Genomic DNA, 56,341 nt, shown 5'->3' with positions numbered 1-56,341 from the left:
CATTTCGCTGGCGCCGAAACCCCGTTCGCAGAGCAACTCGGCCACCTGCCCGGGCGTATGTTCGTCATTGCTCAGCAATAACAGGCGTTGGCCGCTGTAGAGTTCGGCACTCAGCCGTTGCAAGGGCTTGGCCACCAGCGACACGATGCTGCACTCGGCCAGTGGCCAGCCCAGCCGGGCCGCGGCCAGCGAGCAGGAAGAGGGGGCGGGGAGGATGGCCATTTCGCCGATGGGCAACGCACGCGCCAGGCTTGCGCCCACCCCATGCAACATTGGGTCGCCGCTGGCCAACACGCACACCGGCTCGCCGCGGGCGGCCAGCACCGGCGCCAGGCTGAACGGGCTGGGCCAGGCCAGGCGTTCGCCGCTGATGCAGCGGGGCAATAGCGCCAGTTGGCGGTCGCTGCCGTACACGCGCAGGGCGCCCAGCAGGGCACGCCGGGCAAGCTTGCCCAAGCCGCTGTAACCGTCTTCGCCGATGCCCACGATTGTCAGCCATGCCGACATGAATATTCCTCATGCAGTGCGATTCCGACCGGTCGCGTTTTCAAGCGGCCCGGCAAAGCAGGCATAATATCGCGCCTTCTGCCATTTACGGACCTTTCCTTGAACGTGCCCGTGCCTTCCCGCCCTGTTCGCCCTTCGGCCTGCCCTGGCCTGCTGCGCATCGTCCAGGCATTGGACGGTGGTATCTGCCGCATCAAGCTGCCTGGCGGCGTGCTGGGTGCTGGCCAAGCCAGCGCCTTGGCAGCGGCTGCCCAGCGCTATGCCAGTGGCGTGCTAGAGGCCACCAACCGCGCCAATGTGCAGGTGCGCGGGGTGGGTGCCGAAGCGGGCGTGCTGCAGCAGGCGTTGCTGCAGGCGGGCTTGGGCCCCGCGCACCCGGGTGGCGATGATGTGCGCAACCTAATGCTCAGCCCGCTGGCCGGGATAGACCCGCAACAGGCCCTGGATGCAAGGCCATTGGCAGCGCAGTTATTGCGGTTGCTCGAAGGGGACACGCGTTACCACGCGCTCTCGGCCAAATTCGCCTTGCAGTTGGACGGCGGCGAAGCCCTGGCCTGCCTCGACCACCCCCATGATGTATGGCTTTCGCCGCTACTGCTGGGCGGCCAATGGCACTGGGGGGTGGGCCTGGCGAGCAGCCCTGCGCAGGGCACCATGGTCGTGGCGCTGCCCTTGGGTGAGGCGTTGGCTGGGGTGGCGGCGGTGCTTGGGCGCTTCCTGGCACTGGCGGGCAGCGACCACACACGCATGCGCCCATTGCTCGATGCGATAGGGCTGGAGGCGTTTCTCGCACCCCTTGGCCTGCGGCGGGTCACCCACAGCGGCCCGCGCGGCGCCAGCGGCGGGCGTTTGGGGGTGTATCCGCAAGCGCAGGCCGGCACGGTGGCGGTGTGTGCGCAGTTCGAGCTGGGGCGTTTTCACGCGGCGCAGTTACACGCCCTGGCGCAACTGTGCCGCCGCTGGGGCTGCGGCGCGTTACACCTAACCCCGTGGCAGGGCCTGCTGATCCCCGGCATTGCCCAGGCCCATGCCGATCGCGTGCAGGCGGAACTGCGCACCCTCGGCCTGCTGGTGGATGCCGAGGCGCCGCTGGCCGCGATGCTGGCTTGCAGTGGCGCCAGCGGCTGTGCCAAGGGCCAGGCCGATACCAAGGCCGATGCCCGCCGCCTCGCCATGTTGTTGGCGCCGCCACGGCCGGTGCATTTGTCTGGCTGCCCGCGCGCCTGCGCGGCGGCGCACGTCGCGCCGTTCACCTTGCTGGCAGTGGCGCCGGGCCGCTACGACCTTTTTATTCGCGATGCCGCGCAACCTGGCCTGGGCCGGCTGCGCGCTCGCGAGCTGACTTTGCAAGCGGCGGCCAGCCTGTTGAATGGCCTCCCACGGAGCGACACCTGATGATCGACTACATCCGCGATGGGCAACAGATCTATCGCAACTCCTTCGCCACCATCCGCGCGGAGGCTCGGCTGGAGCGGATCCCGGCGGACCTCGAACAGCTTGCCGTGCGGGTTATCCATGCTTGTGGCATGGTCGATGTGGTCGATGACCTGGCCTTCAGCGAAGGTGCCGGGCGCGCCGGGCGCCAGGCCCTGCTGCGCGGTGCGCCGATCTTGTGCGATGCCCACATGGTGGCCGCGGGCATCACCCGTGCGCGCCTGCCAGCGGCCAATGCGGTGGTCTGTACGCTCAGGGATGAGCGTGTACCAGCGCTGGCCCAGGCTAAAGGCAACACCCGCTCGGCGGTGGCGCTGGAGCTGTGGCGCGAGCACCTGCAAGGCAGTGTGGTGGTGATCGGCAATGCCCCGACGGCGTTGTTCTACTTGTTGGAAATGCTCGACGCCGGTGCGCCCAAGCCGGCGCTGATCCTGGGCTTCCCGGTGGGCTTCATTGGCGCTGCCGAATCCAAGGCGATGCTCGCTGCCGATAGCCGCGGGGTGCCATTCGTGGTGGTGCAGGGCCGCCGTGGCGGCAGCGCCATGGCCGCCGCGGCGGTGAACGCGCTGGCTTCGGAGGTGGAATGATGACCCTGCGCGGGCGATTGTTCGGCCTGGGCGTGGGCCCCGGCGACCCTGAGCTGCTGACCCTCAAGGCGTTGCGCTTGCTGCGCGAGGCGCCGGTGGTGGGGTACTTCGTGGCCAAGGGCAAAAAGGGCAACGCGTTCGGCATTATCGAACAGCACTTGCAACCGGCGCAGCAGTTGTTGCCGTTGGTGTACCCGGTGACCACCGAGGTGCTACCGCCGCCGCTCGCCTATGAGCAAGTGATCAGCGACTTCTACGACAGTGCCGCGCTGGAGGTGGCGACACACCTGGACGCCGGCCGCGACGTGGCGGTGATCTGCGAAGGCGACCCGTTCTTTTATGGCTCGTACATGTACCTGCACGACCGCCTGGCCAGCCGCTACGGCACCGAGGTAGTGCCCGGCGTCTGTTCGATGCTCGGTGGGGCCTCGGTATTGGGGGCGCCGCTGGTGTATCGCAACCAGTCGCTGGCGGTGCTGTCTGGCGTGCTGCCCCACGACGAGCTTAAGCGCCGGCTGGCCGATGCCGACGCGGCGGTGGTGATGAAGCTCGGGCGCAATTTCCCCAAGGTGTATGCGGTGCTCCAGCAACTGGGGCTCGATGGCCGGGCGTTGTACGTGGAGCGGGCGACCATGGCCAACCAGAAGGTTGTGCCGCTGGCACAGGTGGACCCCCAGTCTTCGCCATACTTTTCGTTGATCGTGGTGCCAGGGCAGCGGTGGCAAGGATGAGTGAGCTGCCACCGGCTATCGTACTGCTCGGCCAAGGCGGCCTGGCCACCGCGCAGCGGCTACGCGCGCTGTACCCGCAGGCACGCCTGCTGGGCCTGGCCACCCGCGTGCACGGTGCGGGCGAAACCTATGAGCATTTTGGCGACACGCTGCGCCAGTTGTACCGGGAAAACACGCCGATCATCGCCTTGTGCGCCGCTGGCATCGTGATCCGCACCCTGGCCCCCGAGCTACTGGCGAAAACCGCCGAGCCACCGGTGTTGGCGCTGGCTGAAGACGGCAGCGCCGTGGTGCCATTGCTCGGTGGCCTGGGTGGCGTCAACCACATGGCCCGCTGCATCGCCGCGCACCTGGCGGTGGCGCCGGCCATCACCACCAGTGGCGAGCTACGCTTTGGCCAGTGCTTGCTAGACCCACCTGAAGGTTACGTACTGGCAGACCTCGACCAAGGCAAGCGCTTCGTGGCTGACCTGCTCGGTGGCGCAGCGGTGCGCATCGAGGGGCCCGCGCCCTGGCTCTCGGATGCCCCGTTGAGCAAGGCCGCCGATGCGCGGTTGGCGATCCATGTCAGCCCGCACGCGCGGCCGGCAGCGGCGCATGAGCTGCTTATTCATCCACGCTCGGTGGTGCTGGCCGTTCATCACACCGCTGCTGACTTGGCGCCGAAGGTGCGGGCATTGCTCGAACGGGAAGGCATTGCGCCGGCGGCGCTGGGCTGCGTGTTGGCTGCGCCCGAGGCCATGGCCGATGGCGCGCTGCATGCGCTGGCGAACGCGCTGGCGCTGCCGCTGCGTTTCAACCCAGCCCTGCCGGGGCATGCGAGCGAAGGGGTAGCGCTGCGGGTTTACCCGGCGCCCATCGACCCCGATAGCCTTGGCCAGCGCCGCGGCCGCCTGGCGGTGGTGGGGCTGGGGCCGGGAGCCGCCGCCTTGCTCGCCCCAGCGGTACGTGCCGAGCTTGCGCATGCACAGGATGTGCTGGGCTACGAAACCTACGTGCGCATGGCCGGCCCGTTCCGCGACGACCAGGTGCTGCATTGCACCGACAACCGGGAAGAACTGCAGCGTGCCCGCCATGCCTTCGAGCTGGCCGCGCAAGGGCGCTCGGTGGTCGTGGTGTCATCGGGTGACCCCGGTGTGTTCGCCATGGCCAGCGCAGTGCTGGAGGCACTGGAAAGCGGCGAGGCCGCCTGGCATCGGGTCGATCTTCAGGTATTGCCGGGCATCTCCGCTTCGCTGGCCACTGCCGCATGGGCGGGGGCGCCCTTGGGGCACGACTTCTGCGTGCTGTCGCTCTCGGACAACCTGAAACCCTGGGCGATGATCGAAAAGCGCCTGCACTTGGCCTGCGAGGCAGATCTGGCCATGGCGTTCTACAACCCCATATCCCGCTCCCGGCCTTGGCAGCTGGGGCGCGCACTCGAAATCGTGCGCCAGCACCGGGCGCCGGCTACGCCGGTGGTGCTGGGGCGCGATGTGGCGCGGCCCGGCCAGCGCCTGCGGGTGGTCAGCCTGGGTGAGTTGACCCCAGACATGGTCGACATGCGCACGATGGTGCTGGTCGGCTCGTCGACCACGCGCTGCATCGCCCGCGTCGAAGGCCCGCCGTGGGTCTATACCCCGCGCTGGTACCCGCAGGCGCCGCACCAGTGAAACCTTTCACGGCTCATTTGCACCCGTTGTAAGCCCTACAGTGGCGGAGGCTCGGTTATCGGGCCGCTTTCAACCACTGAGGAGCGCCAGATATGACCGCAACCCCCCACCTTGTCAGCGCCAGCGTACTGGATAACGGCATCGTCGCCTTCGGCGCCGGGCTGACCGCGCAGGAAATCGCCGATGCACGCAACCTGCTGCGCCTTGCCAACCAAGTGGCGAACAAGAGCTACGACAAACAAACGCAACTCGAAGGCTGGTACAAGCAATACGCGAACGTGCTCAGCGACCTGGGCTGGGTATCGCAGCACTTTCAATTCGACCGCAGCAGCGAAAGCAACCGCGCCCTCACGCTGGACAATGTGATTGACGGCTTGCTGGATGTAGCGGTTTCAGGCGTGGTCAGCCAACTGGCGGCCGTGGACATATTCAAGAGCCTGGCCAAGCAAGCCATCGAGGCGCTGCCCAAGGACCAAGCGGCCTACAAGCTGTTCCAAGACAACACCCTGACCAAAGCCGGTGGTCAGGTCAGCGTGACCACGTGCGCCAAGCTCGATGAACACACGGTGTATATGGCGATTGCCGTGCTGGATGTGCGTAGCAGTTCGGCCCCTAAAGACCTGCTGATCTTCAATTGGGAGAGTACCAGCGCTGAAAACTATGTGGGGTCGATGGTGCTGAACATCGCCACCGATGAGTTGGGTGAAGGCCGCACGCAAATCGCTGAAAAGCTCAGCGGGGTAAAGCTTGAGAAACTCGCCAATTACCTGAACCTCATCTAACACCACAGCACTTGGAGCAAGGCCTTTCTGCCAAGGGGGTTTAACACACATGGACAGTGCGTTCACAAGCGTTATCGGGGCCAGCGTGCTGATCTTCGACGACGACATCGAGCCGGCGCAACGTAAGGCGGTAAGCCTTGCGGTACGCTTCGCCTATCGGGCCACCCAGGACCTGTACAAGGAACAAGGTGGCCAGTGGTACGACTACTACCGCCGGCAACTGCGCTTTCTAGGCTGGGATGCCCAGCCACCTTCCCACGTTTATGCACCGGACACCCGCCGGGTATCGATCACCGACCATGCCTGCAAGCAAGTCGCCGCCCAGGGCCTGCGCTTTGGCGAATTAGCTGCGCGCGGGCTCGATAAGCTCAAGGGCAGCCCGCAGGGCACGGCGCTGCTCGAGCACTACGCGCGCGAGCATCATCACGGTATGTACCAGTTGCTGCCGTGCACGGCCCGGCGGGGCGCCGCCGGGGCGCGCTTGCTCGACCTGCTGGTCTACCACGAGGAACTGGACCTGCACGCCACGGGCAACACGCTGTTCGGGGCCACCAGCGCACCGCTGATCACGGTGCATATTGGCTTGGCGCGCTTTGATGTGGGCAGCTTCCAGCGCGCCCACATGCCCGCTATCGCCAAGCGTTTCGAGAAGCTTCGCGGTGACTACCTGGCCTTGCTCTGAGGCTCAGGGCTGGGCGGCCTCGGTGTCGGGCCGCCTGTCTCGTTGTGCCACCCAATGCTCGACCAATTCCCTAAGTTGCGAAAGCTCCACCGGTTTGGCCATGTGGCCATCCATCCCGGCCTGGCGCGCACGTTCCTTGTGTTCGCTTAAGATATGGGCGGTCAGCGCCACGATCGGGGTGCGCGGGCGCTGGTTGCCCAGCTCCCAGGCGCGCAGTTGCTGGGTGGCGCTGAAGCCGTCGAGAACGGGCATCTCGCAGTCCATCAGCACCAAGTCGTAACGCTGCGCCTTCATCGCCCGCAGGGCTTGCTCGCCATTGCTGGCGGTGTCTGGCGAGAGGTTAAGCTTGCCGAGCATGCCGCGGATCACCTTGGTTGAAATCGAGTTGTCTTCGGCCACCAAAATGCGAAAGTCGTGAGGCAACCCGGCTTCAGCGGGCTCTTGTTCGCCGCGCCCGAGCGGTGCGGGTGCGGGGATCGCCCCCTCACTGCGCTGGCCCAGTTCGTCGGCCAGAGTAGCCTTGAGGGTATACCCGGCCACGGGCTTGGCGAGGATGCGCTTGACCCCTGAGTTGCGCGCGATCACCTTGCTTGGGGCATTGCTGATGCCGGTGAGCATGATCACCAGAATGTCGTGGCTCAGGCTGGGGTCTTCCTTGATTTTTGCAGCCAGTTGCATGCCGGTCATCCCTGGCATGTTTTGGTCCAGCAGCACCACGTCGAAATAGTCGCGCAAATGCGCCTTGGTGCGCAGCAGGGCGAGCGCCTCCTTGCCCGAGGACGCCGCGCTGACGCTCATGCCCCAGGCGCTGCACTGCTGCACCAGCACCTTACGGCAGGTGTCGTTGTCGTCCACCACCAGCACGCGGGCATCTTTGAGCGGGCTGTCGAGGTCGGCGATGCCATGCTCCATGCGCAAGGGGTCCAGTGGCAGCGTTAGCCAAAAGGTGCTGCCTTGGTGCGAGCCCCCCTTGATGCCGAACTCGCCGTTCATCAGCGCGACCAACTGGCGAGCGATCAACAACCCCAGGTGGTGCGCGCTGGGTTTATCGCTGGCGAGCAGATCCTGGCTGCGCAATTGGGTGTGCAGCATGGCCTCGCGTTCCGGCTCCGACAGGGGCGTGCCGCTGTCTTGCACGGCGATGCGCAGCCGTGGCGGCCCGCTGCGTTGGTCCAGGGCCACGGCGATCAGTACTTCGCCTTGGTCGGTGCGCTTGAGGGCATTGTCGAGCATCGCCAGCAGGGCCTGGCGCAGCCGCGTGGGGTCGCCGCTGATCACCCGTGGCACCTGCGGCTGGGTGAAGCTGATCAACTCGACGTCTTGTTGCTCGGCCTTGCCACGGAAGATGTTCAGGCAGTCGTCAATCAGGGCATTGAGGTCGAACTGCACGTCGTCCAGTTCGATCTGCCCGGATTCGATCTTGGAAATATCCAGGATCTCATTGATCAGCGTGAGCAGCTCGTTGCCCGCGCTGTGGATCGTTTGCACATAATCGCGCTGTTTCACCGACAGCGGCGTACCCAGCAGCAGTTCGGTCATGCCCAGCACGCCGTTCATGGGGGTGCGGATTTCGTGGCTGAGCTTGGCCAGGAATTCGGCCTTGGCGTTGGTTTCGGCCGTGCTGGCGGCCAGCTCGCGCCCTACGCTATAGCGTTCTTCACTGATGTGCCGCAGGCGGATGGTCAAGGCAAAATTGAGCAGGAAGCCGGCCGCCACGGCGCAGCCGAGCAGCCCGACGATCAGCCATTGCGCCGGCGTGCGGGTCAGCCCCAGCAGCGCTGGCATCACAATCACGAACGCCGCGCTGGCCAGCGCCATGGCCAGCGCGAAGACCTTGCCCGGCAGGTAATGCGTGTGGGCGTTGAGGCAAGCACTGGCGAGCATGCACAGGCACGTGAGCGCGACCAACACATAGGTGACCAGGTTCATCGGCAGGGTGTTGACGAACAGCAACAACAGGCTGCACAGGGCGATGAGCAACACCATGCCCAGCAGCAGGCGGTTCAGCCGTGGCTGGCGGCGCAGGCTGAAAAACCGAACGGTGAACAGCAAACCGCACACCGACGCCGCCAGCATGCAGAGGTACGCGACTGGCGTACGCGCCGGGCTCCACGGGATGGCACCGGGCAGGCCGAGGTTCATCAACACCATGGCGCTGGCCAGCACCAACGCTTGGCAAGCCGCCAGCCACAAGCTGCTGGCCGAGCGGCTGTAAGCGTAGCGGCTGAGGTTGTGCAAAATCAGCATCGCCATGGCGCCCACCAGCAGGCCGAACAGCAGCGGTTGGTGTTGGTCGGCGGCGGCATCGATGGCGTTCTCTAGCGCTAGGCTGGGGCGCACCTGGTGCTCGGACACCAGGCGCAGGTAAACATCCAGGGGCGCCGGCGCCTGGGGCAGGGCGAGCAAGATGTCGCCGGTGCGGGGTGTGGGATGGTCGTCCGGGCTGCTGTAGCCGCTTTGCCGATGCTGCAACAGTTGTTCGCCGTCGAGCACATAGAGGTCCAGGCGCGACAGGTCGGGTGCGAACAGGCGCAGCAATTGTTCGTGGCGGCTGGGTGCCAGGCGGTAGTGCAACCATAAAGCGCTTTGCGGCGGCGCGGCGTCGAGTTGGCGCAACGCCAGCGGGGCGAACTGGTTCTGGTAGCGGCCAGCGCGCACGTCGTTCAGTTGCAGCGTGCCCTGATCATCGACCAGCGCCGCCCAGCCGTTGCCTGCGTCGGCCTGTGCCGGCGGCAGGCCGATAAGGCACGAGAGGCCGATAAGGAGTAGCAGGGCGATCCTGAGCCGGTGCACGGCGAAATCCTTGTCTGATGATAGGCTGAATATCCTGAACCAGAACTGGGCAACGACAGCACTACTACCCCATGCCTGAACGAACGGCCGGTTCACTGCGTGAGTATAACCATGCCGGCTGTGCTAAGTGCTCGACCGAGCTGAAAAGCCCCCCTGAACAGGGGCTTTCCCGCCCAATGGCGCAGGGGGTTAGCCCAGGCCTTGCTCGCGGGCGATGGCCCGATAGCCGATGTCCTTGCGATAGAACGCACCGTTCCAGCCAATTCGTGCGGCCAACGCGTAAGCCTGCTGCTGGGCCTGCAACACCGTGTCGCCCAGGGCCGTGGCACACAGTACGCGGCCCCCGGCGGTCACGACCTGGCCGCCTTGCAGGGCGGTGCCGGCATGGAACACCTTGCCGCCGAGCGTAGCGGCCTCGGCCAGGCCCGCGATGGCGTCGCCTTTGGCGTAGTCACCGGGGTAGCCGCCAGCGGCCAATACCACGCCCAGGCTCGGGCGCGGGTCCCACTGCGCTTCAACCTTGTTCAGCGCCTTGGCCAGCGCCGCTTCGACCAGCAACACCAGGCTCGACTGCAAACGCAGCATCACCGGTTGGGTTTCGGGGTCGCCGAAGCGGCAGTTGAACTCGATCACCTTGGGGTTGCCGGCGCTGTCGATCATCAGGCCGGCGTACAAGAAGCCCGTGTAGGTGTTGCCTTCGCTGGCCATGCCGCGAACCGTCGGCATGATCACCTGCTGCATTACCCGCTGGTGAACCGCCTCGGTCACCACCGGGGCCGGTGAGTACGCGCCCATGCCACCGGTGTTCGGGCCGGTATCGGCATCGCCTACACGCTTGTGGTCCTGGCTGGTGGCCATGGGCAGCACGTTGTCGCCGTCGACCATGACGATAAAACTGGCTTCTTCGCCTTCGAGAAACTCTTCGATCACCACCCGCGAACCCGCGTCGCCGAAGGCATTGCCGGCAAGCATATCGCGCACGGCGGCTTCGGCTTCGGCCAGGGTCATGGCCACGATCACGCCCTTGCCCGCAGCGAGGCCGTCGGCCTTGATCACGATTGGCGCGCCGCGTTCACGCAAGTAAGCCAAGGCCGGTTCGACCTCGGTAAAGTTCTGGTAAGCCGCCGTCGGGATGGCGTGGCGGGCCAGGAAGTCTTTGCTGAACGCCTTGGAGCCTTCGAGTTGAGCGGCACCGGCAGTCGGGCCGAAGCAGTCCAGGCCGCGCGCGCGGAACCGGTCTACTACGCCTGCCACCAATGGCGCTTCGGGGCCGACGATGGTCAGTTGTACGTTCTGCTCGGCAAAATCGGCCAATTGCTCAAGGGCCAGTACATCGATGGGCACGTTCTCGCACTTGGCTTCGGTGGCGGTGCCGGCGTTGCCGGGGGCCACGAAGACTTTCTCGATGCGCGGATCTTGCGCTACTTTCCAGGCCAGGGCGTGTTCACGCCCGCCATTGCCGATGATCAATACGTTCATATCAAATTCCTGTTTTTGGGGTACAGGCGCTGCAGTACCAGGCCGCACTGCCGCAGCAGAACCCGAGGCAGTGCGGCCGCAATCAATGCCTGAAATGGCGCATGCCGGTGAAGACCATCGCAATGCCCGCCTCGTCCGCCGCTGCGATCACTTCGGCATCGCGCATCGAGCCGCCCGGCTGGATCACCGCGCGGATGCCGGCCTTGGCGGCGTTGTCGATGCCATCGCGGAACGGAAAGAACGCATCCGACGCCATTACCGCGCCTTCAACCTGCAGCCCGGCCTGCTCGGCTTTGATCGCGGCGATGCGTGCAGAGTTGACCCGGCTCATCTGGCCGGCGCCTACGCCGATGGTTTGGCGGTGCTTGGCATAAACGATGGCGTTGGACTTAACGAACTTGGCCACTTTCCAGGCAAAGATCAAATCGTGGACTTCCTGCTCGGTCGGCGCGCGCTGGGTGACCACCTTGAGGTCTTCGGCGGTAATCATGCCGGTGTCGCGGCTTTGCACCAGCAGCCCGCCGTTCACGCGCTTGTAGTCCCACGCCGGGGCGCGCTCGGCAGCCCATTGGCCGCAGGCGAGCAGGCGTACGTTGGCTTTGCTGGCAACCACGGCACGGGCTGCATCGCTGACGCTGGGGGCGATGATCACTTCGACGAACTGGCGTTCGACGATGGCCTGGGCGGTGGCACCGTCCAACTCGCGGTTGAAGGCAATGATGCCGCCAAACGCGGACTCGCTGTCGGTGGCATAGGCCAGTTCGTAAGCCTGGCGAATGCCGCCTTCGGCGTCGGGGCAAACCGCCACGCCGCAAGGGTTGGCATGCTTGACGATGACGCAGGCCGGCTTGGTGAAGCTCTTCACGCATTCCAGCGCGGCGTCGGTATCGGCCACGTTGTTGTACGACAGTTCCTTACCCTGCAGTTGCACAGCGGTGGCGATGCCCGCCTCGGCCGGCTTGGCCTCGACATAGAACGCCGCGCGTTGATGCGGGTTCTCGCCGTAGCGCATTTGCTGGGCCTTGATGAACTGGCTGTTGAAGGTGCGTGGGAACTCCCCCCGGCCTTGCGTGCCAAGGGTGGCGGCGGCCTGGTCGATGGTGCCGAGGTAGTTGGCGATCATGCCGTCGTAGGCGGCGGTATGTTCGAATGCCTTGAGCATCAGGTCGAAGCGCTGCGCGTAGGTGAGGCCGCCAGCCTTGAGGCTGTCGACTACCGCGGCGTAGTCGCTGGCGTTGACCACAACGGCCACGTCTTTATGGTTCTTCGCGGCGGAGCGGACCATGGTCGGGCCGCCGATGTCGATGTTCTCAATGGCGCTGGCCAGGTCGCAGCCGGGCTTGGCGACGGTGGCTTCGAAGGGGTAGAGGTTCACCGCGACCAAGTCGATCGGCTTGATCCCGTGCTCGGCCATTACACCATCATCCGTGCCGCGCCGGCCGAGGATCCCGCCATGAACCTTCGGATGCAGGGTTTTGACCCGGCCGTCCATCATTTCCGGGAAACCGGTGTAGTCCGCCACCTCCACGGCCGCGATGGCATTGTCGCGCAGCAGCTTGAAGGTCCCTCCGGTGGAGAGGATCTCGACACCGAGGGCTTCGAGTTCGCGGGCGAATTCGAGAATGCCGGTTTTGTCGGACACGCTGATCAGGGCGCGGCGTATCGGCAGGCGGGTGGTGTGGTCGGTCATTTCAGGTTCCATTCACAGCGGTTAGCAAAAAAGGCGACCGGCCCTTGGCCGTCGCCTTTTCGGAATTTCTCTGAAGCTAGAGCAGGTCGTACTGCTTGAGCTTTTTGCGCAGGGTGCCGCGGTTCAGGCCGAGTATTTCGCTGGCCTTGGTCTGGTTGCCCTTGACGTAGTTCATCACGGTTTCGAGCAGTGGTGCCTCGACTTCGGAGAGGACCAGGTTGTACACGTCGGTGACCGTTGCCCCTTCCAGGTGCGCGAAATAGTTATGCAGCGCCTTTTCGACGCTTCCGCGCAAGGTCTGCCCTTGTTCACTGGGCGAGATCAAATGCTGTTTAAGGTTGACGTTCTCGCTCACGGGCGTTGTTCCACTCACTAAAGTCTGGGTCATCATCGTCATGCGGCCACCCCCTCTTCGTCCTTTGTGACAAGGCTCTCGTGCCGTTCGCGGAAAAATTCGCAAACGTTGGCGCATTGCGCGTGCTTATCTTCCAGTTGATTGAAATGGGCGCGAAACTCCCTGGCGCCCGGCAACGTGGCCAAGTACCAGCCCACATGCTTGCGGGCGATGCGTACGCCCATCACATCGCCATAAAAGGCATGCAGCGCGGCCAAGTGCTCCAGCAGAATTCGTTCCACTTCATCCAAGCCCGGCGCCGCGCGTTTTTCCCCGGTGCGCAGGTAATGCTCGATTTCACGGAAAATCCACGGTCGCCCTTGGGCGGCCCTGCCTATCAGCAGGCCGTCGGCGCCCGTCGCATCCAGCACGTGGCGGGCTTTTTCCGGTGAGGTGATGTCGCCGTTGGCGAACACGGGTATCGACACCGCGTGCTTGATCGCGGCGATGGTGTCGTATTCGGCGCTGCCGGTGTACAAGTCGGCCCGGGTGCGGCCATGCACCGCCAACGCGCTGATCCCGGCTTGTTCGGCGATACGCGCAATATCGATGCCATTGCGGTTATCGCGGTCCCAGCCGGTGCGGATCTTCAGGGTAACCGGAACGCTCACCGCGGCGACGACCGCGTGCAGGATGCTTGCCACCAGGGCTTGGTCCTTGAGCAGGGCCGAACCTGCCGCCTTGTTGCACACTTTTTTCGCTGGGCAACCCATGTTGATATCGATGATCTGCGCCCCGGCCTGCACGTTGGCTTGGGCGGCGGCGGCGAGCATTTGCGGGTCGCCGCCGGCGATCTGCACCGCGCGTGGTTCAGGGTCGCCGCCGTGCACGCGGCGCAGGCTCGATTTGCGGCTGTTCCACAGTGACAGGTCCGCACTGACCATTTCGGACACCACAAGCCCTGCCCCCAGGCGCCGGCACAACTGGCGAAAGGGCTGGTCGGTGACCCCTGCCATCGGTGCAAGGACCAGGCCATTAGGGACTGTGTAGGGGCCGATGCGTACCGCCGACATAGGTTTACCTGTGGTAAGGCCGGATTCGTACGAAGCCTGGAGTTCGAAAAAGGGAGGGCATAATACCCGCTCTCGATGACCAGATAAAGATCAATCTGGATAAAATCTGAACAGCTGGGGCTTATGAAAAAAAGTTTGAAAGCCTAGGGCTACCCGGGGCGTTACTCTGGCGAGCGAAACGATAAGCTGTAATTCACCGCCTTTGGGCCCGGGTCGAGGATATCCAGGGCGATGTGAATCGGCGTCTGCGGCGGCATTTCTGCCTGCCCGGCGAGGTCGCCAGCCAAGTACTCGGCTGGTTTGAAGCGCCGCCTGGCGATCAATTGGCCGTTGAGGTCGGCGAAGCGCAGTTCCAGCAGGGGAAAGGGCTGCGAAAACGGCGCGCGATTATAGATGATCGCGTCTACCACCAAGGCGCCGGCGAAGTCGGGGTGGCTACGCACGACCAGGTTGCTGCTTTTGATCTGCCGAACGTCGACTTTCGACGGCACCTTGCAGCCCACCACCGGGCACAGGGCCTGGAACCAGGGGCGGTATTGGTCTTGCCGTGCCAGTTCATCGAAATGGTAGTAGCTGTATTGGCCGAGCAACCCCAGCGCTGCCAGTAGCGACAGCAGCCCCCATAGCAATCGCTTGCCGAACGACGAACGGCTGCGTTGCCATTGCAGTTGTAGGGGGTCGTCTTCCAGGTCGAGCAGGTGTTCGTCGCGCAGGTTCGGTTCGGTGCGCTCGTGCTTGCCCGTCAACGCTGGCGGTGTGCCACCGAGCGTAGCGGCGTCGTCGTCGAGCAAGGGCGGTTCGCCCGCCGAGGCGGTTTCTGTGGGCAGTGCCTCGTCGCGATGGTTGCCGAACGGTTGCTGCGGCCAGTGTTCGTCCTGGGCATCGCGGCTGGCGCTAAGCCCATCGCGGCCGGTGCCCTGGCGTGGTGCTGGGCGCCGTTCCAGGCGCGCCAGTTCGGCGTCGAGGTTCAGCGTTTCGAGCTGCGCGGCGTCCCATTGGCCTTCGTGGGTCGGTTGGCTCGGCGTGGCGGCAGGTGTGGGCACCGCAGCTGGCGGCTCGGGCGCGGCAGTTTGCGCTTGGGGCAGCGGGGTTGGGCGTTCGGCCTGTGCCTGCTGGGTGGCGCTTTGCTCGAGCAATTGCCGGGCCGCGTTGAATACCTGCTTGCAAGCACCACAGCGCACGGCGCCACGTGCGACGCCGAGCTGGTTGTAGCTCACGCGAAAGCGCGTTTGGCAATGGGGGCACTGGGTGACGAAGCTGTCGGTCATGCGCGGGTCCAGTTCGAGCGGTGGGCCATTTTAGGCCCTATTGCAGGCGCCGGCCACTGATGCGCACCCAGCCATCGCGCTCTGCGACGGGGTCGAGAGCAAAGGCTGTTTCATAAGCCTTGATCACCTCCCCAGCTTGCTCGGCAAGGATGCCCGACAGTGCCAGCAAGCCGCTCGGGCGCACCAGCGTTTGCAACTGCGGGGCCAGCGCCACCAAGGGCCCGGCCAGGATGTTCGCCACCAGCACATCGGCCTGCAGCGCCGGCAGTTTGTCGGGCAGGTACAGGCTAAAGCGCTGCGCATCGATGCCATTACGCTCGGCATTATCGCGCGAAGCCTCCAGCGCCTGCACGTCGATGTCGGTGCCGATCGCCGCCTGCGCGCCCAGCAGCAACGCGGCGATCGCCAGTATCCCCGAGCCGCAGCCGAAGTCCAGCACCTGCTGGCCGCTGAGCGCTTGGTCGTCGAGCCATTCCAGGCACAGGGCAGTGGTGGGGTGGGTGCCAGTGCCGAAGGCCAGGCCGGGGTCTAGCAGTAGGTTCACCGCATCGGGCTGCGGCGCCTGGTGCCAACTGGGCACGATCCACAGGCGCCGGCCGAAGCGCATCGGCTGGAAGTTGTCCATCCAGCTACGCGCCCAGTCCTGGTCTTCGATTACCTCGGCATGGTGTTCGGGCAGTGGTGCCTCGGTCAGCAATTGCAGGTGGGCGAATACCGCAGCGGCCGCCGTGTCGGCTTCGAACAGCGCCAGCAGGTGCGTGTGCCGCCATAGCGGGGTGGTGTTCAACTCGGGCTCGAAGATGGGTTGGTCTTCGGCATCCATGAAGGTAACCGACACCGCGCCGATCTCCAGCAGGGCGTCTTCGTAGGTTTCGGCTTGTTCTGGGCCGATGGCCAGGCGAACTTGCAGCCAAGGCATGGCGGCTACCTCAGGTTTCAGGGCGGCGCAGTTTACACCATGCCCGCTGCCATGAACCTACTTGTGCCAAGGTCACCGGGCGATCAATAGCTACCTCTAAGCGCGCCGCTGCGCCTTTTAGGCTTGGGGTTTTACGCAAAAGAGGATGGTTAGATGGTAAACGTTCAACATCAAGCCCAAGCGGTGGCCCGGCGCCTGGGGCGTTGGCAGGCCCAGCTTGCGGTTTGCCGGCGCCGCTGCGTGGCGTTCGAAAGCTATGCCGCGCAGTGGGTCGTGGACCTCGCCGGGCCAGGCAGCCCGGTGACCCGGTTATCAACGGCGTCGATGTGCGCCTTGTTGGGCATGTTGGTCAGGCATTGGCTTGCCGCCAGCGGCCACGGTGACGGCAGCGCAGGGCCAAGCGGCGAAGGCGGGGATATGGGCGCGGACGTGTTTGCGCAGGTGCCGGCACCTACGTTGCAGCATTTGTTCGAGCGGGCCAATGAAGCCATGCTGCGCCAGTACGTGGATGCAATGCAGGCGCATGTACTCGCCACTGCGAGTGCCGAGCAAAACGGCGACTTGGAGCAGCGGTTGGTCGCGCGGTTGAGAGCGTGGCGTGAAAACATATGGGCACCGCTTGAACACGGCCAAGTATTGCTTACGCCCAGGGCATTGTTCGACGGGGTGCAGGTTGCCAATGCTCGGCTATTCCAATCGTTGACCGCCGACGGGCTGGCCGACGACAGCGAGCGGGCGTTGATGGCCACGGTAGGCAGGGGCGGGTGGGTACAACAGTTGTCGGCCAGCGACCGCGAAGCCTTGGCAGACTACGAGCAACGGTGGGTAGGCGCGCAGTTGCAGTTCGAGCAATGCCTGGGTGAGTATGCGTCGCTCGAAACCTTTGCCCGGCACTTGGCGCGCCCGGTGTTGCGCGCCGCGGGTATTTGGCTGGACCCCGACGCGTTGTGTGTCAGCAGCGTATACGACGATGGGCGCTTGGTCGGGCAAAACACCGAGTCGCTTACCGACTGCCTGCTACGCGGGCCGTTCGCGGCCAACCCGTTCATGAACCGGGTGTGGGCGGCTAACCCGTTCCTGCGCCAGCCGGGCGACTCGGCGAACGAGCTACTGGGCCAGTTAGAGCCGCGCGCCGGTTACCTGGAAGGGTTGGCGAAACGGCTCGAAGACGCCACGGTGCTGCAAGCGCTGGTCGCCGTGCACGCCGCGCGGGTCGAAGTCGGTGCCCTGTTGGCGCGCTTCCAGGGGCATCTGAGCGAGGCGGGCCACCAGTTGGTGCGTAACCTCGCCAGCGGCGCAGCGGCAGCGGATGAGCATGTGACCACGTTAAGCCTGGAGCCAGGGCACCCGCTGGCAGATGTGCTGGTTTTTTACGGTAACCGCCCGGACCATCCCGCGGGTTATATCCTGTATGCACCGCGCAAGCCCGATGGCCAGGAATGGATCGAGCTGCCAAGCGCGCGCGCAGTCACGGCAGAGCTGGGCCGGTGGTTGGCCGACGACCAAGGCAGCGGTTTTTTGTTGTCAAAGCTGGCCCCTGCATCGCGCGCCTCCCATGCGCAGCGGTTGCTAGGCGCCAAGGACAACTCAGGCCATTGGCAACTGGACAACGACCGCCGTGACCCGCCGCAGGCTTATGCCGAGGTGCTTCGGGTATTGGCCCAACGCCAGGTAACCCTGGAGCTGCAAGACAGCGCCCTGGAATTTTGCCCCCCGTGGTACTTGGGCGCCAGCGAACCGCGCCGGGCCGTGATCAACGATTTGCGCGAAACCCTCGCGCTGACCCAACGGGCGAGCCAGGCGCGTTTCAAGGCGTTGGAGCCCTTCGAAGACTTCGCTCGGCGGCGCGTGACGGAGGCCATCGGCCCTTACTTGAGGGAAAAAGGCATCGCCCAGGATATCGACCCCAGCACCATCCTGTTTGCCTATGACCCTAGCTTCGCCGGCAACGGTGATGGCACCCAAGACTTGCTCACCTTGGCCATGCACGGCTACGACGATAACGCGGGCCTGGACAACGAACGGGCGCCGGTTAAGTCGTCGGTTGGCGATGACCTCAGTGCATTGAAGGCGAACGACCTGGCGCGGTACATCCGCAGCGCCTACCTGGGCACTGCCTATGCCGAGGCAATGGCCGCAGCCGTGTTGGCGGCCGATGCGCCAGGCTACGAACAGCGCCGCGACGCTTTTGCCAATGGCGTCGCCTGGGCATTTTCGCTGTTGGGCCACCAGGCCCATGCACAGGGCGTGTTGAGCGAGCACGCGCTGGCCGCCTTGCTGGCTGCGCTCCAGGCGCCTGACCACCAGCGTGTGTACCGGCTAACGGTGGGTGGGTATGTGCTACAGGGCCTGTGGGTCATGGACCTGGGCGGCCAGCGATGGTTGTTCACCCCCGACGCGCCCGACGGCCGGCCGCTTCGGCTTTATGAAGGCTTCGCCGAGGGGCTTTCAGTGGCCATGCATCGCTACCTGTGCGCGTTTGCCCGGGTAAAGGAATTCACTGCGGTGTCGCGGATGCTCGACAGTATGGCCGAGGGGGAACGCGCCGCCGACCCACTGCAGGGCAGCGAGCGGGTCACGTCTTGGCGCGACGAGTTCAATGCCCAGGTGCGGGCTGTGGTTCGAGACGTGGAGGATGCCACCCTGAGCCGTGCTGAGGTGCGTTGGGCGATGGTCAAGAAGGTCGGGCTCTACTACGCCATGGCACTGAGTTTTGTCAGCGGTTGGGTCAGCCTTGGCTTCAGTGCCTGGTTTATCGGCAAATCACTGATGGGCGCTTACACGGCTTGGCGAACCGATGACACCTTAGCAGCCGCTGAGCAGGCGTTGGTCGTGTCGTGGGGGCTACTCGGCGGGCTGGCGATCAGGGGCCTGACGACGTCGAGCACGATCCGCTCGCTGGTACCGGGCTGGATGAGAATTGGCCCACGTGGTTCCTGGACCTTGCAGCTCGGCGGTGCCGGCTACAGAGGGGCCAGCGAGCTGGCCCTGGCAGGCCAATTGGCCGGCTATAGCCTACGCCCCTGAACGGGGCCGCTGGCTTGGCATTCAGCGCACGGCCCGCCCGGCGGGCCGTGCTTTTTATACCCTTTAACAGCCGCTACGGCTTGGCTTTCATCTCGGCCAGCAGGTGCTCCAGGTAATGGATGTTCACGCCACCCTTGCAAAAGCCTGGGTCACGGGTCAGGTCGCGGTGCAGCGGGATATTGGTCTTGATGCCGTCCACCACGACTTCATCCAACGCATTGCGCATGCGCGCCATCGCTTCGTCACGGCTGTTGCCATAGGTGATCAGCTTGCCGATCAGCGAATCGTAGTTCGGCGGAACCGCGTAGCCGCTGTACAGATGCGAATCGACCCGCACGCCGTTGCCGCCCGGTGCATGGAAGTGCTTCACGACACCGGGGCTGGGAATGAAGGTGCGAGGGTCTTCGGCGTTGATCCGGCATTCCAGGGCGTGGCCGCGGAACATGACCTGCTCCTGGGTGAACGACAGTTTGTTGCCGGCAGCGATGCTGAGCATTTCTTTGACGATGTCGATACCGGTGATCATCTCCGACACCGGATGTTCCACCTGCACGCGGGTGTTCATCTCGATGAAGTAGAAACGGCCGTTCTCGTAAAGAAATTCGAACGTACCCGCACCGCGATAGCCGATTTCGATACACGCCCGCACGCAACGTTCGAACACTTCCCGCCGCGCGGTTTCGTCGATACCTGGGGCGGGAGCTTCTTCCAGCACCTTCTGGTGGCGGCGCTGCAGTGAGCAATCGCGGTCCCCCAGGTGTACGGCATTGCCCTGCCCATCGGACAGCACCTGAACTTCCACGTGGCGTGGGTTGGTCAGGAACTTCTCCAGGTAGACCATTGGGTTGCCGAACGCGGCGCCGGCTTCGTTGCGGGTCAGCTTGGCCGAGGAAATCAGGTCTTTTTCCTCATGCACCACGCGCATGCCGCGGCCACCGCCACCGCCGGCGGCCTTGATGATCACCGGGTAGCCGACTTCGCGGGCAATGCGCAGCGCCTGGGCTTCGTCTTCCGGCAGCGGCCCATCGGAACCCGGTACGGTCGGCACGCCGGCACGTTTCATGGCGTCCTTGGCCGATACCTTGTCACCCATCAGGCGAATGGTGTCGGCCTTCGGGCCGATGAAGGCAAAACCGGATTTCTCGACCTGTTCGGCGAAGTCGGCGTTCTCGGCCAAAAAGCCGTAGCCGGGGTGGATGGCGGTGGCACCGGTCACTTCCGCAGCGGCGATGATCGCCGGGATGTGCAGGTACGATTGCGCGGAGGGCGCCGGGCCGATGCAGACCGACTCGTCGGCCAGGCCCAGGTGCATCAGCTCGCGGTCTGCCGTGGAGTGCACGGCGACGGTCTTGATGCCCAGCTCTTTGCAGGCACGTAAGATCCGCAGGGCGATCTCACCGCGGTTGGCGATAAGTACTTTTTCCAACATCGTAGGCTCTCCGCGGATCAAACGATGGTGAACAGCGGTTGGTCGAACTCAACCGGCTGGCCGTCTTCTACCAGGATGGATTCGACGGTGCCGCTGATTTCGGCCTCGATGTGGTTCATCATCTTCATGGCTTCGACGATGCACAGGGTGTCGCCCTTCTTGACCGTTTGGCCCACCTCGGCAAAGTTTGGCGAGCTTGGCGACGGTTTGCGGTAGAAGGTACCCACCATCGGCGAGCGCACCACGGTGCCGTTGAGCTTGGGCCCTGCGGTAGCTTCGGCGGCCGGTGCGGCAGCTGCGGCCGGCGCCGCCACAGGGGCTGCGGCCATGGCCGGCATCGGCGCGTAGTATTGTTGCGCGGGTGTTTTGCTGTGGCGGCTGATCCGTACGGACTCCTCGCCTTCCTTGATCTCCAGCTCGTCGATGCCGGACTCTTCCAGCAGCTCGATCAGTTTTTTGACTTTACGAATATCCATCAATCATCAACTCCCAAGGATCTTCAGGGGTTCAAGGTAATTAAGGTGCTAGCCATTGCCCACAGCCCGAGGCTGGGCAATAAGCCCCCTCGCGAGCCCGGTGGCCTGGCGAGGTGGCGGCGAATAGGTCCGTGATTGCACGTCAAAAAGCGTGCATCGAACAGTGGGATGCTCACCGGCGGCGATGCGTCACGTGAGTGAGCGGCCCGGCCGGTAAATAACGGCGCCGGGGGGTGGTGGAGGCCCGTTGAGGCGACATGGCGTACCTTTAGCGTGTGTGATTGTTCGACGCGGGGCGACTATGCCGGAAAACGCTAGGTGATGTCCAGTTTGCCGCAGTAGCCGGCATGATTAACGAAACTGTGCCCTGGCAGCCTCAAGCTACCTATGGTTGCGCTGGCCCCGCATCCGGAATGATGGCGGCGAAATCCGCCGCGGTCGTTTCGCCTACTACCCGGGCAACAGCCACTTCGCTGCCTTGAGCATTGAAAAACAATATCGCTGGCGGCCCGAATAGCCTGTAGCGGTCCAGTAGTTGGCGTTGGTCGTCGTTGCTGGCGGTCATGTCGAAGCGAATACGCTCGTAGGGGGCAAGCTTGTTCACCACCTCAGGCGCGGGCAGCACTTCATGCTCGATCACTTTGCAACTGATGCACCAGTCGGCATACCAGTCGAGCACCAGCGGTTTGCCTGCCTGGGCGGCAGCGGCCACGGCTGCATCGAGCTCGGCGCTGGACGTGACGGTTCGCCAGGCTTGCCCCCCCTCGGCTTGGGCTTGCGCGGGGGGCCCCGTGCGTTGGCCGAGGCTGGCCAACGGCTGCAAGGGGTTACCGTTGCCCTGTAGCGCGCCTACCCAGCAGGCCAGGCCGTAACACAGCAGCAGCAGGCCAAGCACTTGTGCCAGGCGTTGGCGCGTGGGCTTGGCAGAGAACTCCAGCGCACCGAGGAATACACCGGTGCCCACGCCCAAGGCGCCCGCCAGCAACAAGGCCACAGGCCCGGGCACGACCCTCGCCAGCAGGGCGATCGCAACGCCTAACAGCATCACCCCGATGGCGTGCTTCACCGTGTTCATCCAGGCGCCGGCCTTGGGCAATAGCGCGGCGCCGCCGGTACCCACCAGCAGCAGAGGGGCGCCCATGCCAAGGCCCAGCGCGAGCAGTTTCAGGCCGCCGCCCACGGCATCGCCGCTGGCGCTGATGTAAAGCAGCGCGCCGGCCAATGGGGCCGACACGCAGGGGGAAACCAACAGGCTCGAGAGCACGCCCAGTACGGCGGCGCCCAGCAGGGAACCGCCCTCGGTGCGGTGGGCGATGGCATGAAGGCGATCACCGATCACACGCGGCAGGCGCAGTTCGAACGCACCGAACATGGCAAGGGCAAACACCACGAAAAACAGCGAGAACGGCACCAATACCCAGGGCGATTGCAACCGTGCCTGTAGGTTCATGCCCGCACCGAACATCCCCATCAGGGCCCCCAGCACGGCAAAGCACACGGCCATGGGCAACACATAGGCCAACGACAGCGCAAACCCCCGCCAGCCGCCAACCTTGCCGCGCAGCACCACCCCCGACAATATGGGCAGCATCGGCAGCACGCAGGGGGTGAAGGTCAGGCCCAAACCGGCGAGCAGGAACAGAGCCAGGTCTTGCCAGCGCCACGCCGGTGGCGCTATAGCGCGGCCGTTGGCGGTTGCGCTGCTGTCGGCAGCCGGCGGCGCGTTGCTGCCATCGGCTACCGCTGCAATGCTCAGCCGCATGGTTTGCGGCGGGTAGCACAGGCCCTTGTCGGCGCAGCCTTGGTAGCCCACCACCAGGGTGAAGGCCGCGCCCGCTGTGGCGGGGCGCGGCAAGGTCACGTCGACGATGTTGTGGTAAACCTCTACATCGCCGAAATATTCATCGTGCTTAGCTTCGCCGGCCGGTAGTTGCGCCGGGCCCAAGCCGATATCGGCCGGCTCGGTGTGGAACTGAAAGCGGTGGCGGTACAGGTAATAGCCATCGGCGGCGACGAAGCGCACTTTGATAGTGCCGGGGTCGCTGTCGGCCTGGCTGACCTCGAAGGCCCGTTCGACCGGCAGAAATGAACTGCTGTTGTCCAGCGGGGCGCCCAGGCCAATGCTGGGGCGGTTGCCGAGCAGGTCGGCGCTGGCAGGCAGCGCCAGGCATAGCAGTAAAAGAACGATTGAACGGCGCATGGCACTCTCTGTTGCTGAAGAACCGCCGCATCATAGCGGCCGCTTCTATAAGTGCCGATTAAGGATCGTTCGGCCTACCAGCGTCAACCCGCAGCCACCACGCAGTTGCGCCCTTGGGCCTTGGCGCGGTAAAGGGCGTCGTCAGCCAGTGCGGCGAGCACCAGGCTGTCGGTTTTTTCGCTCATTTGCACCACGCCCGCGCTGAATGTGCAGCGCAGGTCTTGTGGCGCGGCGGGGTAGAGAATGCCCGCGAAGCGCTGGCGGATGTCGTCCAGCACCTCGCTGGCGGCGGCCAATTCCGTGGCCGGCATTACAATGGCGAATTCCTCGCCGCCGTAGCGGCCGATGAAATCGGTTTTGCGCAGGCGTTGGCCCAGAAATAGCGCCAGGCTTTTGATCACCCGGTCACCCATGGGGTGGCCGTGGGTGTCGTTGACCTTCTTGAAGTGGTCGATGTCGAGCATGGCAAAACACAGCGGCTGGCCGTCGCGCTGGGCCCGGGTGATGCAGTCGTCGAGTTGTTGCAGGATGTAGGTGTGGTTGAACAACCCGGTCAGGCTGTCGCGAACCATTCGCGCGCCAAGCTGGCGTGCGCGTTCGGCGCGGTTGCGCACGGTGGTGATCAACTGCCGGGAGCGCACGGGCTTGACCAGGAAGTCGTCGCCCCCGTCGGTCAATGCGTCCAGTTGTTTGTCCAGGTCTTGCTCGGCCGAGAGGTAAATAATCGGCAGGCCCATGTAGCGTTCGTTCTGGCGAATTACCCGGGCCAGCTCCGGCCCGCTGCAATGGGGCATGTAGAGGTCCAGCAAGAGCAGGTCCGGTTGGAACTCGGCGATTTCGGCAAACGTGCGCATCGGGTCGCTTAGCGGCCGGGCCAGGATACCGGCATTGCCGAGCATGCGTGCGGTGTGCCGGGCTTGGGCTGGCGAGTCGTCTATCACCAATACTCGGTACGGTGCATAGCGAGCCACTTGGGCGAGGCTTTCGAGGGTTTCGAGCAGCCGCGGCGCCTCCAATGCGGCATTGATGAACGCCCGGCCGCCAACGCGCACGGCGGCCAGCCGCGTGGCGGTATCGGCTTCTTCGAAACGGTAGAACAGCAGCGGGGCGGCGACGGGCAGTTGCTCAATCAGGCGCTGTGCCACCGCCAAGCCCTCCAGGTTGCCCTGGAAGTCCACATCCACCAGCAGCGCCGAGGGCGGTTGGGTGTGCAAGGCTGCCTGGGCACTGGCATAGCTGCCCAAGGCGATCGCCGCCACACCAAAGGTTTCAAGCTGGTCGGCCAACTGCTCGGCTTGGGCAGCGTTCTTGAGTAACAGATACACCGGCGCCGGGCTCAGCGGTAGGGGCGTGTTGGCCAATACATCGTCATGGCGCAAGGCGCTGCGCGAGAGCTTATGCATCAGGCGGTCGAGTTCGGCCACGATGTCGGCATTGGGGCTGGTTTCCTGGCGGGCGCATTGCAGCGTTTGCGCCAGTGCCATGGCCAGTAGCAGGTATTCGACCTGCTCCAGGCGCTCGGCGCTGCGCGCCAGGCGCTGGTTGGCGCTCTCCAGCGCGGCATGCTCTGCCGCCCCCCAGGGATGTTCCCGAAGGCGTTGCCAGATCGCCAGCAACTCACGCGCCTGGTGGGCGATGCGTTGCGCAAAATGCCGGTGCAGCCGGGCATGGGTGCTGTCGGGAAGTACAGTCATGGGCAACGGCCGATAACGCCTAGAGTAGTGGCTCTATGCTATCAGCCGTGGGCCGTCAGTAGCGTGTCATACGTCATGTTTCTTCACATTCGCTGAGCAAGCGGGTGGAGTGTTTCACAATTGCGCGGACGCATTGACGTGTGAATATGGCCGTTGGGCAAGGCGCCGTGACGAGCCATAGCAGGGCTATGGCCAAGACGGGAACGCACGCCGGCTGCATAAAGACACCGGCGAAAGGGTGCAGCAACACCGCACTAGGTCGTTTCCGGCACAACACCCGAGGTAACGATGCTTTATAGTGCGCAGCGGCGTTGGCCGTATGCAACTTGCAGCGGTGCTGCGGTCGAACCCTGTTGAAATGCACCTGTACAAGGACCCTGCCATGCTGGATTGGAAAAAACGCACAGGCACCGGCGACACCGCCCAGCCCCGCGAGAGTACCGCCGGGAAAGCCCCGGATGGCCACGTTACAACGCGGTTGCTCAGCCGGGCGGCGATCGGTGTGGTGGGCCTATACCTACTGGTGGCAATCATATTGGGGATTTACTGGAGCCGCGAGCCGAGCCTGTTCCAAGTGCAGCAGAATGCCCAGGCCGCTGCGCAGCGGGACGGCCGCCAGATGGTGGCGGGTTATACCACCGTCGAAACCCTCAAGGCCGTGGCCACCACCCTGTTGACCAAGCCGGGTGGCTACCTCTCCAACGATCGCTTCCCGCCGGGCCTGTGGCTCGACAACATGCCCAGTTGGGAATACGGCGTGCTGGTTCAGGTGCGCGACATGAGCCGCGCATTGCGTAAGGACTTCGCCCGCTCGCAATCGCAATCGGCCGAAGACAGCGACTTGGCCCAGGCCGAGCCGCGGTTCAACTTCGATAACCGGAGCTGGATATTCCCCTCCAGCGAGTCGGAGTTCCAGCACGGTATCAACCTGCTCGATAACTACGAAAAGCGCTTGGCTTCGCCTGAGCAGAAGGGCGCGTTCTTCTATGCCCGCGCCGACAACCTCAACAACTGGCTGGGCGATGTATCCACCCGCCTTGGCTCATTGTCGCAGCGCCTGTCGGCGAGCGTTGGGCGGGTCAAGCTCAACGCCACCTCGAAAACCGACACCGTGGTGCCGGGGCAGGTGGCGCAGCTCGATGAAGAGTACGAAGAAACCCCGTGGCTGAAGATCGACAACGTGTTCTATGAGGCCCGCGGCCAAGCGTGGGCCCTGTCGCTGCTGCTGCGCGCGGTCGAGGTGGACTTCGCCGACGTGCTGGCCAAGAAGAACGCCGCGTTGAGCGTGCGCCAGATCATCCGTGAACTGGAAACCGCGCAAGAGCCCTTGTGGAGCCCGATGGTACTTAACGGCAGTGGCTACGGTATTTTCGCCAACCATTCGTTGGTGATGGCCAACTACCTGTCGCGCGCCAACGCCGCGGTGCTCGACCTGCGCCAATTGCTCTCGCAGGGCTAACCCATGGACTATAGCGCCCGGGAGGCCGCGCACCGCGCGGCCTCCGATGCTGAAACCATTGCCTGGGTCGATGAACACGACCAATCGCTTGGCGCCTTGCCCAGGGCCGAGTTGCGCGAACGCGGGCTGATTGGCCGGGGTACGTTCATTTTGTTGTTCGATTCCGCCGGCCGGCTGTGCGTGCACCGGCGCACCCTGAGCAAGGCGGTGTACCCCGGCTTTTGGGACGCTGCCGCCGGCGGCATGGTCCTAGCCGATGAGCGCTACGTGGATTCGGCGGCTCGGGAACTGGAAGAAGAACTGGGCGTGAGCGGTGTGCCCCTGGCCGAGCATGGGGTGTTTTTCTTCGACCAACCGGGCAACCGCTTGTGGTGCGCGGTGTTTTCTGCGGTGTGGGATGGCCCCTTGCACCTGCAGGCAGAGGAAATCAGCGAGGCCTGCTTCGTGCCGCCCACCGACGTGCTGGCCCGCGCCGGGCGCGAACCTTGGTGCCCCGACTCGGTCGAAGCACTGCGCCGTTACCTGTCGCATAACCCCGGCAAAATGCCGCGTTTGTGTACTTAGCACTGGCCCGGTTTGCCGTTACACTGCGCCACCTTTACCGTGCCGAACCTTGAGGATGCCCGTGGCCAAAAAAGCCTCCTCCCTCGCCGCCCTCGGCGGCCTCGTGTATTCCACCGACGCAGGAAGGCTTTGCCCCGGCTGTGGCAAACCGGTGGGTGAATGCCTGTGTGGGCAAGCCGTGGTAGCCGAAGGCGACGGCATTTGCCGGGTACGCCGAGAAACCAAAGGGCGTGGTGGCAAAACCGTCACCACCGTCAGCGGCGTACCGTTGCCCCCCGACCAACTCAAAGAATTGGCCAGCAGCCTCAAGCGCCGTTGCGGTACCGGTGGCGCGCTCAAGGATGGGGTGATCGAGATCCAGGGCGATCACGTCGACCTGCTGCTGGGCGAGTTGCGCAAGCAGGGCCTTCAGGCCAAGAAGGCCGGCGGCTGAACGCTAAACGGGGTGCCCGCACCGCGGCACTGCATACCTTTCCCGATTTTGTCGCAGGGGCCTGCCTTGGCGCGCCTTTGCACCTCACCACAGGGGGCTTCGATGTCCGTTCGACGCACACGCAAAGACGATGGCAGCCAATGGACCGTGGCCGACAGCCGCGGAATGTACGGGATCCGACATTGGGGCGCGGGTTATTTCGCGATCAATGAGGCCGGCCGCGTCGAGGTACGCCCCAATGGCCCTGAAAGCCCGGCCATCGACCTGTTCGAGCAAGTAGAAGACCTGCGTAAAAGTGGTTTGTCGTTGCCGCTGTTGGTGCGCTTTCCGGATATTCTCCAGCACCGGGTGCGTGCACTGACCGGTGCGTTCGACGCCAGTATCGCCCGGCTCGAATACCAAAGCCACTACACTGCGCTATACCCGATCAAGGTGAACCAACAGGAGGCGGTGGTCGAAAACATCATCGCCACCCAGAACGTGTCCATTGGCCTGGAAGCCGGTTCCAAGCCAGAGTTGCTGGCCGTGCTGGCCTTGGCCCCGAAAGGCGGCACTATCGTCTGCAACGGTTACAAAGACCGCGAATTCATCCGCCTGGCGCTGATTGGGCAAAAGCTTGGCCACAACGTCTTCATCGTGATCGAAAAAGAGTCTGAAGTGGCCCTGGTGATCGAAGAGGCGGCCGAGCTGAAGGTTAAACCGCAGGTGGGGCTGCGGGTTCGGTTGTCGTCGTTGGCGTCGAGCAAATGGGCCGACACCGGCGGTGAGAAATCCAAATTCGGCTTGTCCGCGGCCCAATTGATTTCGGTGGTGGAGCGGTTCCGCGCCGCTGAACTGGACCAAGGCATCCGCCTGCTGCATTTTCACATGGGCTCGCAGATTGCCAACCTTGCCGACTACCAGCAGGGCTTCAGGGAAGCGATACGGTACTACGGCGAACTGCGCGCCCTTGGCCTGCCGGTCGATCACATCGATGTGGGCGGTGGCCTTGGCGTCGATTACGACGGCACCCATTCGCGCAATGCCAGCTCCATCAATTACGACATGGAAGATTACGCCGGCGTGGTGGTGGGCATGCTCAAGGAGTTCTGCGATGCGCAGGGTATCGCGCACCCGCATATTTTCTCCGAAAGCGGCCGCGCGCTCACCGCCCACCATGCCCTGTTGGTGATGCAGGTGACCGACGTGGAGCGACACAACGATGAGGTGCCACAACTCGACGGCCTGCAGGAGTTGCCCGCGACCCTGCAGTGGCTGGTGGACCTGCTCGGCCCCATAGACCCTGAAATGGTCACCGAAACCTACTGGCGCGCCACCCATTACATCGGCGACATTGCCGCGCAGTACGCCGACGGCAAGGTGACGTTGGCGCAGAAGGCATTGGCCGAACAGTGCTATTTCGCCGTGTGCCGCAAGCTGCATAACATGCTCAAGGCCCGCCAGCGCTCGCACCGTGTGATTCTCGACGAGCTCAACGATAAACTGGCCGACAAATACATCTGCAACTTTTCAGTGTTCCAGAGCCTGCCCGACACCTGGGCAATCGGCCAGGTGCTGCCGATCCTGCCACTGCATCGGCTGGATGAAGAACCGGTGCGCCGTGCGGTGCTGCAGGATTTGACCTGCGACTCCGACGGCAAGATCAAGCAATACGTCGACGAGCAAAGCATCGAAACCAGCCTGCCGGTGCATGCGCTGCGCGAGGGCGAGGATTACCTGCTAGGGGTGTTCCTGGTGGGGGCGTACCAGGAAATTCTCGGTGACATGCACAACCTGTTCGGTGATACCGACTCGGTGAATATCTACCAAACCCCTAGCGGTAGCGTGTACCACGCCGGTATCGAAACCCACGACACCATCGAAGACATGCTGCGCTATGTGCACTTATCACCCGAGGAATTGATGACCCACTACCGCGACAAGGTCGCCAGCGCCAACATCAGTGTTCGCGAGCGCACCCAATACCTCGACGCGCTGCGCCTGGGCTTGACCCGCTCGTCATATCTGTCTTCCTGAACCACAGCGCAGGCCACGCGTGGCGGGTCAATGGCCCGCCGCCAGCCATGCGCCGCGCTGCTGCAGGCGCCAGCCCAGCCAAGCCAGGGTCAGCGCACGCAGCGCCATGAAACCTAGAAAACTCACCCATAACCCGTGGTTGCCCAGGCCGTGGGTCAGCCACGCCAGGGGCGCGGCCAGCACAGCGGTCGCCAGCATGGCATTGCGCATTTCGCGGGCGCGGGTGGCGCCGATGAACAACCCGTCCAGCAGGTAACTCCACACCGCCACCAGCGGCAGCAACGCCAGGTACGGCAGGTACGCATCGGCCACTTCAAGCACGGCGGGAATGTTGGTTTGCAAGCGGATGAAACAGCCCCCGGCCAGTGCGAAGCCGAGCGCAAAGGCAACGCTGGCCAGCAATGACCAGCCGGCGCTGACCACCAGGGCGCGGCGCAACCCGTCGCGGTCACGGGCGCCAATGGCACGGCCACACAGCGCCTCGACCGCATGGGCCAGGCCGTCGAGGGCTTGGGCGATCAGCGTCAGGCCATTGAGCAGCAGGGCGTTGGCCGCCACCGTGGCGTCGCCTAGGCGTGCACCCTGCACGGTGATCAGAAAAAACACCCCTTGCAGTACCAGCGTGCGCAGGAAGATATCGCGGTTCACGCCCAGCAGCGGCCGCCAATTATGCCACCGGCGCAGTGCTGCCCAGTCCACCCGCCCCGGGTACGCCCGCAACGCCGGCCGGGCCAGCAGCAGGCCCAGCGCGAGCGCCGCCCATTCGGCGATCACCGAGGCCCGCGCCGAACCCACTACCCCCAGGTCAAGGCCCAGTACGAACCATAGGTTGAGCACGATGTTCAGGGCATTGGTGATCAGCATCACGCACAATGGCGCGCGGGCATTCTGGGTGCCGAGGAACCAACCTACCAGCGCATAATTGGCCAAGGTAGCCGGCAATGCCAGCAAGCGGGTATGGAAAAACGCCAGGGTGCTGGCGTTAAGTTCGGCCGAGGGGTTCATCCAGCGTAGGGCCAACTCGCTGAACGGCACGGCCAGCGCGCCCAACACGCAAGCGAGCGCAGCCGCCAGCAATAGCCCTTGGGCCATCACCTGGCGCAGGCCCGCGCCATCGCCGCGGCCGGCCGCCTGGGCGGCGAAACCGGTAGAGCCCATGCGTAGAAAGCCCATCATCCAGGCCAACAAGGTAAACAGGCTACTGCCGACCGCCACTGCACCCAGTTGGTGGGCATGGGGCAGGTGGCCGATGACCGCACTGTCGACCAGCGCCACCAGAGGCACGGAAATATTCGACAAAATCATTGGCCCGGCCAGGGCCCAGACACGGCGATGAGTGGGGCGGTGTTTCCAATCTGAGAGCATGGTATGGGCAGTGTGATGGCAGTGACGTAGTGGGATGTTCCAGAAATTCGCACACCAGGGTGCAGCCAGCTTTCGAAACGCTACGCCAGTGTAAAGCCCAACGGCTTAAAAAGCCTCCTTCCCATGCTGGGCGCCGCCTGCGGCACCCTTACACAGCGCCCCTCAGCGAATGATCCAACTCAGCAGCCATAGCCCCAGTAACGCCCACAAGATGCCGGCGATGATCGAGGCACGCATGAACGCCCGCACGGCGGCATACAGTAAACACAGCCCGACGATCAACGCGATGATACTGACCAGCGACGTATCCATGCCCAGGGTGCGGGCCAGGCCTTCGACGAAATTCCCGCCGGCATTGGCCAGCGCACTGAATACCCAGGTCAGGGCATCGACGATGACACGGATGACCGAGCCCAACGCTTGCCCGAGCCATTCGAAAAAACCTTCTACATGCATGTTGCCTTCCTGATCTGAAACCGGCGGCGCCGCGAGTGCTTGTTGGGCCACGGGGCCGGGGGGCGAGTTCCCCATGGCGCGTTAAACAATGGCGCGACTGGCGTAGGCCTGTTGGCAGCCGGTGGCATAGGGTATCGGGCTACTGTGGCGCTTCGCACGTCGGCTGCCACCTTACTGATGCCTGTGGCGGCTGCCCAGCAATAACGTTAACGCGTCGATGCTTGGGCAAACCTCTGGGCGCCCCGTTAACGGAGCCACAGCAACGTTGCTAAAAAACCTGCCAACAGAAATGGCCCCAACGGCGGCGCCTGGCCCTGCAGCGGGGTCAGGGATGCCAGGCGCGCCTTGAGCTTGCGGCTCAGTTGCGCCCATACCCGGTCGCCGAGCATCAGCCACGCCAGCACCAGCAGCAGGGCACCACACACTGTCGCCAGCAGGTGCATGCGGTCAGTGGCCAACGCCAGGGTGCCCAGTAGCTTCACATCGGCCGCGGCGAGGCGGCCCATCAGGTGCATCGGTAAGGTCAGCGCCATGCTCAGCGCCAATGCCCAAGCGCCCTCGGCCGGCAGCGCACCGAGCCAGGTATGCCCGGTGGTGAACAGGTAAAGCAGCGCGCACACCCCGCCGCCCAAGGTCAGGCTGTCGGCCACGTGGCGCAGGCGGATATCCTGCTCGGCACAGAGGGTGAACCAAATCAACAGTACGAGGCTTTGCATCGGGAGGAACCGTCCTTTCCAAACCGAAACTGCACCCGGCGCGCGCGGCGCGCAGGGCATTCCTTGGCAGTGGCTCTGCCTAAGAAGCTCAGTACGCTTTTAGGCGATCGTCAAGCGCCCAGGGTATCCCGCGGCGTTATAAATTCTGCTTGGAACCTACGGCTCGGCGCGCGCCAGATGGCCGTTCAGCGCGGCGGATAGCTCCCCAGAATGCGCTGCACCCCCTTTTGGATCGTTTGCATGCGCTGTACCGGCGTGGGATGGTCGGTGACTACTTGTTCCGTACTGCCGCGCCACACCAGTTTGCCATCGTGGCCATCGAGCAGGTCCAGTTGCAAGGTGGCCACGCGGTAATCAAGCGTCCGGGTTTCTGCCCAGCCGGTACCGCCCCATGGCCCACCCCAGTAGCCCCAGGGGCCACCGGGGTTGGTAGTCACCTGTTGTTGGCGGTTTTCTACGATCAGGTAGGCCTGCACTTTCAGGTCGGGATTGGCGCCCGCCGGTGCGGGGCGCAGGCCGCGTTGGTCGAGTTGTTCGGCCACGGCCTGGCGAATGCGTTGCTCGGTCAAATCGCTTCTGACCCTGGGGTCGTCTGGGCGGTATTGCAGGGCCGGGGTTTGCCAGGCCCAACTGCGGTAGGCGGCAAAATCCCGGCTGGCATCGAAGTCTTCGGTGGCCGTTGGCGTTTGGCAGCCCGCCAACAGGGCGGTCAAGCATAGGGCAGTGATCAGGCGGCGCATGGTGGGGTCTCCGGGATACGCTCAGCTCGGTGGGTAGGTACTCAGGGCTTTATCGATGGCCACGCGCAAGGCATCGGCGCGCTGGGATTCGCTGCCTTGGTTGGCAGTCTCGGCTTGGGTATTCCAGACTTCCTGGCCGGTGGCGCCGTCGAACAGGTGCAGGCTAACGACCACCACCTGTACCTGATAAGTGCGTACCGGCGGCGGGGCATAGTTATACCCGCCATAGGGGCCACCATAATAGGGGCCGCCGTAGTAAGGGTCTTGTACCTGCTGCAGGCGGGTTTCCAAGCGCAGGTCGGCGGCCACGCGCAGGTCGGCCAGGGTGCCGGCGCGGGCCGGGCGCAAACCGCGTTGGTCCAGCGCGGTGCTCACCGCCTCGGCCATCTGTGCCGAATCGGCCAGTGCGCTACCGGCCGGCGGTCGGTCATTCAGCCAAGCCCAACTGCGGTAACGAGCATAATCGCGCGGGGCAGCCGGGTAGGCGCTGGGGTCGTATGCCTGGGCCGGTTGCGCCGGTGCCGGCGGCAGCGGCAGTGAGCTGGCCGTATAGGGGTTGGGGCTCTCACAGGCGGCGAGGCTTAGGCATAACAGGTAGGGCAGCAACCGGCGCATAGGGTCACTCCAGGCCGGCCTGGCACGGCCGGCAGATCCAGTGCAAATAGCGACCTAGCCCGGAAAAGGCTGGGTGGCGGCGGTATGCCAGTTCCATGTCCACCAATGCCCCAGGTGAGACCTTGGTTTGGAACTCGGCGGGCATGTAGTCGTGGAATACCCTCACCCCGCTACGCTGTTCGACCATCCACGCCGGGGCGAGTTGCGCCTCCAGCGCGCGAGGGTCTATGGGCACCTGAGGGGTTAGGCTTTGTTTTTCGCCAGCCAAGGTGTTTTGCCGCAGCTTGCGAAAGTGCCCCTTGAGCAAATTGCGGTACACCAGCGCATCGCGGTTGTAGAACGCCAGCGACAAATAGCCGGTGGGCGCGGTCAGGCGGTGCAGGGCGGGCAAGATAGCGAACGGTTCGGCCAGCCATTCGAGCACGGCGTGGCACAGCACTAGGTCGAAGGGCCCATGGCCCAGTGCGGCGAAGTGTTGCCAGGGCACCTGAACGAACGTGGCTTCGCAGTTGGCCTGGGCGAAACGCTCACGGGCGCCGTTGAGCATGGCCGCGGCCGGCTCCGCCAAGGTGACCTGGTGCCCCTGCTGCGCCAACCACAGCGCCATATGGCCCAGCCCGGCGCCGATGTCGAGTACCTTCAGTGGCCTTGCCGGTAACGCTTGCGCCAGGTCGGCTTGGAGCACGGCCAAGCGGATGGCGCCTTTGGCGCCGCCATAGATTTTTTCCGCAAAGCGCACGGCCAACTCATCGAAGTGGCGATCGCTCATCGGGCAAAGCGCCTTTCGCTGTCGCTGAGCTTGGCCTGCACCACCGTGTTCAGGTCCAGCCCTAGCTCGCTGCACAGCAGCAATAAGTACAACACCACGTCGCCGATTTCCTGGCCGGCGTGGGCCAGTTGCTCAGGTGCCAGGGCGCGTGATTGGTCTTCGCTGAGCCACTGGAAAATTTCTACCAGCTCGGCCATTTCCACGCTGGCGGCCATCGCCAGGTTCTTTGGGCTGTGAAAGCGCTTCCAGTCGTTGTTGTCGCGGATCTGGTGCAGGCGGGCGGTCAGGGCGTCGAGGTTCATCGGCGGTACGCTTAGGTGGATAACTGCCATAGCTTCGGCGGCCCGCGCTGCCGACGCAAGCCCTCAACACCGCGGTAAAGGATGAAATTAACCGGGCACCGCCTGTCACAACGGCGCCCATTCACCGGCCAGGTACACGGAGGCGTCGCGGCCAGTAAGCGAGAAGTGCCCATCCTCGCCAGGCGCGCTGGCGTTGAGTACCACCTCGCTGGGCAGTGGCACGGGCCTGAGAAACTGCGTATTGAATTGCAAGCCTGCGTCCGGAATATGATGTTGCAGTGCCGCCAAGCTGCGCGCCAGGCTCCACATGCCGGGGGCAATGGCCTGCTGGAAACCGAATAGGCGGGCGCTAGGAAGGCTAAGGTGGATGGGGTTGTAGTCACCGGCTACCTTGGCGTACTGGCGGCCGATATCTTTGCCGGCCAGCCAGCGGGTGACCTCGCCGGCGGGCAGTTCCGCCGGCGCTGGCGGCGCTGCCCACTGCCCCTGAAGCTGGGCCTTACGGCACAGCAAGTCGGTTTCCCCCTCCCAAAGCAGGCCGAGGGCGTCGTGCAATTGCGTGACCAAGGAAAACGCCGCGCCCTCGGCATGTGCTTGTAGTTCGCCCAGGTACACGCTCACGCTGGCCCGTGCCACACCGCCGAGGGGGCGCAGCACGCGGATGCGCTCTGCCAGTTGCACAAGGCCCACCAGCGGAAACGGAAACCCAGGGTCGGTGAGCAGCGCCAACTGCAGGACAAACGCCAGCACGTGAGGGTATGTGGGCGGCAGCAGGCCTGTATTGTCGTAACCGCACACCTTGCGGTAGGCGCCAAGGCGCACCGGGTCGATCACCATCACGCAGCGCAGGCCAGTGTCGGGCAGTTGCTGGCCGCTGACACGCTGGCGCAGCGCGGCGCGGGCATACAGGCCCGCCATGGCCGGTGGAGCATCATAGGTTTGCCAATGTGTCATGGTCATGCCCCCAGGTAACTTTGCCCGCACACACGCAGCACTTGGCCATTAAGCGCACCGCCTACCGGCTGCGCTAGCCAAGCGACGGCTTCCGCGACGTCTTGCGGCTGGCCGGCCTGGCCCAGCACATTCATGCGCCGGCCGGTTTCGCGCAGGGCGAAGGGCATGTGTTCGGTCATGTGGGTTTCGATAAAGCCCGGCGCCACCGCGGCAATACCGATGCCGCGCTCTGCCAGGATAGGTGCCAGGGCCTCGGCCAGGCCCACCAGCCCGGCTTTGCTCGCGGCATAGTTGGCCTGCCCGCGGTTGCCGCCAATGGCACTGACCGAGCTGAGTAATACCACCCGGCCGTCATCGCGCAGGCTACCGGCAGCGAACAGCGCCTCTGTCAGCAGCCGCGGTGCGTCGAGGTTCACGGCGATCACCGGGTCCCAAAGCTCAGCGGCCATGTTGGCTACGGTTTTGTCACGGGTGATGCCGGCGTTGTGCACTAGAATGTCGACGCCTTCAGGCAGCGCGTCGATCAGCCGCGCCGGGGCGTCGGCGGCGGTGATATCCAGCGCCAGGCTGCTACCGCCTAGGCGTAAGGCCAGGCCGTTGAGCTCAGCCTGGGTCGCGGGCAGGTCGACCAACACCACCGAGGCGCCGTCGCGGGCCAGGGTTTCGGCGATCGCTGCGCCGATGCCGCGCGCAGCGCCGGTCACCAACGCCTTGCGCCCGGCCAACGGGCGTTGCCAGTCGGCGACCGTGGCGGCGCCAGTGCTCGCGCGCAGCGAAAGCACCTGGCCGTTGATGTAGGCGCTTTTGGCCGATAGGAAAAACCGCAGGGCGGCTTCTAGGTGCACTTGTGCCTGCTCGGCCACGTAGAGCAACTGGGCGGTGGCGCCTTGGCGCAGTTCTTTTGCCAGTGAGCGGGTAAAGCCTTCCAGGGCGCGCTGGCTTACCTGTGCTTCAATCGCTTCAAGGGCTTGTGGCGGGCGGCCGAGCAGCACCAATCGGGCGTTGGGCGCCAAATGCCGCAGCAAAGGCTGGAAACATTCGTATAGGCGCTTAAGTTCGTGGCTCTGGCGTATCCCGGAAGCATCGAACAGTACCGCCTTGAGCAATTGGCCGCTGGCGGGGTTCCAGGGCTGCAATGGCAACGCATCGGCCTGCCAACTGAGCACCTCGGTAGCAAGCTCGCCGGCATAAGCGCTGGCCGCCAGGGCCAAGGCGTCGCCGGCGAGCAGCAAAGTGCCGTCCACGGGGTGCGTTTGCCCAGCCTGCCACCGCGCCAAGCGCCAGGGCTGCGGCAGCCCCACGGCCCGTGTGAGCTTTTGGCCCCACTCGGAACTGACGAACTTCAGATAGGGGTCGTTCATGCCACGCACTCCGCCGCTCAGCCTATTTGACTGTGGACCCTCGCGGCGGCCCAGGCGTTCTATCTGTCTGTGTTCATTGGGCCAACGCGGCCTGATGGGCCTTGTAGTGGTGCAAATACCCTTCGGCCATGACCGAGCACACGATCAACTGCAGCGGGTGGTAGATCATGATCGGTAGCAGGATCAACCCCAGCGCAGCGTTGCCGTGGAAAATCAACGCGGCCATCGGCGCCCCGGCGGCCAGCGACTTTTTGGTGGCGCAAAATACCGCCGCCACATGGTCGGCGTGGTTGAAGCGCAGGGCCCGGGCGGTACGGGTAGTAAGTGTGAGGATCAGCGCCAGCAGCAAGGCCACGCCCACTACCGCCGTGATCAATACCCCGTCACCCTGTTGTTGCCACAGCCCGGAGATCATCGAGTCACAGAACGCGGCGTACACCAACAGCAGGATCACCAGCTTGTCGACCACGCTGGTGTAGCGCTTGTAGCGGGCAAACCATTTGCCCAACAACGGTCGCACCAGTTGGCCGAGCACCAGCGGCAGCAGCAACATGCTGCACAGGTCCACCAGAGTTGAGCCCAGGTCGATGCCGCCCTGGCCGCTGCCCACCGCAAGGCTGCACAGCCACGGGGTGATGAAAATCCCCAGCACGCTGGACAAGCTGGCATTGAGAATGGCCGCCGGGACGTTGCCGAAGGCGCTGCCAGTCAAGGCCACGGACGATGAAATGGTCGATGGCAGGGCGCACAGGTAAAAGAAGCCGAGCATCAACGCTGGTGGAATGTACTGGCCAACGAGCTGGTTGGCCACCACCCAGATCAACGGGAATACGATAAAGGTGAAGCCCTGCACCATCAGGTGCAGCTTCCAGTTTTTCATCCCATGGCGGATTTGTTCGCTGGACAGGTTCACACCGTGCAAAAAGAACACCGCGAATACGCCGATGTTCACCACGGTGTCGGCGTGCAGGGTGCCCCCCCGAGCACCGAAATGAGGAAAGAAATACGCCAGTACGGTGGCCAGGATCATCCCGCAAAGGAACCAATCGGTTACCAGGCGTTTGAGTTGCTTGAGCAATTGCATGTGAAAGCCTGCGATATGTAAAAAATCGTGACTATAAGAGCGGCCACACGATACCGTGAGCGGCCAGATCCGTCTTGCGATACAAGGCCAATTCATGCCGCTTAATGGACAACTCGCGCCGCCCAGGCATATCCCGGCGCTGACGCATTTGCCGCGGCCGCTCTATGCCCGCGCCGAAAGCCTGGGCGCGGGCTCTTGGACCCCAGCGCACCGGCATGGCTGGGTGCAGTTTTCCTATGCCATCAGTGGCGTGCTGGGCATACACACCGAGCAGGGTAGTTTTTTCGCGCCACCCCAGTGGGGCGTATGGATACCGGCGGGGCTTGACCATGCCGTGACCACTTCGATGCAGGCAGAGATGCGCAGCCTCTATGTGGCGCACGAGGCCGTGCCATGGGCAGCACCGCATTGCCGGGTGCTGGAGGTCACACCCTTGGCCCGCGAATTGATCAAACGGTTTTGCGCGTTGCCTGTAGAGTACCCGCTGGGCGACAGCCCCGAGGCGCGGCTGGTGGCGGTACTGCTGGACCAACTGGCGGCATTGCCGGAAGTGGCGTTTTCGTTGCCGATGCCGCGCCACCCACGGCTGCTGGCGATCTGTAATGCACTGATCGAACAACCAGAGGCGGCGGCCCGGCTAGGGGAGTGGGCCGCGCGCCTGGGCAGCTCGGAGAAAACCCTGATGCGGCTGTTCCAACGCGAAACCGGCTTGAGTTTTCGTGGCTGGCGCCAGCGGATGCGGTTATTGTCGTCGCTCGGCGCGCTGCAGCGCGGTGCCAGTGTGACCCAAGCAGCGCTGGGCTGTGGTTATGACTCAACCTCTGCGTATATTGCCGCGTTCAAGCGCCTGTTCGGGCAAACCCCCGGCGAGTTGTTCCAGGCGTCGACGTTGAAAGCCGTTTAACGCTTTGTACCCTTTTAACGCTTTGCAAAAGGGCCATTACGGCCAAAGAGGCGCCATACGGCTATGCTGCCGAGAAGTTGGCGGGTGGTTTGCATCTTTTAATAAATGCGGCCAGGCTGCCGCGAAGCCCGTATTCGCCCTGTCCGGTGACCCAAGGATTGAAGATAACGACCGATGAAAACGCCAAAACGCATAGAGCCGCTTATTGAAGACGGTTTGGTCGATGAAGTGCTGCGCCCGTTGATGAGCGGTAAAGAGGCGGCGGTGTACGTCGTGCGCTGTGGTGGGCAGTTGCGCTGCGCCAAGGTGTACAAGGAGGCGAACAAGCGTAGCTTTCGCCAAGCCAGTGAGTACCAGGAAGGGCGCACCACACGCAATAGCCGCCAGGCCCGCGCCATGGCCAAGGGCAGTAAATACGGCCGCCGCGAAACCGAGCAAGCTTGGCAAAGCGCGGAAGTGGCCGCGTTGTTCACCTTGGCCAATGCTGGCGTAAGAGTGCCTAAGCCGTACGACTTTCTCGACGGCGTGTTGCTGATGGAAATGATCGCCGATGGCCACGGCGATGCTGCACCGCGGCTTAATGATGTAGTGCTCGAACCGGACCAGGCCCGTGAGTATCACGCATTCTTGATCAACCAGATCGTGCGCATGCTCTGCGCCGGCCTGGTGCACGGTGACCTGTCGGAGTTCAACGTGCTGCTGGGCCCCGACGGGCCGGTGATTATCGACCTGCCCCAGGCCGTGGATGCGGTGGCCAATAACCATGCCTACACCATGCTTGAACGCGATGTGGGCAACATGGCCAGTTACTTCGGCCAGTTCGCCCCGGAACTGCGCGAAACCCGCTATGCGCCAGAAATGTGGGCGCTGTTCAAGGCAGGCGAACTGACCCCGGAATCGGCGCTGACCGGCGAGTTCGCCGAAGAAACCCGCAGCGCCGATGTACACAGCGTGATGAACGAGATCGACGCGGTCAAGCGCGAGGAAGCGCGGCGCCAGGCCCTGCGTACAGCCGAGGATGAGCCACAGGGTGAACCCATACCGCCTTGGATGCGCTGATTGACGGTTCAGGTCATCGGCCGGGCCGTGGGGGTGCCCTGGCGGTGCATTGGCCGTATGGGCTTGCAGGGCGGCAGGGCGCGGTTATGGGGTTACGGGCCCCAGGCGATGCTCGTAACCGGCTTGCAACTCGTCCAATATCGGGCAGTCGGGGCGCTCGTTTCCCTGGCAGTGATCGGCCAAGCCCTGCAAGGTATCACGCAGGCTGGCCAATTCGGCGATGCGCAGGTTGAGCGTGGCGATGTGCTCGTAGGCCAGCGCCTTGACGTCGGCGCTGGCGCGGCCTCGGTCGCGCCAAAGCTCCAGTAGCCGGGCTACCTCGTCGAGCGAAAAGCCTAAGTCGCGCGCCCGTTTAATGAATCCCAACGTATGCAGGTCGGCCGCGCCGTATAAACGATAGCCGCTGCCGCTGCGCTGGGCCGGGGTAAGTAGGCCGATGCTTTCGTAATAACGGATCATCTTCGCGCTGAGCCCGCTGCGGCGGGCGGCCTGGCCGATGTTCATCAGCTAATACCTTGTGCTTGGGGCGCCGCGGGCTTCCATCGGTCCAGTAGCAGTGCGTTGCCCACCACGCTCAGGCTTGAAAGGGCCATCGCGGCCCCGGCAAATATCGGGTCGAGCAGGCCAAAGGCAGCCAGCGGTATGCCTACGAGGTTGTAAATGAAGGCCCAGAACAGGTTTTGTCGTATCTTGCCATAAGTGGCCCGGCACAGCGCCAGTGCATCCACGACGGCACGCGGGTCATTGCGCAGCAACGTGATATCGGCGGTTTGCAGGGCTACATCGGTGCCGCTGCCCATGGCGATACCGATGTGCGCCGCGGCCAGGGCCGGGGCGTCGTTGATGCCGTCGCCGACCATGGCCACGCAGCCATGCTGGCGCAACCGGTTGATGACCGCGGCTTTGTCGGCGGGTTGAACCTGCGCGTAGATGTGCTGCAATTGCAAGGCTTGGCCAACCTGGTCCGCCGCCCCGTGGTTGTCGCCGGTGAGCAGGTGGCAGGTAATGCCTTGTGCATGCAAAGCGGCGACCGCGGCCTGGGCGCCGGGGCGCAACTCATCGCCAAAGGCCAGAACTGCCAATACTCGCGGCTGCGGTGCCAGGCACATCAGCCAAGACACCGTACGCCCCTGGCGATCCCACTGTTCGGCATCGCCTTGCCATGGCCCCGGCGGCACTTGTTGGTTGGCCAGTAAAGCACGGTTACCCATGGCCAGCGGTTGCCCCGCTAGCGTACCGGTAATCCCTTGGCCGGGCACGGCTTGCACCGCCTCGGCGCGGTTGGGGCTCAACCCCTGGGCTTGGCAAGCAGCCAGCACCGCCTTGCTCAGCGGGTGTTCGCTGCCTTGCTGCAAGGCGCCTGCCATGGCCAGTGCCTGCGCGGGCTGTGCCGCATCCATGGCCACCAGCCGCGGTTCGCCCAAGGTGAGGGTGCCGGTTTTATCGAACACCACGTCCGTGATGCGGGTGCCGCGTTCCAAGGCCTCGGCATTTCTCACCAGGATACCGTGGCGCGCCGCCACGCCGGTGCCCACCATGATCGCCGCCGGGGTGGCCAAGCCCAGGGCGCAAGGGCAGGCGATCACCAGCACGCTCACGGCATGCACCCACGCCAGGGTTATACCCGCGCCCACCAGCCACCACCCCACCCACGTGGCCACGGCCACCAGCACGATGGCCGGTACGAACACTTGGCTGACGCGGTCGACCAGCTTCTGGATGGGGGCTTTTTCGGCCTGTGCCTGTTCGACCAGGCGAATAATCTGCTCCAGCAGGCTCTGCGCACCCAGCGCGGTGACTTTAACCCGCAGTGGGCCGTGGCCGTTGATGGCGCCTGCGCTGACTTGGCTACCCGGCTGCTTGGCCGCCGGTAGGCTCTCGCCCGTGATCAACGCCTCGTTCACTTCACTATGGCCTTCCACCACGGTGCCGTCGGCGGCAATGTGCTCGCCGGGGCGAACCAGGATCTCGTCGCCTATGTTCAACGCTGACAGTGCCACCGGCACCTCTTTGCCACCCTGCCAGCGCAATGCCTGGGCCGGCCGCAGCGCTTGCAGTGCGCGAATGGCACCCGCTGTTTGGCGTTTGGCACGGGTTTCGAGGTATTTGCCGAGCATAACCAGGGCGATAACCGCGGCACTGGCCTCGAAATATAAGTGCGGTGTGCTACCGCCGGGGGCGCTTAGCCACAAATAAAGGCTGAGGCCGAAGCCGGCACTGGTGCCTAGCGCAACCAATACGTCCATATTGCCGGTGCCTGCGCGTAGCGCGCCCCAGGCGCCGCGGTAGAAGCGCGCGCCTAAAACCAGTTGCACGGGGGCGGCCAACAGCAACTGCAACCAGGCCGGCAACATCATCGCCCAGCCCAAGGGCTTGGCCAACATCGGCAGCACCAGCGGCGCTGCCAGGGCCAGGGCAAGCAGCGCGGCGAGCCCTTCACGGTGCTGCTGGCGTTGCGCCTGGGCCTGCTCGGCGGCGGCATCGCGGGGTACGTGGGCGTTATAGCCCGCGCGAACGATCAGGTCGATCAGCGCTTGGGTGGGTATTGGCCGGCTCAGCTCGATACGGGCGCGTTCGCTGGCGAAGTTAACCTTGGCGTCGGTAACGCCATCGGCCTTGCGCAAGGCGCGTTCGATGCGCCCGGCGCAATTGGTGCAGGTCATGCCTTCGATGGCAAGGTCCAGGGGGGTAGCGGTGGGCATGGAAGGTTCTCCCTTTTCACACCCATACCTTCAACCTTACCCTGTTGGCAAGGTCAAGCACTCAATCGGGGTAGCCGAGCTGCGCTGGGGCCAGGTAGAAGCCGTTCAGCCCGTTGGCGATGCGGTATTTTTGGACCTGCCCAGGGCGCAAGGTAATGTTGGTCGCCTCCGGCGCGCCCATGCCCTGTTGGCAGCCGGGCGCGGCACCGGGCAGGGTGCGCAGGCGCACGGAAAGCTGGCCGGGGGGTAGGTTGAACGACATCGATTGCTCCTGGAACAGCCGGCCGACCAGTTGGTTTTGCATGTACAGGCCTATCTCGCAGGGTGTACCGACCTCCAGGCGCTCGCGGGAAACGATCAGCACACTGTAGCCGGTAGGGTCGTCGGCCCATGCGGAGGGTGCCAAAGGCAACACGCCGAGCAGCAAAAATAATGATAACCAGCGCATGGCGATACTCCTGTTGCAGAAAGGGGGCTGGCAAAAACCGCGGCGGTCAGGGCGCCGCGCGAACCCATGGCAAGGTGTCGGCGTGCGGGTGCAAAACTTGACCTTGCCCCCATGGCAAGGTCAAAACTGTGCACCTAATTGCTAACAGGAGGCAACCCATGCGGTATTTCGACGTAAAAGGCATGACCTGCGACCATTGTGCCCGTGCGGTGACCACGGCCATCCAGGCGCAAGACCCACAGGCGCAAGTGACCGTAGAGCTGGCCGCAGGCAAGGTCGGCGTACAAAGTGCGTTGGCCACCGAACAGGTGTTGGCGCTTATCCAGCAGGAGGGGTACGCCGCCCAAGCTCGCTGACATGCTTTTGCCATGCAGCGCAGGTAGACTGTCCGGCTTTCTTTCTGCGGATATCCCATGAACCTGACCTCGCTGCTTATCCTGGGCGCGCTCAGCGCATTCGGGCCTTTGGCCATCGATTTTTACCTGCCTGGGTTTCCTTCCATCGCGCAGGCGTTTGGCACCGACGAGGCGCACGTGCAGGTGACGCTGTCGGCCTACTTCCTGGGGTTGTCGATCGGGCAACTGGTGTATGGGCCGGTGGCCGACCGTTTCGGGCGGCGGCGCCCGTTGCTCTTCGGGATCGTACTGTTCACCCTGGCGTCGGTGGCTTGCGGCCTGGCGCCTAGCTTGCCGTGGTTGATCGGTGCGCGCTTCTTGCAAGCATTGGGCGGTTGCGCGGGTATGGTGCTGGCGCGCGCCATCGTCACCGACAAATGCGACACCATCGGCGCCGCCAAGGCGTTTTCGCAGTTGATGTTGGTGATGGGCTTGGCGCCGATTCTGGCACCCATTCTCGGGGGGTTGCTCGTCAATACCACCGGTTGGCGCTGGATCTTTTTTTGCCTGGCGTTGTTCAGTGGCTTGTCTTTAGCGGCTGTGGCGCTGGGTTTGCCGGAGAGCTTACCGGCCCACCATCCGCGCCACCCGCTTTCCGGGGCACTGCGCCGCTATGCCAGCCTGCTCGCAGACGGCGTGTTCGTAGGTAATGCGCTTACCGGCGGGGTGGCAATGGCTGGCATGTTCGCCTACATCGCCGGTGCGGCGTTCGTGATCATCACCTTGTACGGGGTGCCAGCGGAACACTTTGGTTGGGTGTTCGGCACCAATGCGGCGGGGTTCGTCCTGGTCGCGCAGGTTAACGCCCGGCTGCTGGCGCGCTTTGGCCCGGCGCCCATCCTGGCGCGGGCCATCGCGGTGCATGCCGCCGGCGGCGTGGCACTGGTGCTGGTGGCTTTGGCGCACCCCGCCCAGCTGTGGCCGTTGCTGTTGCCGTTGTTCGTCTGCGTGGCAAGCCTGGGCTGTATTATCCCTAACGCCTCGGCCTGCGCCATGAACGGGCAAGGTCACCGCGCCGGCAGCGCGTCTGCGTTACTGGGCTGCTTGCAGTTTTGCATTGCCTCCTTTACCTCGTGGCTGGTGGGCGCGTTCGCCAACGGTACGGCCGTGCCGATGGCTGCGATCATTGCGCTGTGCGCACTATGCGCCGCGGGCCTATGCAAGGCCACCCAGGCCCATGCCAGGCGCCGGGCGGTGGCCGCCCCTGGGCCGGCTGCCTCGTTTCGCGATTGAAACGTTTTGTATGGGTGGCGAGGCCTGGCAACGGGCGTAACATGCGCGGGCCCTGGGAAAATTCCACGCATAGGGGTGGAGTTCTCTACACAGCGTGTAGGTTTTTACGACAGCGAATGGTTCCGGACCCGTATTTGCTGTATTGACCACATCAACGGTATGCCGCGGTTAGCCCGAACGCTTGCGTAATGGGAGGCGCAGCGTTTCCCTGGGCCCCTTTAGCGGGGCAGTGGGTGCTTATAATCCAGGCACGATCGCCGGGCCTTCCGGCGCCTGTCAGTGAGCGCTTTCACAGGGATTGAAAATGGAATACGCGCCCTCCATCAGCCACATCGCAACGTTGATTGCCGACCCTAAACGCAGCGCCCTGCTCTGGGCGCTGATCGACGGCGCCACCCGCGGCGCCGACGAACTGGCCCGGCTTGCCGGTGTTTCGTCCAGCTCTGCCGGTGCCCACCTTTCGCGGTTGTCTGCAGCCGGCCTGCTGACCCACGAAGCCCGTGGGCGAAAGCGCTTTTTTCGCTTGGCCAACCCCGAGGTGGGCGTCGCGGTGGAGGCGCTGGCCAGCGCTAGCGCGCAGAGCAACGCCCGCCCGGTGCTCGCCGATGCGCCGCTGGCGCCTGCGACCGCCGCCATGCGCCAAGCCCGCTTGTGCGGCGAGCACCTGGGCGGCATGGTGGCCGCGCAGATGTACCGCAACCTACTAGAGGCCGGCTGGGTACGAAGCGATGACTACTGCACCTCCATCACCCCGGCCGGTAGTGCCGGGCTCGCCAACCTGGGCATCTATGTGCAGGCCCTGCCACGAGCTAACCGGCTAGAAGTGCAAACCTGTTGCGACTGGTGCGAAAGCGGGCCCCATATCGGTGGCGTGCTGGGTACCAGCTTGTTGCGGTTGTGTTTGCAGCGGCAATGGTTGGCGCGGCACGAAAGCACCCGTGCATTTCGGGTTACACCCCAGGGCCAGCGAGGGCTGGCCAGCCTGGGACGGGGCGCTATTTGACCAGCCGCGCGTCGAGGCTGTTCTGCGCCAAGCGCTGGGCCTGTTGCTGGGTCATGCCCAGGTGGGTATGCAGCGCCTCGAAGTTCTCCGTGACGTAGCCGCCGAAATAGGCCGGATCGTCCGAGTTCACGGTCACTTTCACGCCTCGCTCGAGCATATCGAGGATGTTGTGCTTGGCCATGTGATCGAACACGCACAGCTTGATATTTGATAGGGGGCAAACGGTAAGCGGGATTTGCTCATCAATGATCCGCTGCATCAGCCGTTCATCCTCTATGGCGCGCACACCGTGATCGATGCGCTGGATTTTCAATAAATCCAGTGCTTCCCAAATGTATTCGGGCGGGCCTTCTTCGCCGGCATGGGCGACCGCAAAAAAACCCTCGCTGCGTGCGCGGTCAAACACGCGCTTGAACTTGCTGGGTGGGTGCCCTTTTTCAGAGCTGTCCAAGCCCACGGCTACGAACGTATCGCGGTAAGGCAGGGCTTGGTCGAGGGTGGCTTGTGCTTGGTCTTCGCTGAGGTGGCGCAAAAAGCTCAGGATCAGCGCACTTTTCACGCCTAATTGGCGTTCACCGTCTTTAAGGGCCTGGCTGATGCCCCGCACTACCACCTCGAAGGGGATGCCGCGATCGGTATGGGTTTGCGGGTCGAAGAACGGTTCCGTGTGCACTACATTCTGCGCTTTGCATTTTTGCAGGTACGCCCAGGTCAGGTCATAGAAGTCCTGCTCAGTGCGCAGCACATCGGCGCCTTGATAGTAGAGGTCGAGAAACGCCTGCAAATTGTTGAAGGCATAGGCACTTCGCAGGGCATCGACATTCTCCCAGGGTAGGCCGATGCGGTTGCGTTCGGCCAGGCGGAACAGCAACTCTGGCTCCAGCGAGCCTTCCAGGTGCATGTGCAATTCTGCCTTGGGCAAAGCGTTGAGCCATTCGTACATGGTGTTTCTCTCATCCGGTAACACAAATGCCCATTCTAGGGCACATACCGGAAACCCTCACGCCATTGCTGTAGTCTTTAGCAACGATTTTCGCGGGGCATTGCGTCAGGAACCAAGCCGCCGGCGTAATGCGGCATAGACGAGGTTCACCATAGCCGTTGAGCCGCGAATGTGCTGCAGGCCATTTGCCGGGCAGCCAAAGGCACCGGCAAACGGCGCGGCCAATTTTTTGGGGCACCACAATCGGTCGCCCTGCCAAAGGAAAGAATGATTATGGCGGTTAGCAGCTTTTTCGCATTATTTGATGACATTGCTACCCTGCTCGACGACATCTCGGTGATGAGCAAAGTCGCCGCAAAAAAAACCGCTAGCGTGCTGACTGACGACCTGGCTGTAAATGCGGAAAAAGTCGTCGAGCTCAAGGCGGATCGTGAGCTGCCGGTGGTGTGGGCGGTGTGCAAAGGCTCGTTGATCAACAAGGCGATCCTCATACCGCTAGCGCTGGGGCTGAATTACCTATCGCCGGTCATCGTTCATGGGCTTCTGGTCATAGGCGGCATTTACCTGTGCTATGAGGGGGTCGAGTCGCTGATAGACAAGCTGACCCCCCATGACAAAGGCCAGGCTGATCGCAAGGTCAAAGCGCTTAATGACGCCGAGGCCAAGGCTTATGAGGCCAAGAAGGTAAAAGGCGCAGTAACCACAGATTTCATCCTCAGCGCTGAGATCGTGGTCATCACCCTGAACGTTGTAGCGCAGGCCCCTTTTGCCCAACAACTGATTACCCTCATCATCATTGCGTTGCTGGTGACCTTTGGTGTGTACGGCTTGGTGGCGGGCATTGTTCGTTTGGACGATTTGGGCCTGCGAATGCGCAAGATCACCAGCCGTGGCCATTTCGCGGCTGCGCTTCGACGTGTAGGCGGTTGGCTGATCTTGATGGCCCCGAAGCTGATGAAGATGTTGTCGTGGGTAGGCACCATCGCCATGTTTTTTGTGGGCGGTGCGTTTATCGCCGAGGCGATGCTGAAGGCCCCGACCTGGCTGCTCGCCGATGCATTCAAGGCCTATTTGCATGGTCACATGGTACAGGCGGTGGTGGGCCTTGCTGCTGGGGGCATTGCGGTAGGGCTCGCGGCGGTCGCGCACAGGCTGTTTCGGCGCGCCGGCGCATAAGGCGTTATGGTCTTGGCGCTGCCGACTTAGGCACTTGATGCCCGTTTCTATCTGCTAAAGGACGCCCTGAAACACCCCGAACGCAGGCGCGTTTCATACGTGGCTCCACAAGGTGGCGGTACGGTTTCAGCTATGCCTCTGCCTACCGCCACCTTTTCAGCCCGCCATCATCTGCGCAGCAGCTTGGCGATGATTGGCGATCAAGCCGGCGATATCCAGCCCCGGGATCTGCCCATCGATCACCCGCCATTGGCCGCCGACCATCACCCGGTCGGCGCGGTCGGCGCCGCACAGCAGCAATGCCCCCAGGGGGTCATGGCTGCCGGAGTAGCGTAAGTCGTCGAGCTTGAACAGGGCGAGGTCTGCCTGCAGGCCGGGTGCCAGTTCGCCGATGTCGTTGCGCCCCAACAGTTGCGCCGAGCCCCGCGTAGCCCAGCCCAGCACCCGTTCGGGGGTGATGGCCGCGGCGCCGTAGCGCAGGCGCTGTAGGTAAAGCGCTTGGCGGGTTTCCAGTATCAGGTTGGAGGCGTCGTTCGAGGCCGAGCCATCGACCCCCAGCCCTATCACCGCGCCGGCTTGTTCGAGGTCTACGGTGGGGCAAATACCTGAGGCCAGGCGCATGTTCGAGCTGGGGCAGTGGCAGATGCCGGTGCCGGCAGCGCCCAGGCGGGCGATTTCTTCGGCGTTGAAGTGAATGCCGTGGGCAAGCCACGTACGCGGCCCCAACCAGCCCACACTGTCGAGATAATCCACTGTGCGCAGGCCGAAGCGTTCCAGGCAAAAGCGTTCTTCGTCGAGGGTTTCGGCCAGGTGCGTGTGCAGGCGTACATCCAGGCGTGCGGCCAGTTCGGCGCTGGCGAGCATGATGTCGCGGGTGACCGAGAACGGCGAGCAAGGTGCCAGGGCAATTTGTATCTGCGCACCGGCACCGCGTTCGTGGTAGCGCTGCACCAGCCGTTCGCTGTCACGCAAAATGGTGTCAGCCGATTGTACCGTGTGCTGCGGCGGCAAACCGCCATCGGCCTCGCCCAGGCTCATGCTGCCACGGCTGAGCATCGCCCGCAGGCCGAGCATGCGTACGGCCTCGACTTGAACGTCGATGGCCTGTTCAAGGCCCGTGGGAAACAGGTAGTGGTGGTCCGCCGCAGTGGTGCAGCCAGAGCGCAGCAGCTCGGCCAACGCCACTTGGCAGGCAAGCAGCAAGCGCTCAGGGGTGAGCCTGGCCCACACCGGGTACAGCTGTTTGAGCCAGGGAAACAATGGCTGGTTGATCACCGGTGCCCAGGCCCGGGTAAGCGTTTGGTAAAAATGGTGGTGGGTGTTGATCAGCCCTGGCAACAACACATGTTCGCGGGCATCGAATACCTCGGCGCAGGGTTGCAAGGGTGCTTGCCCAGGGGCAAGGAGTTCTTCGATGAGGTTGCCCTGGATGACGATGCCGCCGCGGGCGTCGAAGCGGTTAGCGGTAAAGCAGGCCAATGGGTTTTTCAGCCAAATACGGGTCGCGGGCATGTGCCGGCTCCTTTCAAGTGTATGCAAGGTAAGCCAGCTCAGTGATTGCCCTGTCTGCTGATCCAGGGGTGCGTAAAAGGGGGCATTCTAGCGCTATGGGGATTCTGCGTCACGGGGTGTGGTGTTTCACACGTTGGGGCAGCTAAGTTGAGACGCCCCCTACGAGCGTTGGGTTTACTGCTCATTAAATAACCACGCAGGCCCGGGGCCCGCCGCAACGGGTCGCCGTCAGGTATTGCACGGCTTATCCACAGGGCGCTCCACACTTTATGTGGGCAAAAGGCGCCGACCCGCTTCAAGCGCAGCCTTTTGCACTGCTGGTTGTATAACCTGTTGGTTACGTGGGTAAAACCCGCGGCTGGCGAGTGTTTGGCGAAAAAATGAACAGTTCACCGTAAACCCCGCCCCACGGGGGCTGGGCCGGGCTATGCAAGTGTTATCCACAGGCTGATGCACGGCGAATGTGGGTAACGTTACAACGGCTGCAGCGCGATGCGCCCTTTGCTCAAATCCGCCAGTTGCTGTTGAACCAGGCCAAGCGTTCGCGCTTCGAGGGCCAACTGCACATCGACGCCGTTAGCGCCAAACTGTTCTTGTTCGACCAAGCCGCCGGCCTCATGCACACGCAGGCGCACCAGGGCCAGTTCGCTGAAGTTGCAGTGCAGGCGATACGACTGGCGGGCGACCAACAAGCGTTTTTCAGCCTGGTGCAGGCATTTGTTGGCGCAACCGCCATACGCCCTGGCAAGGCCACCGGTACCCAAGGGGATGCCACCGAACCAGCGCACCACCAATACCGCTACCTGGTCGCAATCTTGCGCTTCGATGGCCGCCAGGATGGGCCGGCCAGCGGTACCGCCGGGTTCGCCATCGTCACTGCTGCGGTACTGGGCACCGAGCTTCCAGGCCCAACAATTGTGCGAGGCGGTGGCATCGCTGGCCGCTTCGACAAAGGCCAGGGCCTGCTCGGCGTTTTCAATGGGCGCGGCCAGGGCAATGAAGCGGCTTTTGCGGATCTCTTCGCGATACTCGCACGGGCTGATCAAGGTAAAGGGCATGGGGTCCGCGGCGATTACTGGGCAGGCTTGATACCACACCCTTTGAGCAGGATGGTGATCAGGTTGCTTGCGGCCATTTCGAAATCCTGCTTGGTCAGGCGTGTTTTTCCGGTGACGCGGCAGATTTGCGTGGCGAAATCTGCATAGTGCTGGGTGCTGCTCCATAGCAGGAAAATCAGGTGAACAGGGTCTACCGGGTCCATTTTGCCGGCCGCGATCCAGGCTTCGAACACAGCGGCCCGGCCCTTGAACCAAAGGCGGTAGTCTTGGCTGAAGTATTCGTTCAGGCATTGCCCGCCACTGATGATTTCCATGGCGAAAATGCGCGACGCTTGCGGCTGGCGCCGGGAGAACTCCATTTTCGCTCGAATGTAGCGCGCCAACGCTTCAGCCGGGTCGTCATCGGCGCTCAGGTGGTTGAACGTGCTGTCCCATAGCTCGATGATGTTACTCAACACGGCCACATACAGGCCCAGCTTGTTGGTGAAGTAGTAATGCAGGTTGGCCTTGGGCAGGCCTGCATTCAGAGCGATGGTGTTCATGCTCGTGCCCTTGAAGCCATGCTTGGCGAACTCGTCTTCAGCCGCGTGGATAATGGCTTCTTCGTTCTTTTGCCGAATGCGGCTGGCGGGTTTACCGTTCTGCAGGCTATGAGCGGGCACTACAAGGGTCATGGCGGTTTCCGGGTAAGACATTTGGGTGCGTTGATAACGCACCCAAAGGCAACACACAAGCCTTGTGTGCAATAAACCTTACCTAGGGCCCCCGGCACCTTCTGCCTGCAGCGTGGTCGCGGCGACGCGGGGTTGCGGCAGCAGCAGGCACATCACCAACGCCGTGATGCCGCCGCTGGTAATGGCCGAGTCGAACAGGTTCTGCACCAGTTTGGGCAGCAGGTGCAGCAGTTCAGGTTGCGCGGCCACGCCCAGGCCGACGCCAAAGCTGGTGGCGATGACCAACATGCTGCGCCGGTCCAGCGGGGTTTGCGCCAGGATGCGCACGCCAGCGGCGGCGACACTGCCGAACATCACTAATGTAGCGCCGCCCAACACGGGTTTGGGGATTTGCTGCAACACCGCTCCGATGGCCGGCACCAGGCCGAGCAAGAACAAGATGGCGCCGATGTACAGGCCCACATAACGGCTGGCCACGCCGGTGAGTTGGATCACCCCGTTGTTCTGGGCGAATGTGGTATTGGGGAACGCATTGAAGGTCGCGGCCAGCAGGCAGCTCACGCCGTCACCTAACACGCCGCCCTTGAGCCTGGCCACATAGCTGGGGCCGTTGATGGGTTGGCGCGAAAGCATACAGTTGGCGGTAAGGTCGCCGACCGTTTCGATGGCGCTGATCAGGTAAATCAGGGCAATAGGAATGAACGCCGCCCAGTCGAAAGCGAAGCCGAACTTGAACGGTTGCGGCACGCTGATCAACGGCAATGAACCCAACGCATGGGGCACCAGCTTGCCACTGAACCAAGCGGCCACAGAGCCGGCGCCCAAGCCCAGGATAATGGCCGAAAGGCGTACCCAGGGGGTATTGCAGCGGTTGAGTAAAATGATCACCAGCAGCACGAAGCCGCCCAATGCGAGGTTGCCCGGGGCGCCGAAATCTGGCGCATTGAAGCCACCGCCGAGGTCGGTGATGCCAACCTTGATCAGGCTGATGCCGATCAGGGTAATCACGATCCCGGTGACCAGCGGGGTAATCACCCGCCGTAAGTGGCCGATGAAACGGCTTAGCACCACTTGCACCATTGCACCAAAAAAGCACACGCCGAAGATCATCGCCAGTACGTCTTCCGGGCTGCCGCCACGCTGTTTAACCATGAACCCGGCCGACAAGATCGCGCCCAAGAACGCAAAGCTGGTGCCCTGCAGGCAAATCATCCCGGCGCCGATACCGAATGGGCGGCGCGCCTGGATGAATGTGCCGACCCCTGACACCATCAAGGCCATGCTGATCAAGTAGGGCAGGTGCTCGCCAAGCCCCAGCACAGAGCCAATGATCAACGGCGGGGTGATGATGCCGACGAAGGCGGCCAGCACATGTTGTAGTGCTGCCAGCAGCGCCGTGAGCGGGCCGGGGCGGTCTTCCAAGCCATAGATCAGATCGTGTTCGGGGGTCGCTTCTGCAGGCATGGCGCAGTTTCTCGTAGGCGGTGGTGATGAATGCACGAAGCATTGCAAAAACCTGTCCAACTGCTCAGTTTTGTTTACGCGCTACTATGGCCTTTGTATACATTTCAGGGGTTTGAACGAAAAAAACCGGTGGCTTATTGGGTAGTGCCCAGGCTTTGGATGAAGCTTTCGAGCACCAGGTTGGGGCGCCGGCCTTTGCGCGTGACCCAAGATAGGCTGAGGTCGTAGTAGCGGCTTTGCGGTTTGAGCGCGCGCAGGCGCCCTTGTTGTACCCAGAACTGCGCGTAATGGTCGGGCAAGTAGCCGATGTAGCGCCCAGTGAGGATCAGGAACGCCATGCCCTCACGGTCGGAGGCACTGGCGGTACAGTTGAGCACCTGGTAGTGCGCCTGGATGTCGACCGGCAAACGGAAGGTGGGCGCGATGGCATCCTGCACACTCAGCTGGGCGTCGTCCAAGGTGGCCTCGCCTACATAAAACAACGGGTGCCCGGCGGCGCAGTAGAGCAACGAGCGCTCGCTGTACAACGGCTGGTAATCCAATCCCGGCAGCGGGCTGGCTTGGGGCACCACGCCAACGTTCAGCGAGCCGTCCAATACGCCTTGCTCCACTTGGCTGGGCGCCACCATGCGAATTTGGATGCGTACGTCCGGGCCCTTTTCCTTCAATTGCGCCAAGGCGTGGGTGATTCGCATATGAGGCAAGGTCACCAGGTTATCCGTAAGGCCAATGTTCAATTCACCGCGCAGGTGCTGGTGCAGGCCATTGACCTCGGTGCGGAAGGTTTCCAGCGCGCCGAGCAATTGCAATGAAGCCTGGTAAACCTCGCGCCCCTCTTCGGTAAGCGAAAACCCCGCACGCCCACGCTGGCATAGGCGCAGCCCGAGGCGTTGTTCAAGGTCGCTCATGTGCTGGCTGATGGCCGAGCGGCTGATGCCGAGGATGTTTTCCGCAGCCGAAAACCCCCCGCTGTCGACCACGCTGCGAAAAACCCGCAACAGGCGGATCTCGAAATCACTGACTTGGGCAAGCGGGGCAAGGCGCGTCATAGTTTAGTAATGGCCTAACTTTACATAGATAAAATTGAGTTTTTTAGACTTTATGCCCGTGCCACCGTAAACGGCAACCACCACACTGCTGTTAACCCAGGCGAGGCTTTGACCATGAACATGCCGCAAACCGCCCCTCACGGCGTGGCCAGCCAGCTCAAGCTGGATGCCCACTGGATGCCCTATACCGCCAACCGCAACTTCCAACGCGACCCGCGGTTGATCGTTGCGGCGCAGGGGCGCTATTTGGTCGATGATAAGGGTCGCAAGATCTACGACAGCCTCTCTGGCTTGTGGACCTGTGGCGCCGGCCATACGCGCACGCAAATTCAGGAAGCGGTGGCCAAGCAATTGGGCACCCTGGATTACTCGCCGGCGTTTCAGTTCGGGCACCCGCTGTCGTTTCAACTGGCCGAAAAGATCACCGAACTGGCGCCGGGCGAACTGAACCATGTGTTCTACACCAACTCCGGTTCCGAATGCGCCGATACGGCCCTGAAGATGGTCAAGGCTTACTGGCGGCTGAAGGGCCAAGCCAGCAAAACCAAGATCATTGGCCGGGCGCGGGGCTACCACGGGGTGAACATCGCCGGTACCAGCTTGGGCGGCGTCAATGGCAACCGCAAAATGTTCGGCCAGTTGCTGGACGTAGACCACATCCCGCACACCCTGCTGCCGGAGAACGTTTATTCCAAAGGCATGCCGGAGCACGGCGGCGTGGCCTTGGCTAACGAACTGCTCAAGTTGATCGAACTGCACGACGCCTCCAACATCGCCGCGCTCATCGTCGAGCCCATGGCCGGCTCGGCAGGCGTGCTGCCGCCGCCCAAGGGCTACCTGCCGCGGCTACGGGAGATCTGTGACCAGCACGGCATCTTGCTGATTTTCGATGAAGTGATCACCGGTTTTGGCCGTACCGGCACTATGTTCGGCGCGCAAACCTTCGGCGTAACCCCAGACTTGATGTGCATCGCCAAGCAGGTCACCAATGGCGCCATCCCGATGGGGGCGGTCATCGCCAGTAGCGAGATCTACCGCACCTTCATGGACCAACCCACCCCGGAGTACGCCGTCGAGTTCCCCCATGGCTATACCTACTCGGCACACCCGGTGGCTTGCGCCGCGGGCCTGGCTGCGCTGGGTATCCTTGAGCAAGAAAACCTCGTCGAGGCCGCCGCGCAACTGGCGCCAACCTTCGAGCAAGCGCTGCACGGGCTCAAGGGCACGGCTAATGTGGTGGACATCCGCAACTGTGGCCTGGCCGGGGCCATCCAATTGGCACCGCGCGGCGGCGATGCCATCGTGCGCCCGTTCGAGGCGGCCATGAAGCTATGGAACAAAGGTTTCTACGTGCGCTACGGCGGCGATACGCTTCAGTTCGGCCCGGTATTCAATGCCACCGCCGCGGAAATGAACACGCTGTTCGATGCTGTGGGCGAAGCCCTCAGCCAAATCGACTGATTCAGCAGGAGCCATACATGAGCGTTATCCAACATCTGATCCACGGCGAAAGGGTTTCGGGCGGTGCGCGCAGCGCGGATGTGTTCAACCCGGCCACAGGTGAAGTGGTGCATCAGGTGCAGTTGGCAGACCAAGGCACCGTACAGCGCGCTATCGATTCCGCCAAGGCCGCATTCCCGGCCTGGCGCAGCACCCCCGCCGCCAAGCGTGCGCAGGTGATGTTCCGCTTCAAGCAATTGCTTGAGCAGCACGAGGCGAGCATTGCTCGGCTGATCAGCGAAGAACATGGCAAAACCCTCGAAGATGCCGCCGGTGAACTGAAGCGCGGTATCGAGAACGTGGAGTACGCCAGCGCCGCGCCGGAGTTGCTCAAGGGTGAGTACAGCCGCAACGCTGGGCCGAACATCGATGCCTGGAGCGACTTCCAACCGCTGGGCGTGGTGGCTGGTATTACACCGTTCAACTTCCCGGCGATGGTGCCGTTGTGGATGTACCCACTGGCGATCGCATGCGGTAACTGCTTTATCCTCAAACCGTCGGAGCGCGACCCCAGCTCTACCCTGTACATTGCCCAACTGCTACACGAGGCCGGGCTGCCCAAGGGGGTGCTCAACGTGGTGCATGGCGACAAGGTCGCGGTGGATGCGCTGATCCAGGCGCCGGAAGTCAAAGCCTTGAGCTTCGTGGGTTCGACCCCGATCGCCGAATACATTTATAAGGAAGGTGCCGCGCGCGGCAAACGTGTGCAGGCACTGGGCGGGGCGAAGAACCACGCGGTACTGATGCCCGACGCCGACTTGGACAACGCCGTGAATGCGTTGATGGGGGCAGCGTATGGGTCTTGCGGCGAACGCTGCATGGCGATCTCGGTTGCAGTGTGCGTCGGTGACCTGGTGGCCGATGCGCTGGTGGCCAAGTTGGTACCGCAGGTTACGGCACTGAAGATCGGTGCTGGCACTACTTGCGGGCTGGATATGGGCCCGCTGGTGACCGGGCAACACCGCGAAAAGGTAAGTGGCTATGTTGAAGACGGTGTGCGTGCCGGTGCTGAGCTGGTAGTCGATGGTCGCGGCTTGAGTGTGAGCGGGCACGAACAAGGCTTCTTCCTCGGCGGCTGCCTGTTCGACCGCGTAACGCCCGAGATGCGTATCTATAAAGAAGAGATTTTTGGCCCGGTGTTGTGCATCGTCAGGGTTGACAGCCTTGAAGAGGCCATGCGGTTGATCAACGAGCATGAATACGGCAACGGCACCTGTATCTTCACCCGGGATGGCGAAGCCGCTCGCTTGTTCTGCGATGAAATCGAAGTGGGTATGGTCGGGGTGAATGTACCGCTGCCGGTGCCGGTGGCTTATCACAGTTTCGGCGGTTGGAAGCGCTCACTGTTTGGCGACCTGCATGCCTATGGCCCCGATGGGGTGCGCTTCTATACCCGGCGCAAGGCGATCACCCAGCGCTGGCCGCAGCGCGCGTCTCATGAGGCCTCGCAGTTCGCTTTCCCCAGCTTGTAAGGCTTGCCGCTGCCTTAGCCAGCATGACACTTTTTTGAATTTAACGGTTGACGCTAGGTTCCAACCCCCTATAATGCGCACCACTTCCAGCGACAACGGAACACGAAACACTTTGTTTATCAAGGGGTTAGGGTTTTCGGAATGCGGGAAGTGGTTTC

Annotated in this window: 50 protein-coding genes (1 of these 50 cut by a window edge); 19 read left to right on the top strand and 31 right to left on the bottom strand. The window is 63.5% G+C overall.

Annotated elements, in window-relative coordinates:
- Positions 1-507, bottom strand: partial view of a precorrin-6y C5,15-methyltransferase (decarboxylating) subunit CbiE gene (gene cbiE, locus HAQ05_RS22845; RefSeq protein ID WP_190424940.1) — the start only. The gene continues 705 nt to the left of window position 1, outside the view; 507 of the gene's 1,212 nt are visible here — the first part of the coding sequence; the start codon lies at positions 505-507; its stop codon lies beyond the left edge, outside the window.
- Positions 508-606: 99 nt separating this feature from the next.
- On the opposite strand from cbiE, the gene cobG reads away from it, so the two are divergent.
- The 6 genes from cobG to HAQ05_RS22815 all read left to right on the top strand — a co-directional run bounded on the left by cobG (position 607) and on the right by HAQ05_RS22815 (position 6,375).
- The gene (gene cobG, locus HAQ05_RS22840) at positions 607-1,902 is read left to right on the top strand and encodes a precorrin-3B synthase (protein ID WP_238936570.1); all 1,296 of its coding nucleotides are present in this window, start codon (positions 607-609) and stop codon (positions 1,900-1,902) included.
- Positions 1,902-2,528, top strand: coding sequence for a precorrin-8X methylmutase (locus tag HAQ05_RS22835; protein ID WP_190424937.1), 627 nt, complete (start codon positions 1,902-1,904; stop codon positions 2,526-2,528). The genes cobG and HAQ05_RS22835 overlap by 1 nt, the downstream gene beginning before the upstream one ends.
- Positions 2,525-3,259, top strand: a complete 735-nt coding sequence (locus HAQ05_RS22830) for a precorrin-2 C(20)-methyltransferase (protein WP_190424934.1) — start codon at positions 2,525-2,527, stop codon at positions 3,257-3,259. Before HAQ05_RS22835 ends, HAQ05_RS22830 begins: the two co-directional genes overlap by 4 nt.
- Positions 3,256-4,911 (top strand): precorrin-3B C(17)-methyltransferase, encoded by a 1,656-nt coding sequence (gene cobJ, locus HAQ05_RS22825; protein ID WP_190424931.1) that lies wholly within the window; start codon positions 3,256-3,258, stop codon positions 4,909-4,911. Before HAQ05_RS22830 ends, cobJ begins: the two co-directional genes overlap by 4 nt.
- A gap of 92 nt (positions 4,912-5,003) precedes the next feature.
- Positions 5,004-5,693 carry a hypothetical protein gene (locus HAQ05_RS22820; RefSeq protein ID WP_190424929.1) on the top strand — a complete coding sequence of 230 codons (690 nt, stop codon included), beginning with the start codon at positions 5,004-5,006 and terminating at the stop codon, positions 5,691-5,693.
- A gap of 49 nt (positions 5,694-5,742) precedes the next feature.
- A complete protein-coding gene (locus tag HAQ05_RS22815) occupies positions 5,743-6,375 on the top strand; it encodes a hypothetical protein (protein WP_190424903.1) in 633 nt (210 codons plus the stop codon).
- Positions 6,376-6,378: 3 nt separating this feature from the next.
- Here the strand turns inward: HAQ05_RS22815 and HAQ05_RS22810 are convergent, their stop codons facing one another.
- From HAQ05_RS22810 to prmA, 7 genes are all read right to left on the bottom strand, one after another.
- Positions 6,379-9,168, bottom strand: coding sequence for a response regulator (locus HAQ05_RS22810; RefSeq protein ID WP_190424900.1), 2,790 nt, complete (start codon positions 9,166-9,168; stop codon positions 6,379-6,381).
- A gap of 189 nt (positions 9,169-9,357) precedes the next feature.
- Positions 9,358-10,647 carry a phosphoribosylamine--glycine ligase gene (purD, locus tag HAQ05_RS22805; RefSeq protein ID WP_190424897.1) on the bottom strand — a complete coding sequence of 430 codons (1,290 nt, stop codon included), beginning with the start codon at positions 10,645-10,647 and terminating at the stop codon, positions 9,358-9,360.
- A gap of 82 nt (positions 10,648-10,729) precedes the next feature.
- Positions 10,730-12,337, bottom strand: coding sequence for a bifunctional phosphoribosylaminoimidazolecarboxamide formyltransferase/IMP cyclohydrolase (purH, locus tag HAQ05_RS22800; RefSeq protein WP_190424893.1), 1,608 nt, complete (start codon positions 12,335-12,337; stop codon positions 10,730-10,732).
- A gap of 76 nt (positions 12,338-12,413) precedes the next feature.
- Positions 12,414-12,734, bottom strand: a complete 321-nt coding sequence (fis, locus tag HAQ05_RS22795) for a DNA-binding transcriptional regulator Fis (RefSeq protein WP_190424890.1) — start codon at positions 12,732-12,734, stop codon at positions 12,414-12,416.
- Positions 12,731-13,744, bottom strand: a complete 1,014-nt coding sequence (gene dusB / locus HAQ05_RS22790; protein ID WP_190424887.1) for a tRNA dihydrouridine synthase DusB — start codon at positions 13,742-13,744, stop codon at positions 12,731-12,733. The genes fis and dusB overlap by 4 nt, the downstream gene beginning before the upstream one ends.
- 161 nt (positions 13,745-13,905) lie before the next feature.
- Positions 13,906-15,012, bottom strand: coding sequence for a DUF3426 domain-containing protein (locus HAQ05_RS22785; RefSeq protein ID WP_190424884.1), 1,107 nt, complete (start codon positions 15,010-15,012; stop codon positions 13,906-13,908).
- A gap of 37 nt (positions 15,013-15,049) precedes the next feature.
- Positions 15,050-15,931, bottom strand: coding sequence for a 50S ribosomal protein L11 methyltransferase (gene prmA / locus HAQ05_RS22780; protein ID WP_190424881.1), 882 nt, complete (start codon positions 15,929-15,931; stop codon positions 15,050-15,052).
- 153 nt (positions 15,932-16,084) lie between these two features.
- On the opposite strand from prmA, the gene HAQ05_RS22775 reads away from it, so the two are divergent.
- Positions 16,085-18,958, top strand: coding sequence for a dermonecrotic toxin domain-containing protein (locus HAQ05_RS22775; protein ID WP_190424878.1), 2,874 nt, complete (start codon positions 16,085-16,087; stop codon positions 18,956-18,958).
- Positions 18,959-19,031: 73 nt separating this feature from the next.
- Here HAQ05_RS22775 and accC read toward each other — a convergent pair whose 3' ends face one another.
- From accC to HAQ05_RS22755, 4 genes are all read right to left on the bottom strand, one after another.
- Positions 19,032-20,387, bottom strand: coding sequence for an acetyl-CoA carboxylase biotin carboxylase subunit (gene accC, locus HAQ05_RS22770; RefSeq protein WP_190424875.1), 1,356 nt, complete (start codon positions 20,385-20,387; stop codon positions 19,032-19,034).
- Between the two features lie 17 nt (positions 20,388-20,404).
- Positions 20,405-20,863 (bottom strand): acetyl-CoA carboxylase biotin carboxyl carrier protein, encoded by a 459-nt coding sequence (accB, locus tag HAQ05_RS22765; RefSeq protein WP_190424872.1) that lies wholly within the window; start codon positions 20,861-20,863, stop codon positions 20,405-20,407.
- A gap of 385 nt (positions 20,864-21,248) precedes the next feature.
- Positions 21,249-23,063, bottom strand: coding sequence for a protein-disulfide reductase DsbD (gene dsbD / locus HAQ05_RS22760; protein WP_190424869.1), 1,815 nt, complete (start codon positions 23,061-23,063; stop codon positions 21,249-21,251).
- An 83-nt stretch (positions 23,064-23,146) separates the two neighbouring features.
- Positions 23,147-24,757 (bottom strand): diguanylate cyclase, encoded by a 1,611-nt coding sequence (locus tag HAQ05_RS22755; protein ID WP_190424867.1) that lies wholly within the window; start codon positions 24,755-24,757, stop codon positions 23,147-23,149.
- A 382-nt stretch (positions 24,758-25,139) separates the two neighbouring features.
- On the opposite strand from HAQ05_RS22755, the gene HAQ05_RS22750 reads away from it, so the two are divergent.
- From HAQ05_RS22750 to speA, 4 genes are all read left to right on the top strand, one after another.
- Positions 25,140-26,216: a DUF2333 family protein gene (locus tag HAQ05_RS22750; protein WP_190424865.1), complete on the top strand. Its 1,077-nt coding sequence runs from the start codon at positions 25,140-25,142 to the stop codon at positions 26,214-26,216.
- Between the two features lie 3 nt (positions 26,217-26,219).
- Complete coding sequence (yfcD, locus tag HAQ05_RS22745) at positions 26,220-26,780, top strand: NUDIX hydrolase YfcD (RefSeq protein WP_190424863.1); 561 nt, start codon at positions 26,220-26,222, stop codon at positions 26,778-26,780.
- A 61-nt stretch (positions 26,781-26,841) separates the two neighbouring features.
- Positions 26,842-27,213, top strand: coding sequence for a translation initiation factor Sui1 (locus HAQ05_RS22740; protein WP_190424861.1), 372 nt, complete (start codon positions 26,842-26,844; stop codon positions 27,211-27,213).
- Between the two features lie 102 nt (positions 27,214-27,315).
- Positions 27,316-29,229: an arginine decarboxylase gene (gene speA / locus HAQ05_RS22735; protein ID WP_190424859.1), complete on the top strand. Its 1,914-nt coding sequence runs from the start codon at positions 27,316-27,318 to the stop codon at positions 29,227-29,229.
- Between the two features lie 27 nt (positions 29,230-29,256).
- On the opposite strand, the gene HAQ05_RS22730 is transcribed toward speA, so the two are convergent.
- From HAQ05_RS22730 to HAQ05_RS22685, 10 genes are all read right to left on the bottom strand, one after another.
- Positions 29,257-30,594 carry an MATE family efflux transporter gene (locus HAQ05_RS22730; RefSeq protein ID WP_190424857.1) on the bottom strand — a complete coding sequence of 446 codons (1,338 nt, stop codon included), beginning with the start codon at positions 30,592-30,594 and terminating at the stop codon, positions 29,257-29,259.
- A 162-nt stretch (positions 30,595-30,756) separates the two neighbouring features.
- The gene (locus tag HAQ05_RS22725; RefSeq protein ID WP_190424855.1) at positions 30,757-31,050 is read right to left on the bottom strand and encodes a hypothetical protein; all 294 of its coding nucleotides are present in this window, start codon (positions 31,048-31,050) and stop codon (positions 30,757-30,759) included.
- A gap of 245 nt (positions 31,051-31,295) precedes the next feature.
- Positions 31,296-31,766 carry an A24 family peptidase gene (locus HAQ05_RS22720; protein WP_190424853.1) on the bottom strand — a complete coding sequence of 157 codons (471 nt, stop codon included), beginning with the start codon at positions 31,764-31,766 and terminating at the stop codon, positions 31,296-31,298.
- 185 nt (positions 31,767-31,951) lie between these two features.
- Positions 31,952-32,506 (bottom strand): DUF4136 domain-containing protein, encoded by a 555-nt coding sequence (locus HAQ05_RS22715; RefSeq protein WP_190424851.1) that lies wholly within the window; start codon positions 32,504-32,506, stop codon positions 31,952-31,954.
- 21 nt (positions 32,507-32,527) lie between these two features.
- On the bottom strand, positions 32,528-33,121 hold the full coding sequence (locus HAQ05_RS22710; protein ID WP_190424849.1) for a DUF4136 domain-containing protein: 594 nt from the start codon (positions 33,119-33,121) through the stop codon (positions 32,528-32,530).
- Positions 33,122-33,125: 4 nt separating this feature from the next.
- Positions 33,126-33,890: a methyltransferase domain-containing protein gene (locus HAQ05_RS22705; RefSeq protein ID WP_190424847.1), complete on the bottom strand. Its 765-nt coding sequence runs from the start codon at positions 33,888-33,890 to the stop codon at positions 33,126-33,128.
- Positions 33,887-34,192 (bottom strand): MazG-like family protein, encoded by a 306-nt coding sequence (locus tag HAQ05_RS22700; RefSeq protein WP_190424845.1) that lies wholly within the window; start codon positions 34,190-34,192, stop codon positions 33,887-33,889. The genes HAQ05_RS22705 and HAQ05_RS22700 overlap by 4 nt, the downstream gene beginning before the upstream one ends.
- Positions 34,193-34,297: 105 nt before the next feature.
- Positions 34,298-35,152 carry a MaoC family dehydratase gene (locus HAQ05_RS22695; RefSeq protein WP_420825793.1) on the bottom strand — a complete coding sequence of 285 codons (855 nt, stop codon included), beginning with the start codon at positions 35,150-35,152 and terminating at the stop codon, positions 34,298-34,300.
- A complete protein-coding gene (locus HAQ05_RS22690) occupies positions 35,149-36,507 on the bottom strand; it encodes a 3-oxoacyl-ACP reductase (protein ID WP_190424842.1) in 1,359 nt (452 codons plus the stop codon). The genes HAQ05_RS22695 and HAQ05_RS22690 overlap by 4 nt, the downstream gene beginning before the upstream one ends.
- A gap of 73 nt (positions 36,508-36,580) precedes the next feature.
- The gene (locus HAQ05_RS22685) at positions 36,581-37,591 is read right to left on the bottom strand and encodes a bile acid:sodium symporter family protein (RefSeq protein WP_190424840.1); all 1,011 of its coding nucleotides are present in this window, start codon (positions 37,589-37,591) and stop codon (positions 36,581-36,583) included.
- Positions 37,592-37,685: 94 nt separating this feature from the next.
- On the opposite strand from HAQ05_RS22685, the gene HAQ05_RS22680 reads away from it, so the two are divergent.
- Both HAQ05_RS22680 and HAQ05_RS22675 read left to right on the top strand, forming a co-directional pair.
- Positions 37,686-38,495, top strand: a complete 810-nt coding sequence (locus HAQ05_RS22680) for an AraC family transcriptional regulator (protein WP_190424838.1) — start codon at positions 37,686-37,688, stop codon at positions 38,493-38,495.
- Positions 38,496-38,669: 174 nt separating this feature from the next.
- Positions 38,670-39,554 (top strand): PA4780 family RIO1-like protein kinase, encoded by an 885-nt coding sequence (locus HAQ05_RS22675; protein WP_190424835.1) that lies wholly within the window; start codon positions 38,670-38,672, stop codon positions 39,552-39,554.
- An 84-nt stretch (positions 39,555-39,638) separates the two neighbouring features.
- Here HAQ05_RS22675 and cueR read toward each other — a convergent pair whose 3' ends face one another.
- The 3 genes from cueR to HAQ05_RS22660 all read right to left on the bottom strand — a co-directional run bounded on the left by cueR (position 39,639) and on the right by HAQ05_RS22660 (position 42,704).
- Positions 39,639-40,058, bottom strand: a complete 420-nt coding sequence (gene cueR / locus HAQ05_RS22670; protein WP_190424833.1) for a Cu(I)-responsive transcriptional regulator — start codon at positions 40,056-40,058, stop codon at positions 39,639-39,641.
- Entirely contained in the window at positions 40,058-42,256 is a 2,199-nt protein-coding gene (locus HAQ05_RS22665; protein WP_190424831.1) for a heavy metal translocating P-type ATPase, read from the bottom strand. Before HAQ05_RS22665 ends, cueR begins: the two co-directional genes overlap by 1 nt.
- A gap of 61 nt (positions 42,257-42,317) precedes the next feature.
- Entirely contained in the window at positions 42,318-42,704 is a 387-nt protein-coding gene (locus HAQ05_RS22660) for a hypothetical protein (protein ID WP_190424829.1), read from the bottom strand.
- Positions 42,705-42,862: 158 nt separating this feature from the next.
- Here HAQ05_RS22660 and HAQ05_RS22655 point away from each other — a divergent pair, with 158 nt between their 5' ends.
- From HAQ05_RS22655 to HAQ05_RS22645, 3 genes are all read left to right on the top strand, one after another.
- Positions 42,863-43,060, top strand: coding sequence for a heavy-metal-associated domain-containing protein (locus HAQ05_RS22655; RefSeq protein ID WP_190424827.1), 198 nt, complete (start codon positions 42,863-42,865; stop codon positions 43,058-43,060).
- A 57-nt stretch (positions 43,061-43,117) separates the two neighbouring features.
- Complete coding sequence (locus HAQ05_RS22650) at positions 43,118-44,332, top strand: multidrug effflux MFS transporter (protein ID WP_190424825.1); 1,215 nt, start codon at positions 43,118-43,120, stop codon at positions 44,330-44,332.
- A 304-nt stretch (positions 44,333-44,636) separates the two neighbouring features.
- The gene (locus HAQ05_RS22645) at positions 44,637-45,335 is read left to right on the top strand and encodes an ArsR/SmtB family transcription factor (RefSeq protein WP_190424823.1); all 699 of its coding nucleotides are present in this window, start codon (positions 44,637-44,639) and stop codon (positions 45,333-45,335) included.
- On the opposite strand, the gene HAQ05_RS22640 is transcribed toward HAQ05_RS22645, so the two are convergent.
- Positions 45,328-46,278, bottom strand: a complete 951-nt coding sequence (locus HAQ05_RS22640) for an adenosine deaminase (RefSeq protein ID WP_190424821.1) — start codon at positions 46,276-46,278, stop codon at positions 45,328-45,330. The genes HAQ05_RS22645 and HAQ05_RS22640 overlap by 8 nt on opposite strands.
- Before the next feature lie 273 nt (positions 46,279-46,551).
- On the opposite strand from HAQ05_RS22640, the gene HAQ05_RS22635 reads away from it, so the two are divergent.
- On the top strand, positions 46,552-47,454 hold the full coding sequence (locus tag HAQ05_RS22635; RefSeq protein ID WP_190424819.1) for a DUF808 domain-containing protein: 903 nt from the start codon (positions 46,552-46,554) through the stop codon (positions 47,452-47,454).
- 156 nt (positions 47,455-47,610) lie between these two features.
- On the opposite strand, the gene HAQ05_RS22630 is transcribed toward HAQ05_RS22635, so the two are convergent.
- The 5 genes from HAQ05_RS22630 to HAQ05_RS22610 form a co-directional block, all read right to left on the bottom strand.
- Complete coding sequence (locus tag HAQ05_RS22630) at positions 47,611-48,966, bottom strand: 8-oxoguanine deaminase (protein ID WP_190424816.1); 1,356 nt, start codon at positions 48,964-48,966, stop codon at positions 47,611-47,613.
- A gap of 473 nt (positions 48,967-49,439) precedes the next feature.
- On the bottom strand, positions 49,440-50,024 hold the full coding sequence (locus tag HAQ05_RS22625) for an IMPACT family protein (protein WP_190424814.1): 585 nt from the start codon (positions 50,022-50,024) through the stop codon (positions 49,440-49,442).
- A 14-nt stretch (positions 50,025-50,038) separates the two neighbouring features.
- Complete coding sequence (locus HAQ05_RS22620; RefSeq protein WP_190424812.1) at positions 50,039-50,698, bottom strand: TetR/AcrR family transcriptional regulator; 660 nt, start codon at positions 50,696-50,698, stop codon at positions 50,039-50,041.
- Between the two features lie 78 nt (positions 50,699-50,776).
- Positions 50,777-52,162, bottom strand: coding sequence for a uracil-xanthine permease family protein (locus tag HAQ05_RS22615; protein WP_190424810.1), 1,386 nt, complete (start codon positions 52,160-52,162; stop codon positions 50,777-50,779).
- A 134-nt stretch (positions 52,163-52,296) separates the two neighbouring features.
- Positions 52,297-53,211, bottom strand: coding sequence for a LysR family transcriptional regulator (locus tag HAQ05_RS22610; RefSeq protein WP_190424808.1), 915 nt, complete (start codon positions 53,209-53,211; stop codon positions 52,297-52,299).
- A gap of 114 nt (positions 53,212-53,325) precedes the next feature.
- On the opposite strand from HAQ05_RS22610, the gene aptA reads away from it, so the two are divergent.
- On the top strand, positions 53,326-54,672 hold the full coding sequence (gene aptA / locus HAQ05_RS22605) for an omega-aminotransferase AptA (protein ID WP_190424806.1): 1,347 nt from the start codon (positions 53,326-53,328) through the stop codon (positions 54,670-54,672).
- A 17-nt stretch (positions 54,673-54,689) separates the two neighbouring features.
- Entirely contained in the window at positions 54,690-56,183 is a 1,494-nt protein-coding gene (locus HAQ05_RS22600) for a CoA-acylating methylmalonate-semialdehyde dehydrogenase (RefSeq protein WP_190424804.1), read from the top strand.
- The last annotated feature ends 158 nt before the right edge of the window (positions 56,184-56,341 follow it).

It is taken from the genome of Pseudomonas typographi (genome assembly GCF_014694385.1).
GTDB lineage: Bacteria > Pseudomonadota > Gammaproteobacteria > Pseudomonadales > Pseudomonadaceae > Aquipseudomonas > Aquipseudomonas typographi.
The sequence above is the reverse complement of the archived record's forward strand: the minus strand, read 5'-3'. Positions and strand labels throughout refer to the sequence as shown.

Excerpts from the sequence above, each read along its gene's own strand:
- HAQ05_RS22835 (WP_190424937.1), top strand. The coding sequence starts at position 1,902 with ATGATCGACTACATCCGCGATGGGCAACAGATCTATCGCAACTCCTTC.
- HAQ05_RS22830 (WP_190424934.1), top strand. The coding sequence starts at position 2,525 with ATGATGACCCTGCGCGGGCGATTGTTCGGCCTGGGCGTGGGCCCCGGC.
- cobJ (WP_190424931.1), top strand. The coding sequence starts at position 3,256 with ATGAGTGAGCTGCCACCGGCTATCGTACTGCTCGGCCAAGGCGGCCTG.
- HAQ05_RS22820 (WP_190424929.1), top strand. The coding sequence starts at position 5,004 with ATGACCGCAACCCCCCACCTTGTCAGCGCCAGCGTACTGGATAACGGC.
- HAQ05_RS22815 (WP_190424903.1), top strand. The coding sequence starts at position 5,743 with ATGGACAGTGCGTTCACAAGCGTTATCGGGGCCAGCGTGCTGATCTTC.
- purD (WP_190424897.1), bottom strand. The coding sequence starts at position 10,647 with ATGAACGTATTGATCATCGGCAATGGCGGGCGTGAACACGCCCTGGCC.
- purH (WP_190424893.1), bottom strand. The coding sequence starts at position 12,337 with ATGACCGACCACACCACCCGCCTGCCGATACGCCGCGCCCTGATCAGC.
- fis (WP_190424890.1), bottom strand. The coding sequence starts at position 12,734 with ATGACGATGATGACCCAGACTTTAGTGAGTGGAACAACGCCCGTGAGC.
- dusB (WP_190424887.1), bottom strand. The coding sequence starts at position 13,744 with ATGTCGGCGGTACGCATCGGCCCCTACACAGTCCCTAATGGCCTGGTC.
- HAQ05_RS22785 (WP_190424884.1), bottom strand. The coding sequence starts at position 15,012 with ATGACCGACAGCTTCGTCACCCAGTGCCCCCATTGCCAAACGCGCTTT.
- prmA (WP_190424881.1), bottom strand. The coding sequence starts at position 15,931 with ATGCCTTGGCTGCAAGTTCGCCTGGCCATCGGCCCAGAACAAGCCGAA.
- HAQ05_RS22775 (WP_190424878.1), top strand. The coding sequence starts at position 16,085 with ATGGTAAACGTTCAACATCAAGCCCAAGCGGTGGCCCGGCGCCTGGGG.
- accC (WP_190424875.1), bottom strand. The coding sequence starts at position 20,387 with ATGTTGGAAAAAGTACTTATCGCCAACCGCGGTGAGATCGCCCTGCGG.
- accB (WP_190424872.1), bottom strand. The coding sequence starts at position 20,863 with ATGGATATTCGTAAAGTCAAAAAACTGATCGAGCTGCTGGAAGAGTCC.
- dsbD (WP_190424869.1), bottom strand. The coding sequence starts at position 23,063 with ATGCGCCGTTCAATCGTTCTTTTACTGCTATGCCTGGCGCTGCCTGCC.
- HAQ05_RS22755 (WP_190424867.1), bottom strand. The coding sequence starts at position 24,757 with ATGACTGTACTTCCCGACAGCACCCATGCCCGGCTGCACCGGCATTTT.
- HAQ05_RS22750 (WP_190424865.1), top strand. The coding sequence starts at position 25,140 with ATGCTGGATTGGAAAAAACGCACAGGCACCGGCGACACCGCCCAGCCC.
- yfcD (WP_190424863.1), top strand. The coding sequence starts at position 26,220 with ATGGACTATAGCGCCCGGGAGGCCGCGCACCGCGCGGCCTCCGATGCT.
- speA (WP_190424859.1), top strand. The coding sequence starts at position 27,316 with ATGTCCGTTCGACGCACACGCAAAGACGATGGCAGCCAATGGACCGTG.
- HAQ05_RS22730 (WP_190424857.1), bottom strand. The coding sequence starts at position 30,594 with ATGCTCTCAGATTGGAAACACCGCCCCACTCATCGCCGTGTCTGGGCC.
- HAQ05_RS22725 (WP_190424855.1), bottom strand. The coding sequence starts at position 31,050 with ATGCATGTAGAAGGTTTTTTCGAATGGCTCGGGCAAGCGTTGGGCTCG.
- HAQ05_RS22720 (WP_190424853.1), bottom strand. The coding sequence starts at position 31,766 with ATGCAAAGCCTCGTACTGTTGATTTGGTTCACCCTCTGTGCCGAGCAG.
- HAQ05_RS22715 (WP_190424851.1), bottom strand. The coding sequence starts at position 32,506 with ATGCGCCGCCTGATCACTGCCCTATGCTTGACCGCCCTGTTGGCGGGC.
- HAQ05_RS22710 (WP_190424849.1), bottom strand. The coding sequence starts at position 33,121 with ATGCGCCGGTTGCTGCCCTACCTGTTATGCCTAAGCCTCGCCGCCTGT.
- HAQ05_RS22705 (WP_190424847.1), bottom strand. The coding sequence starts at position 33,890 with ATGAGCGATCGCCACTTCGATGAGTTGGCCGTGCGCTTTGCGGAAAAA.
- HAQ05_RS22700 (WP_190424845.1), bottom strand. The coding sequence starts at position 34,192 with ATGAACCTCGACGCCCTGACCGCCCGCCTGCACCAGATCCGCGACAAC.
- HAQ05_RS22695 (WP_420825793.1), bottom strand. The coding sequence starts at position 35,152 with ATGACCATGACACATTGGCAAACCTATGATGCTCCACCGGCCATGGCG.
- HAQ05_RS22690 (WP_190424842.1), bottom strand. The coding sequence starts at position 36,507 with ATGAACGACCCCTATCTGAAGTTCGTCAGTTCCGAGTGGGGCCAAAAG.
- HAQ05_RS22685 (WP_190424840.1), bottom strand. The coding sequence starts at position 37,591 with ATGCAATTGCTCAAGCAACTCAAACGCCTGGTAACCGATTGGTTCCTT.
- HAQ05_RS22680 (WP_190424838.1), top strand. The coding sequence starts at position 37,686 with ATGCCGCTTAATGGACAACTCGCGCCGCCCAGGCATATCCCGGCGCTG.
- HAQ05_RS22675 (WP_190424835.1), top strand. The coding sequence starts at position 38,670 with ATGAAAACGCCAAAACGCATAGAGCCGCTTATTGAAGACGGTTTGGTC.
- cueR (WP_190424833.1), bottom strand. The coding sequence starts at position 40,058 with ATGAACATCGGCCAGGCCGCCCGCCGCAGCGGGCTCAGCGCGAAGATG.
- HAQ05_RS22665 (WP_190424831.1), bottom strand. The coding sequence starts at position 42,256 with ATGCCCACCGCTACCCCCCTGGACCTTGCCATCGAAGGCATGACCTGC.
- HAQ05_RS22660 (WP_190424829.1), bottom strand. The coding sequence starts at position 42,704 with ATGCGCTGGTTATCATTATTTTTGCTGCTCGGCGTGTTGCCTTTGGCA.
- HAQ05_RS22655 (WP_190424827.1), top strand. The coding sequence starts at position 42,863 with ATGCGGTATTTCGACGTAAAAGGCATGACCTGCGACCATTGTGCCCGT.
- HAQ05_RS22650 (WP_190424825.1), top strand. The coding sequence starts at position 43,118 with ATGAACCTGACCTCGCTGCTTATCCTGGGCGCGCTCAGCGCATTCGGG.
- HAQ05_RS22645 (WP_190424823.1), top strand. The coding sequence starts at position 44,637 with ATGGAATACGCGCCCTCCATCAGCCACATCGCAACGTTGATTGCCGAC.
- HAQ05_RS22640 (WP_190424821.1), bottom strand. The coding sequence starts at position 46,278 with ATGTACGAATGGCTCAACGCTTTGCCCAAGGCAGAATTGCACATGCAC.
- HAQ05_RS22635 (WP_190424819.1), top strand. The coding sequence starts at position 46,552 with ATGGCGGTTAGCAGCTTTTTCGCATTATTTGATGACATTGCTACCCTG.
- HAQ05_RS22630 (WP_190424816.1), bottom strand. The coding sequence starts at position 48,966 with ATGCCCGCGACCCGTATTTGGCTGAAAAACCCATTGGCCTGCTTTACC.
- HAQ05_RS22625 (WP_190424814.1), bottom strand. The coding sequence starts at position 50,024 with ATGCCCTTTACCTTGATCAGCCCGTGCGAGTATCGCGAAGAGATCCGC.
- HAQ05_RS22620 (WP_190424812.1), bottom strand. The coding sequence starts at position 50,698 with ATGACCCTTGTAGTGCCCGCTCATAGCCTGCAGAACGGTAAACCCGCC.
- HAQ05_RS22615 (WP_190424810.1), bottom strand. The coding sequence starts at position 52,162 with ATGCCTGCAGAAGCGACCCCCGAACACGATCTGATCTATGGCTTGGAA.
- HAQ05_RS22610 (WP_190424808.1), bottom strand. The coding sequence starts at position 53,211 with ATGACGCGCCTTGCCCCGCTTGCCCAAGTCAGTGATTTCGAGATCCGC.
- aptA (WP_190424806.1), top strand. The coding sequence starts at position 53,326 with ATGAACATGCCGCAAACCGCCCCTCACGGCGTGGCCAGCCAGCTCAAG.
- HAQ05_RS22600 (WP_190424804.1), top strand. The coding sequence starts at position 54,690 with ATGAGCGTTATCCAACATCTGATCCACGGCGAAAGGGTTTCGGGCGGT.